The following is a 57,671-nucleotide window of genomic DNA, read 5'->3' on the forward strand; positions in this document are numbered from 1 at the left end:
GGGTCCACCGCCTGGCGCACGAGCTGGCCCTTGGCGTCGTAGCTGAACTGGGTGGTCACGCCCTGGGCGTCGGTCACGCTCAGGGCATTGCCCAGCGCGTCGTAGGTGTAGGTGGTGACCAGGTTCAGGCCCGCAGGGTCCACCGTGCGCGACAGCACGCGGTTGGCCGCGTCGTACGCGAGCACCGTTCGCACGCCATTGGCGTCCGTCGTCTCCACCAGCCGGCCCAGCGCGTCGTATCGGCCCGCCGTGCGGGTCAAGGGCGTCGTCGTGCCGGTCTGGTTGCCATCCGCGTCGTAGGCGTAGCGGGTGGTGCGCTCTTGCGCGCTACCCGCCGCTTCGGTGCGCGAAACGAGGTTGCCGAAGGCGTCGTATCCCAGCAGGGTCACGATGCTGGAGGTGCCCGATGCGCCATTGGCCACTGGCGGCGATGCTTCGCGCACCCGCCGGCCCGCCGCGTCGAAGGCGTAGGTCCACGTGGCACCCAGCGCGTTGGTCACGCTGGTTCGGTGTCCCAGCGCGTCGTAGGCGTAGCTCTCCTGGTAGCCCAGCGCATCGGTCTTGCCGGTCAGCCGGCCCGCGCCGTCGTAGCTGTAGCGGGTGTGGCGGTCCTGGGCAGAGGCCGTTCCGGAGACCGAGGCATATTCGATCAGATGGCTCAGTTGCCCTACCCCGTCATATTCTCGTGCGACCACATAGCCTGCGGCGTCCACAGTGCGAGAGATGCGGCCTGCGCCGTCCACGAGTTGCCTGCTGACGCGGTCCTGGCCAGTGCTCTGCACCATGCCCAGCACGCGGGCCAGCGTGATGTCCCGGGGGGCCACCCCCGCCAGGTTGACGGTCTTGGCATATGCCGTGGAGGTGGTGAGGTTCCCGCTGTAGGCGGTCTGGCGGACCGCGCCCAGCGCGTCCACCTCCAGCACCTGCCGATCGGCCTGGTCGTAGGCCCACGACGCTGTGCGGTCGCCCGCCTGCGGGCGCAGCGCCAACGCGATGTTGGCCTGGTCGTAATTGGCAATGGCAGGCGAAAACACCGCGCCGCGCGTCGCCGTGGGGGCCGTGACGAGCGTCGCGTACTCGGTGCGCTGCTTCAGGTTGCCATTGCGGTCGTACACGTTTCCGGTGACCGAACCGCCCGCACCCACCACATAGATCTGACGCCCTGCCGCGTCGTAGACATAGTCGGTCGCCTGATCGCCGCCCGCCGAAGCCACGTCCTGCGGCTGCTGGCCGGTCGTGATCGGCGTGGCGAAACGCAGCGTCTTGACGACATGGCCATCTCCGTCGTAGCGCAACTGCGTGACCGATCCCGTTCCGTCGGCGCTCCAGACCAGGCGGTTGGCCCGGTCGTAGGCGTTCTTTTCCACCACATTGCCCGCAGCGCCCTCCTGGGCGGCGAGCTGGAAGATGAAGGACTCGTCGTACGCATCGGCGCTGACGGTGATGGGCTTGGCATACCGCACCCGTTCCACGACGTTGCCGGCCGCGTCGTAGCGCAGCTTGGTGGCAGCGCCCGTGCCATCGACCGAGACGATCACACGGCCCAAGGCGTCGTAGGCCATGCGCACCCGCTGGTCCTGGGCGTCATTGGCCACAGGCTGCGGATGGGTCCCGGGCGTCCAGCCGCTGGAGCCGCCGATGGTGATCCGGTTGGCGAAGCTGCGCTGCTCCATTACCCTGCCATTGCCGTCGCGCAGATAGATGGTCACCTCGCCAAGGCCCGTCACGACCGACTGCAAATGGTTGTTGGCGTCGTAGGTGCGGTATTCGATCTTGTCGGTGGCAGACGCCACGATGCCCGCGCGCACCTGCGAATCCCAGCTGCCCGGGCCGACCGATGCACCGCCGCTGGCGTACCGGAGCAGCACCGACGTGTCGGCGATGACCTGGCGGTATTCGGTGAGCTTGCTGATACGTCCGAGGGCGTCGTAGGCCGTTTCCCTGACGTTGCCAGCGCCATCGATGGCCAGGGTCTGGCGGTTCTCGTCGTCGTAGAGGTAATAGCTCGTGTTGCCATTGGCATCCACGCTGCTCGTGAGGTTGCCCTGCAGGTCATAGGCGTACGAGCGGGTCAGGTTCAAGCCCGCAGGATCCACCTGTTCCCGCACCCGGCGGCCCAGGCCGTCATAGCTGTAACGGGTCAACGTGCCCTCGGGCCGCGTCACTTCCAGGGTGTGGCCTTGGGCGTCGTAGGCATACCGCGTGGACAGGGCCAGGCCCGCGGGGTCCACCAGTTGCTCGGTGAGCTGGCCCTTGGCGTCGTAGCGCAACTCGGTGACGGTGCCGCCGGGTTGCGTGATGCGGATCTGGCGCCCGAGCGGGTCGTAGGCGAATTGCGTGGCGAGCGACAGCCCGCCCGCATCCACCGTCTGGGTGATGACGCGGTTGGCGGCATCGTATGCGACGGTCGTGCGTGTGCCGTTGGCATCCACGGTTTCCATCAGGCGGCCCGCGCGGTCATAGGACTTGGACGTGGTGACCGTTTCGGTGACGTTGGTGTCGAAGCGCCATGCCTGCGCCGATGCCCCGGTCGGGTTGCCGTCCGCATCGTAGGTGTAGCTGGTCGCGTTGCCGCGGGCATCCGAGACCTGGACCATGTCGCCATGGCGGTTGTAAGTCTGCTTCAGGAGCAGGCCTTCGTCGGTGCTGATGGTGACGGTTCGGTTCTTCGCGTCGTAGGCGTAGGTGGTGGTGTTGCCCTCGGCATTGACCTGCGAAACGATGCGGTTGAACGCGTCATACTTGGTGGTCAGCACGGCCCACAGCGCGTTGGTGCTGGAGACTTCCCGGCCCAGCTTGTCGAAAGTCCGCGTGCGCACCCGGCCCAGCGCGTCCGTGGCGCTGATCTGGTTGCCGAAGGCGTCGTATTTGTAAGCGGTGACGGCGGCCAGCGCCCCCGCATCCCGGGTCTGGCCCGCCACCAGGCCGCGCCGGTCGTACCGGGTCTGCAAGACCGTATTGGGCGTGGACACCCCGGTGGGCTCGGTCCGCTGCGTTTCCTCGCGGAAGGCGTTGTAGACGTAATTCGTGGCGAAGCCGAGCGCATCTGTCGTGCTGGCCAGGGTGCCGGTCGCGTTGTAGGTGGAGCGGGTGATCTGATCAAGCGCGGGATTGGCCGCGGCCTGCAGCAGCGACAGGAGCTTGGCGTTGACCAGCCCGCCGGCTTGCGATCCGGTCAGCTCACCCGGGTTGATGCGCGTGCCATAGCGCACCTGCGCAGTGGCCTGGCCCAGGGCGCTGTAACGGGTCTCGGTGACTTCTCCCAGCGCATTGACGGTGTGCGTGAGCTGGCCCGCCGTGTTGTAGAAGAAAAGCGTGCGCAGGCCGTTGGCATCGGTGGTGCTGGTCCTGCGGCCGGCCCGATCGTAGGTGTGCGTTTTGGCGTAGCTGTTCCAGACGGCGTCGATCTGCGCCTGGGTCTGCGCCGACGCCAGTTGCCGTGCCCCTTCGGCCGACAGCTCCGCCAGCAGCCGACCCTGCGAGTCGTATCGGCTGACCCGGGCGCGTGCCTCGCTGCCGGTCGCGACCGTGGTGCGGATGCGGTTGCCAGCGGCGTCGTAGGCATGCTCCGTGCGCGTTCCCTGATAGTCGGTCTCGGCGGCCAGGCGCCCGAGTGCGTCGTATTCGGACAGGCGAACCTGATCCTGCCCCGAGGCCGCAGGACGCAACTGCGCCACCGGGGTCGCGCTGGTGATCGACGACACCACGGCGGCCTTCAGCGCCGTTGCATAGCGCGTCTGCTTCGTGGCATTGCCATTGGCGTCGTACTCGAACGTGGTCAGGTAGCTCGCGCCATCCACCAAGGCCACGAGCTGGTGCTTCTCGTCATAGACCCGGCGCTCGACGATGTCCTGGCTGTTGGTCGCGGGCTTCAGGTCCTGCAGCGTGCCGCTGGCGCGCTTGGCTGCATCGGTCAGCTTGGCGAACCGGGTGGTGGACGCCAGCCTGCCGGCCGCGTCGTATGCGTTGAGCAGCAGATACCCCTCGGCATCCAGCGTGCCGGTGCGCAACCCGTCGGCGTCGTAGAAGTAGCGGGTGACGCGGTCGGCCGCCGCATCGGCCACGGGGCTGACGGCGCTGCCCGCCGGCGTGCCGCCGAGCGAGGCCACGGCCACCGTCTTGGCATATTGGCGGGTCGTGACCAGCCGCGAGGCGCCGTCATAGACGTTCTCGGTCACGCTGCCATCGCTGCCGACGGTTTTCCAGAGCCGGCCAGCGCCGTCGTAGATTCTCCACTCGGTCCGGTCGGACGGCGCGCCGGCAGGGCGCAGCGCAGCCACGGCGATGTCGGCCAGGCTGCCATCGCCCGCCGTGAGCAAACGCGTGTCGACAGGGGTAGCGTAGGCAATGGTGCGCGTGAGTTGCCCCGATCCGTTGTAGATGTACTCCCGCAATTCGCCCGCCGCGCCCACATCGGCGGTCTTCCTGCCGGCATCGTCGTACAGCATCCACGATTTGACGCCCGTCGCGTCTTGGCTGAGCCGGAGGCGGCCCAGGGCGTCGTACACGAACGTGCTGGTGCCAAGGTCCGCAGCCGTTGCGTCGGAGCGCTGAAGGCTGACGAGGCGCCCGGCCCGGTCGTACGTCCGGGTCTCCTGCAGGCCGTTGACCGCCTGGGTGACGATCCGCGCACCTGCGTCGTCATAAAGGGTGGATGCCAGTTGCCCCAGGCCGTCGGTGGTGGACAGCAGCCGGCCCATTCCGTCATAGGCATAGGCCGTCGTCGCGCCCTTGCCGTCGATGGTCTGGATCAGACGGCCCGCGGGGTCGTAGACCTGCCGGACCACGGTGCTGCCGGCGGCCACGCCATTGCCGGAGGCATCGGTTGCCGAATAGGTGGTCGACGTCTGCACCTGGCCCCGGAAATCCAATACATAGTCCGTGCGCCGCACCTGCTGCAGGTTCTGCTGCCCCGCCCAGGAGGCGACCGTGGCCGCGGTCGGCACGGCGTCACGGGCCAGTCCGGCCACCGCGTAGGCCGATGCATGGTGCTGCAGCACCGCGACCACCTCGCCATAGGCGTTGCGGCGGTATTCGGTGACGCGGCCCTCCGCGCTGATCACGAAACGCAGGTTGGTGCCGTTGGCATCGTCGTACATATAGCGCGTCGTGAGTGCCCCCGAGGGCTGCCCCGCACCATCGCCGTCGGGATCCGGCTGGGTGTAGACCGTCTCCGTGAGCAGTTGATTCACCGCGTTGTAGGTGCGGGCCACCGTATTGCCCAAGGCATCGCGCTGCAAGACCTGATTGCCCCGCGCGTCGTAGGCCATGAACACCGCGCGCCCGTCCGCATCGGTCGTGCGGATCAGATCGCCAGTGGCGTTGTATTCGAATCGCTGAACCAGCGGTGCGCCCCCCGTGCCCGGCGAGGCGATGCTGAGCAACTGCCCTTTGGCGTCATAGGCATAGGAAGCGTTCTTGCCCGCAGGGTCGGTGACCTGCGTGGTGCGCGCGGCGGTGTCGTAGCTGAACCGGTAGGTCTGGCCCAGGGCGTCGCGCAGCGAGGCGACCTTGTAATCCGCACCCACCTGCACGTATTGGATGGCCAGCTGCGTTCCATCGCTCTGGCTGACGGTGGCCACCCGGTTGCTGTCGCCGTCGTAGGTGTAGCTGGTGCGGTAGACCTTGCCGTCGGCCGTGGAGCCGTCCGCAGGCGTGAGGTCCACCGTGACACTGGCCAGGCGATTGCGCGCATCGTAGGCATAGCTGGTGCGAACGGTGGTGGCGTCTTGCCGGTCTGCCACGCGCACGCGCATCAGCAGTCCCCCTGCGTAGTCGTATACGACCGATTCCCCGCTCGCATTGACGACCTTCGCGATGTTGCCGTCCGAGCCATAGGTGTAGGTCGTCGTGTTGCCGTTGGCATCCACGGTCTTGTCGAGGCGGCCCGTGTCCGCGGCGTAGTAGTCCCGGGTCTGCGTCTGGCCATCCGTCCAGATGAAGCCGGAGCCGGTCGACTCGATGCGGTCATAGGCCCCCGCGCCATCGGTGCCGACATACCGACTGGAGGCCGCGTCCCAGGTGAAGAGTGCGCCCCCGCCATCGCGGCCGATGAGCGTGATCGTGCTGCCCTGCTGGCCCGCCTGCCCAGCCAGCACCAGTTGTCGGCGATAGAAACCGGTGCTCCAGTTGTCCGCGTTGTCGTCGTTGAGCAGGCCCTGGCTGTTGTAGGTGCGGACGGCCTGGTAGCTGCCCCCGTGCGCCACCAACTGATCGTCGGTGCCGGAAATCACCAGATTGCCGGTGGCCACATTGACAAAAACCTGCTCGTTGCCACGCCCCTGGGAGGCATTGCCCTGAGAAGCCCGCTGACCCAACGTGGCCAAGGAACTGTTGCCGAACCCAAGACTGTTGCCGCTGACGATACCGACCATCTCTACCCCTCGTTCGATGTTTAACCGGGGCAGGTCCAGTGACTAAGACGCCCCATCTCAACAACTCATCCATCGGAATGGAAAACCGTTGAGCGAAAGACCGACTAAATCGAGTGGGTATTAGGTGCAAGGGGAAATGAGGTGGGCCGATGCAAGGGCCCATTCGGCATTGCGCCTGTTTCCTACACCCCCGCCTGGCGCGCCCCTGCTACCTTGCCATCCACCCCAGGCACCAGCAACAACCGACCGTGGCGAACCCCCTCCACCCGCCCATCCGACAACGCCGCCACGCCGGCCGCCGAGCGACAGGGTGTGCCTGACCCGACCCCATGACCCGCACCCCCACCACCCCCGACGCCCTGGCGCTGTATGAACAAAAGCGCGACTTCTCGATCACCCCCGAGCCGCGCGGAGGGGCCGAGGCGACCGCCGATGCGCTGCGCTACGTGATCCACAAGCACTGGGCCACCCGGCTGCACTACGACCTGCGCCTGGAGCTGGAGGGCACCATGAAAAGCTGGGCCGTGCCCAAGGGGCCCAGCTTCGATCCGGCCGACAAGCGCATGGCGGTGCAGGTGGAGGACCACCCGATCGCCTACAACCAGTTCGAAGGGCAGATTCCGGCGCGGCAGTACGGGGCGGGCAAGGTCATCATCTGGGACAAGGGCTACTGGGTGCCGCTGGAAGATCCGGTGAAGGGCTACCGGGCCGGCAAGCTCAAGTTCGAGATCCACGGCCACAAGCTGCAGGGGCGGTGGACGCTGGTGCGAATGCGTTCCCGGGGGGCCAAGGAGGAGCGGCAGCCCGCATGGCTGCTGATCAAGGAGCACGACGGACTGGAGCGCCCGGCGGCCGAGTTCGACGTGGTGCAAGACATGCCCGACAGCGTGAGCGCCCTGCCCGATCTGCCGGGCGTGCCAGGCCAGGCGCCTCGGCCTGGCAAGGCGCGGGCAACGAAGACCGCCCGAGGCGCCAAAGCCGCCCCAGCGGTCAAGGCCCCGTTGCCAGCCGAGCTCAAACCCCAGCTCGCCACGCTGGTCCAGGGCCCGCCGCCCGATCTGGCCGACTGGCTGTTCGAACTCAAGTTCGACGGCTACCGGCTGCTTGCGCGCATCGACCATGGCAAGGTGCGGCTGTTCACCCGCAATGGCAACGACTGGGCCCACAAGATGCCCGACCTCGTGACGGCCCTGAAGGCGCTTCCCATCGACAGCGGCTGGATCGATGGCGAGATCGTGGTGATGGACCGCCAGGGCATGCCGGACTTCCAGGCGCTGCAGAACGCGTTCGAGAACGGCACCGCGGCAGGGCTGGTGTTCTACGCGTTCGACCTGCCCTTCGTGAACGGGGCGGACCTGCGCGCGCTGCCCGTCACCGACCGCCACGAGGCCCTGCGCGCCATCCTTCCCGAGGGCGAGGGCCAGACGGTGCGCTTCAGCGAGGCCTTCGATGCAGCCCCGGGCCAGCTCATCGCATCGGCGTGCCGGCTCGGCTTCGAAGGGGTGATCGGCAAGCGCAGGAGCGCGCCGTATGTCTCGCAACGCTCGGCGGACTGGATCAAGCTCAAATGCGGCCAGCGCCAGGAGTTCGTGATCGGCGGCTACACCGAGCCCAGGGGCACGCGCACCGGCATCGGCGCGCTGCTGCTGGGCGTGCAGGACGAAGACGGGAGCCTGCGCTACGTGGGCAATGTCGGCACCGGGTTCAACGAGCGCAGCCTGGCGCAGTTGCGCGAGCGCCTGGAGGCGCTGACGACCTCCAAGAGCCCGTTCGCCAACGCGGCCCGGGGCGCGGCCAAGGTGCATTGGGTGCGGCCGCAATTGCTGGCGGAGGTGGCCTTCGCCAGTTGGACGCACAGCGAACGCATCCGCCACGCCGTGTTCCGCGGCCTGCGGGACGACAAGCCCGCCAAGGACATCGTGCACGAGCGCCCTCTTCCCGCCAAGGCGCTGGCCAAGTCCGCCACGCGCGCCAAGCCCTCGCCCGCGCGAGCGGACACCCTGCGAGTGACCCACGCCGACCGCGTCATCGACCCGGAATCGGGCACCACCAAGATCGACCTCGTGCGCTACTACGCGCTGGTGGCGCCGCTGATGATGGAGCACCTGCACCAGCGACCGGTCTCGCTGGTGCGGGCGCCGGCCGGTGTCGGTGGCGAGCTGTTCTTTCAGCGCCACCAGGAGCAAGGCAGCCTGCAGGGCGTGCAGCCGCTCAAGGCCTCGCTCTACCCCGGCCATCCGCCGCTGCTGGAGGTGGTGTGGCCGCAGGGCCTGCTGGCCGCTGCGCAGATGAACACGGTGGAGTTCCACACCTGGAATGCCCGCAAGGACCGCATCGACCGGCCCGACCGCATGACGTTCGACCTCGATCCCGGCGAGGGCCTGGCCTGGGAACGCATGCAGGAGGCGGCCACCCTGATGCGCGTGATGCTCACCGAACTCGGCCTGCCGTCGTTCCTCAAGACCAGCGGCGGCAAGGGCCTGCACGTGGTGGTGCCCATCCAGCGGCGGCACGACTGGGATACGGTCAAGGCGTTTTCGCAAGCCATCGTGCAGCACATGGCCCGCACCATTCCGGCCCTGTTCGTGGCCAAGAGCGGGCCCCGCAACCGCGTGGGCAAGGTGTTCGTGGACTATTTGCGCAACGGATTGAGCGCCACCACGGTCTGCGCCTGGTCGGCGCGCTCGCGGCCTGGCCTGGGCATCTCGGTGCCGCTGGCCTGGAAGGAGCTGGAAACCCTGACGGGCAGTGCAGAGTGGACCGTGCGCAATGTGGACGAGCGGCTGCGCACCGGCAACTCCCCCTGGGAGGGCTATGCCGGCGCGGCGGTGTCGATCGCGGGCGCCATGCGCCTGCTGCAGTTCACGCCGAAGGCGTGAGCGGCGGCCGCGCGGCGGCGGCGGCAGGGCCGGTCAGGCCTGCAGTGGCAGTTCGTCCGTTTCGGTGCGGGTGGTGCGGTGGCCCTTCAACCCGAGCTTGGCCAGCAGCTTCACATCGGCCTCGCCCTCGGGGTTGCCGGTGACCAGCAGCTTGTCGCCATAGAAGATCGAATTGGCGCCCGCCATGAAGCACAGCGCCTGCACGGCATCGCCCATCTGCTGGCGGCCGGCCGACAGGCGCACGCGGGCCTTGGGCATGGTGATGCGCGCCACGGCGATCACCCGCACGAAGTCCAGCGGGTCCACCGGCTCGCTGTCGGCCAGCGGGGTGCCGGGCACGCGCACCAGGCTGTTGATGGGCACCGACTCGGGGTACGGGTTCAGGTTGGCGAGCTGGGCAAGCAGGCCGGCGCGGTGCACCGGCGCCTCGCCCATCCCCACTATGCCGCCGCAGCACACGCTGATGCCGGCGCCGCGCACGTGCTGCAGGGTGTCGAGCCGGTCCTGGTAGGCGCGGGTGCTGACCACGTCGGTGTAGTACTCGGGCGCGGTGTCCAGGTTGTGGTTGTAGTAGTCGAGTCCGGCGTCTTTCAGCGCCTTCGCCTGGTGGGACTCGAGCATGCCCAGCGTGGCGCAGGTCTGCATGCCCAGCCCTTTGACGGCGCCGATCAGCTCGCTCACTTTTTCGATGTCCCGGTCCTTGGGGGCGCGCCAGGCGGCGCCCATGCAAAAGCGGGTGGCACCGGCGTCCTTGGCGGCCTGGGCCGCGGCCGTGACTTCCTGCACGCTCATCAGCTTCTCGGCTTTCACGCCGGTGTCGAACTCGGCCGACTGCGGGCAATAGCCGCAGTTTTCGGGGCAGCCACCGGTCTTCACCGACAGCAGCGTGGCCAGTTCGATGTCACCGGCAGGCCAGTGCTCGCGGTGCACGGTCTGGGCCTGGAACATCAGGTCCATGAACGGCTTGTCCAGCAGCGCCTGGATGGCCTCAACGGACCAGGGCCCGGCAGGCACCTGCGCGACTGGCGGGCGGCGGTGCAGTTGCACGGCTTGCGCCGCGGCGGGGGTGGGTTGGACAGCGGTGGTTGGCATGGTGGGCGGGCCCTTTCTCGTCTGGTTTTTCGGCAGTCCGGCATCTGGCCGGTCGTGGCAGGCGCAGATTCTGGCGGAGCCGGCGGCGCAAATCCAGATCCAGGCCTCACAAACCCGAGCGAGATGGAGTGCCGTTATCTGCAGTCAACGGCCGGCCACCGATCGGGCTTTTTAAGCGAGGTTGCGCGACATTGCCTGCACGATCGCACAGGCGCGAAACCCGTGTCGCCTTCTGTCGCGAAACCATGGCCATCTTTCCGAAAATACCTCGCCCCACAGCGCAGCCATGCCCGGAGTTGCGTGCAGTTGGCGCCAGTGCCGCTGGAGGGCGGCAAGCAATGCCTGCCGATTCGTCAGCCCAGCGCCGCGATCACGTCTTTGGGGGCCTGCACCAGCTCGATGAGCACCCCCTCGCCCGCGATCGGAAACTCCGCGCTGGATTTGGGGTGCAGAAAGGTGATGTCGTGCCCCGCCGCACCTTGGCGGATGCCACCGGGCGCGAAGCGCACCCCCTGGGCCGTGAGCCATTCCACCGCGCGCGGCAGGTCGTCGATCCACAGGCCGATGTGGTTGAGCGGCGTGGTGTGCACGGCAGGCTTCTTGTCCACGTCCAGCGGCTGCATCAGGTCCACCTCCACCGCATGCGCGCCCCGGCCCATGGCCAGGATGTCTTCGTCGACGTTTTCGCGCTCGCTGCGGAAGGTGCCGGTCTGTTCGAGGCCCAGCATGTCCACCCACAGCGCCTTCATGCGCTCCTTGTCGGTGCCGCCGATGGCGACTTGCTGGATGCCGAGGACCTTGAACGGGCGTGCGGTGATGGGATTTGCCATGCGGATTCCAAAAAACGGTTTACTATGATTTTTATAGCAATATGCCCTAGTGGAATATGCGCCGCAGGCCAAAATGGGCCTTATCCACAGCGTGCCACCCCCAGGCATGCGCCACGCGGTGCCGGCCGGTTCGGGCCCTGCCCACCCCGCCCGCGACACCGCGCACGAAGATCACTGGAATTCCAGGATCACCTGGTCCACCGCCAGCGACTCGCCCTTGCCGGCGACCACCTTGCCCACGATGCTGTCCTGGGTGGCGAACAGGATGTTCTCCATCTTCATGGCCTCGATCACCGCGAGCTTTTCGCCGGCCTGCACCGCCTGGCCCGGCTGCACCGCCACGTCGACCAGCAGCCCGGGCATGGGCGATAGCAGGAACTTGCTCAGGTCCGGCGGCGCCTTGTACGGCATGAACTGGTGCAGGCGAGCGCCGAGGGGCGACAGCACGATGGCATCGATCTGCGTGCCGTTGTGCGAGATGCGCAGCGCCAGCGGACTGCGCGGCGTGCCGCGCTCGACCTGCGCGGTGAAGCCCGCGCCGTTGCACTGGCCCTGCACGCGGATCTGGCCCAGCGTGGCCGCGCTGCCGATCTGGTAGCTCTTGCCGCCCACCGACACGGCGCTGGAGCCCAAGCTGCCCTGGAAGTCCGTCACCGACACCGCGTGGTGCTCGTTGCGGCCTTCGTGCCCCATCACCACCACCACGAACTGCTCGCCCACCTTCACGTTGTGGCCGGCCAGCTGCCCGCTGATGCCCGAGGCACGCGCGCGGTAGCGGCGGTTCATGTAGGCCGCCAGCGCCACCAAAAACAGCGGATCGTCGTGCGGCACGTCCTGCGAGGCAAAGCCCTGGCTGTAGTTCTCGGCGATGAAGCCGGTGTTGAAGTCGCCCGCCACGAAACGTGGATGGGCCAGCAGCGCAGCCTGGAACGGGATGTTGCTGCCCACGCCGCGGATCACGAACCCGTTGAGCGCGGCGCGCATCTTGTGGATGGCGTCCTCCCGGTCCTGGCCGTGCACGATGAGCTTGGCGATCATCGAGTCGTAATACATGGGGATCTCGCCGCCCTCGTACACGCCCGTGTCCACCCGCACGCCCAGCTTTTTGGTGGTGTCGGCCTGGAACATCGACTCCTCGGGCGGCTGAAATCGCACCAGGCGGCCGGTGGAGGGCAGAAAGTTGCGGAACGGGTCTTCGGCGTTGATGCGGCACTCGATGGCCCAGCCATCGCGCCGGACGTCGGCCTGGGTGAGCGGCAGCGGTTCGCCGGCCGCCACACGGATCATCAGCTCGACCAGGTCCAGGCCGGTGATGCATTCCGTCACCGGGTGCTCCACCTGCAGGCGCGTGTTCATCTCCAGGAAGTAGAAGTCCTGGTCCTTGCCGACCACGAACTCCACCGTGCCAGCGCTCTGGTAGTTCACCGCCTTGGCCAGGGCCACGGCCTGCTCGCCCATGGCCTTGCGCGTCGCGTCGGAGATGAAGGGGGACGGCGCCTCCTCGATCACCTTCTGGTGGCGGCGCTGGATGGAGCATTCGCGCTCGTTCAGGTAGATCACGTTGCCCTGGCTGTCGCCCAGCACCTGGATCTCGATGTGGCGCGGCTCCTGCACGAACTTCTCGATGAAGATGCGGTCGTCGCCGAAGCTGTTGCGCGCCTCGTTGCGGCACGAGGTGAAGCCCTCCAGCGCCTCCTTGTCGTTGTAGGCCACGCGCAGGCCCTTGCCGCCACCGCCGGCGGACGCCTTGATCATCACGGGGTAGCCGATGTCGCAGGCGATCTCCACCGCGCGCTCGGCCGATTCGATGGCGTCGTTCCAGCCCGGAATGGTGCTGACCTGCGCCTCGTTCGCCAGTTTCTTGGAGGCGATCTTGTCGCCCATGGCGCCGATGGAATGGTGCTTGGGACCGATGAAGACGATGCCCTCCTCCTCCACGCGCTTGGCGAAGGCTTCGTTTTCCGACAGGAAGCCGTAGCCCGGGTGCACGGCCTGCGCCCCAGTCTGCTTGCAGGCGGCGATGATGCGGTCGGCCTGCAGGTAGCTCTCGCGGCTGGGCGCCGCCCCGATGTGCACGGCCTCGTCGGCAAGCTTGACGTGGCGCGCCTCCTTGTCCGCATCGGAATACACCGCCACGGTGGCGATGCCCATCTTCTTGGCGGTGGCGATGACCCGGCACGCGATTTCGCCCCGGTTGGCGATCAGGATTTTGGTGAACATGGTGTTGGGGAGTGGAGGTGTTCTAACGGGCGGTGTCTTGCGTCTTTTTCGTCTGTCTGTCTCGCGGGACGGGGCTCATGCGTGCCGGTCGATGGCCGGGCTCATGTCTTCCATCCAGAGCACGTTGTCCGAGTACGACTGCAGGTCGGGCGAGAGGTTGGAGGTGGAGCCCGAGACCCACACCTCCTTGTGCAGCTCGGACTTCACGTAGGAGATGGCGTCTTCGAAGTCCCCGTCGCCGGCGGAGAGAATCAGCCGGTCGTACACGTTCTGGGCCGCCAGCTTGATGATCAGCGTGGCGATGCCCACGTCCACGCCCTTTTGCACCGACCGGTCGAACTGGTGGCTGCAGTTGGGGCAGTTGGCGTGCATGCGCTTGAGCTTGTAGAGCTGCACCCGGAACTTCGGCCCGATGGGCGGCGCGGTCTTGATCCAGGAGTGGAACGCGTTCTGGGCATCGGTGGATGGATCGCTCGCCGAGTTCAGGTAGTAGCTCTCATGGATCGGCCCGCCGTTCAGGCGGGTGATCTCGTTCTTGAGCTTCAGGTAGTCGAAGGGCCGGCCCTTGCCGTAGTTGAAGAGGTAGGCGCCATCGACGATCCAGACGGTTTTCATGGGGCGTGCATCGCTCACAGCGGAATGTTCCCGTGCTTGCGCCAGGGGTTCTCCAGCTTCTTGCCCTGCAGCATCACCAGGCTGCGGCAGATGCGCTTGCGCGTCTCGTGCGGCAGGATCACATCGTCGATGAAGCCGCGCGCGCTGGCCACGAAGGGGTTGGCAAAGCGCTGCTTGTATTCGGCCTCGCGGGCGGCGAGCTTGGCGGGGTCGTTCTTGTCCTCGCGGAAGATGATTTCCACCGCGCCCTTGGCGCCCATCACCGCGATCTCGGCGTTGGGCCACGCCAGGTTGACGTCGCCGCGCAGGTGCTTGGAGCTCATCACGTCGTAGGCGCCGCCGTAGGCCTTGCGGGTGATGACGGTGATCTTGGGCACGGTGCACTCGGCATACGCATACAGCAGCTTGGCGCCGTGCTTGATGATGCCGCCGTACTCCTGCGACGTGCCGGGCATGAAGCCGGGCACGTCCACGAAGGTGACCACGGGGATGTTGAACGCGTCGCAGAACCGCACGAAGCGCGCGGCCTTGATGCTGCTCTTGATGTCCAGGCAGCCGGCCAGCACCAGCGGCTGGTTGGCGACGATGCCCACGGTCTGACCCTCCATGCGCGCCAGCCCGATGACGATGTTCCTGGCGTAGTCGGGCTGCAGTTCGAAGAAGTCGCCGTCGTCCACCACCTTGGTGATCAGCTCCTTCATGTCGTAGGGCTTGTTGGGGTTCTCGGGCACCAGGGTGTCGAGGCTGCGGTCCATGCGGTCGGCCGGGTCGTTGCTCGGTCGCACGGGCGGCTTTTCGCGGTTGTTCAGCGGCAGGTAGTTGTACAGGCGGCGCAGCATCATCAGCGCCTCGACGTCGTTCTCGAACGCCATGTCGGCCACGCCGCTGCGGGTGGTGTGGGTGCCGGCGCCGCCCAGCTCCTCGGCCGTGACTTCCTCGTGGGTGACCGTCTTGACCACCTCGGGGCCGGTCACGAACATGTAGCTGCTGTCCTTGACCATGAAGATGAAGTCGGTCATGGCGGGCGAGTACACAGCGCCGCCAGCGCAAGGGCCCATGATCATGCTGATCTGCGGGATCACGCCGCTGGCCAGCACGTTCTTCTGGAACACGTCGGCATAGCCGCCGAGCGAGGCCACGCCTTCCTGGATGCGCGCGCCGCCCGAATCGTTGAGCCCGATCACCGGCGCACCCACCTTCATGGCCTGGTCCATCACCTTGCAGATCTTCTCGGCATGCGTTTCCGACAGCGCACCGCCGAACACGGTGAAGTCCTGGCTGAAGACGAAGACGAGGCGGCCGTTGATCATGCCGTAGCCGGTCACCACGCCGTCGCCGGGAATCTTCTGGCCTTCCATGCCGAAGTCGGTGCAGCGGTGCTCCACGAACATGTCCCATTCCTCGAACGTGCCGTCGTCCAGCAGCAGCTCGATGCGCTCGCGCGCGGTGAGCTTGCCCTTCTTGTGCTGCGCGTCGATGCGCTTTTGACCGCCGCCCTGGCGGGCGAGTTGGCGCTTTTGCTCCAGTTGTTCGAGGATGTCTTGCATGGGTCGCTCTTTCGGTGGTGATTCTTTTGCTATTTATTTAATAGCGGTATGCCGGGAGTTTTCTTGTGCTGCGAGCAGATTCCGTGCGGCAGTGGACGCGGCGATGCGCCCGGCCGCCACGTCCGCCTGCAGCGTGGGCAGCAGTGCCCGCACCTCGGGGTGCTGGCGGAACGCATGCCGCAGGCCCGCCTCGATGCGTTCCCACATCCAGGCCAGTGCCTGCCTTTCGCGGCGGCGGGCGAGCCGGCCGCTGGCGGTCTGCAGTTGGCGGAACTGGCTGACGGCGGCCCAGAAGGCCTGCAGGCCCTGGCCCTGCAGCGCGCTGATCTGCAGCACCTTGGGTTGCCAGGGGGCGGCATCGGCCTGGGCGGGGGCCGGTTCGCTTTCTGCCGGCACCGCGCCGTGGCCCGCTGTCGGCGCATGGCGGGGGTGGCCCAGCGAGCGCTCGGGGTTGCCGTGCTGGCTCAGCAGCCGCAGGCTGGAGGTGATCTGCGCCTCGGCGCGGGTGGCGGCGTGCGGGTCGATATCGGCCTTGTTGATGACGACCAGGTCGGCGATCTCCATCACGCCCTTCTTGATGGCCTGCAGGTCGTCGCCCGCGTTGGGCAGCTGCAGCAGCACGAACATGTCCGTCATGCCCGCCACGGCGATCTCGCTCTGGCCCACGCCAACGGTCTCCACCATGACGATGTCGTAGCCGGCGGCCTCGCATACCAGCATGGCCTCGCGCGTCTTCTCGGCCACGCCGCCCAGGGTGCCGCTGGACGGGCTGGGGCGGATGTAGGCCTTCTCGTGCATGGACAGGTGTTCCATGCGGGTCTTGTCGCCCAGGATGGAGCCGCCCGACACGGTGGACGACGGGTCGATGGTGAGCACCGCCACGCGGTGGCCCAGGCCGATCAGGTGCAGGCCCAGCACTTCGATGAAGGTGGATTTGCCCACGCCGGGCACGCCGCTGATCCCCAGGCGAAACGACTGGCCGGTGTGCGGCAGCAAGGCGGTGAGCAGCTCGTCGCCCTGCGCGCGGTGGTCGGCGCGGGTCGACTCCAGCAGCGTGATCGCCTTGGACATGGCCCGGCGCTGCACGGCCTGGGCGCCGTGGAGGATGCCGTCCAGCCAAACGCCGGCCGAAGGTGGCCGATGGGGCGAAGCCCCCGTAGAAGAAGCGGGTGAAGAAGCGGGCGAAGGCAGAGGCGCGCTCATTCGGCACCCTCCTCGGGCCGCCACTCGTAGTGCACGTCCACGTCTTCCTCGCCGGTCTGCACGAAGCCGTGGCGCTGGTAGAAGCGGTTGGCATCGCTGCGCTGCAGCGCGGTCACGCGCAGCACGGCGCCTTCGCGGCGCGCGCGGTCCTGCACCTGGGCCAGCACGGCGGCGCCCACACCGGCGCCCTGCCAGTCCGGGTGCAGGTACAGGTGCTGCAGCCGCAGCGCCCGGTCGCCCTCGGGCAGCACGGTGACGAAGCCCATGCGCCGCCCGTCGGGTGCGACCAGGTGCTGCATGTGCTCGGGGGTGAAAGCCGCGCGCAGCCGTTCGCGCGAACGCTCGGGCGTGTAGCGGCCCACACGCTCCAGGCTCTCGCGCATGGCCGCGGTGCGCAGCGCCAGCATGGGCTCGAAGTCCGCTTCGGCCACCGGATGCCAGGTGAACGCGGGGGCGGTCAACGCGGCACCTCCACGCGGCGCCATGCCATGCGCGCGGGCGCCCGGCCAACGGTCGCCGTCGTCATGCGGCGAAGGCCTTGCGGATCTGCTCCAGCACGTCCTTGGCGCTGGCCGGGATCGGCGTGCCGGGACCGTACACGCCCTTGACGCCCGCCTCGTAGAGGAAGTCGTAGTCCTGCACCGGGATCACGCCGCCCACGAAGACGATGATGTCGTCTGCGCCCTGGTCCTTGAGCGACTGGATGATGGCCGGCACCAGCGTCTTGTGCCCCGCCGCCAGGGTGGAGACCCCCACGGCGTGCACGTCGTTCTCGATGGCCTGGCGCGCGCATTCCTCGGGGGTCTGGAAGAGCGGACCCATGTCCACGTCGAACCCCAGGTCGGCGAAGGCCGTGGCCACCACCTTGGCGCCGCGGTCGTGCCCGTCCTGGCCGAGCTTGGCGATCATCACGCGCGGGCGGCGGCCTTCGGCCTCGGCAAACTCGGTGATCTCGGCCTTGAGCTGCTCCCAGCCTTCGGCCGAGTCGTAGGCGGCGGCATACACGCCCGTCACCTTCTGCGTGTCGGCGCGGTGGCGGCCATAGACCTTCTCCAGCGCGTCGGACACCTCGCCCACCGTGGCGCGCAGGCGCATCGCCTGGATGGCCAGGTCGAGCAGGTTGCCTTGGCCGCTCTCCGCCGCGGCCGTGAGCGCGTCCAGCGCCTGCTGCACCAGCGCGGCGTCGCGCTTTTCGCGGATGGCTTTCAGGCGCGCGATCTGCCCGTCGCGCACCTTCACGTTGTCGATCTGCAGGATGTCGACCGGGTCTTCCTTGTGCAGCTTGTACTTGTTGACGCCCACGATCACGTCCTTGCCGGAATCGATGCGCGCCTGCTTCTCGGCGGCCGCGGCCTCGATCTTGAGCTTGGCCCAGCCGCTGTCCACCGCCTGGGTCATGCCGCCCATGGCTTCGACCTCTTCGATGATGGTCCACGCGGCATCGGCCATGTCCTGCGTGAGCTTTTCCATCATGTAACTGCCGGCCCAGGGGTCGATCACGCTGGTGATGTGGGTCTCTTCCTGGATGATGAGCTGCGTGTTGCGGGCGATGCGGGCCGAGAACTCGGTGGGGAGCGCGATGGCTTCGTCCAGCGCGTTGGTGTGCAGGCTCTGCGTGCCGCCGAACACCGCGGCCATGGCCTCGATGGTGGTGCGCACCACGTTGTTGTAGGGGTCCTGCTCGGTCAGGCTCCAGCCGCTGGTCTGGCAGTGGGTGCGCAGCATCAGACTCTTGGGGTTCTTGGCGCCGGTGGCCTTCATGATGCGGCACCACAGCAGGCGCGCGGCGCGCATCTTGGCCACCTCCAGGTAGAAGTTCATGCCGATCGCCCAGAAGAACGACAGGCGCCCGGCGAACTCGTCCACGTCCAGCCCCGAGGCGATGGCCGTCTTCACGTACTCCTTGCCGTCGGCCAGGGTGAAGGCCAGCTCCAGCGCCTGGTTGGCGCCCGCCTCCTGCATGTGGTAGCCGCTGATGGAGATGGAATTGAACTTCGGCATGTTCCGCGCCGTGTAGCCGATGATGTCGCCGATGATGCGCATCGAGGGCTTGGGCGGGTAGATGTAGGTATTGCGCACCATGAACTCTTTCAGAATGTCGTTCTGAATGGTTCCCGAGAGCTTGTCCTGGCTCACGCCCTGCTCTTCCGCGGCCACCACGTAGCCGGCCAGCACGGGCAGCACGGCGCCGTTCATCGTCATGGAGACGCTCACCTTGTCCAGCGGAATCTGGTCGAAGAGGATCTTCATGTCCTCCACCGAATCGATCGCCACGCCGGCCTTGCCCACGTCGCCCGTGACGCGCGGGTGGTCGCTGTCGTAGCCGCGGTGCGTGGCCAGGTCGAACGCCACGCTGACCCCCTGCCCGCCGGCGGCCAGCGCCTTGCGGTAGAAGGCGTTGGATTCCTCGGCCGTGGAAAAGCCCGCGTACTGGCGGATCGTCCAGGGCCGCACCGCGTACATCGTGGCCTGCGGCCCGCGCAGGTACGGCTCGAACCCCGGCAGCGTGTTGGCGTAGGGCAGGTTCGCCGTGTCCTCGGCCGTGTAGAGCGGCTTGACCGTGATGCCGTCGGGCGTCACCCAGTTCAGCGCCGCGACATCGCCACCGGGGGCCGACTTGGCGGCCGCCCGGGTCCACGCGGCGAGGTCTGCGGGGGCGAAAGAGGGGAATGGGGTGTTGCTGCTCATATCTGGGAAGGCTTCACGGGTGGCGAGAAAAGCGCGGTGGCGCTGCAACGATTTGGCACAGTGAAGCGAGTCTAACCCAATCTGTAATTATTAATTTATAGTTTTTCTGCGGTACATTCCCGCCATGTCAGCCGCCACCCTCACCCCCCGCGCCCTCTACGAAGAGGTGGCGGAGCAACTGCGCCAGCGCATCTTCCGGCGCGAACTGCAGCCCGGCAGCTGGATCGACGAACTGCGCATCGCCGAGGAGTTCGGCATCAGCCGCACGCCACTGCGCGAGGCCCTCAAGGTACTCGCGGCCGAAGGGCTGGTCACGATGAAGGTGCGCCGCGGCGCCTACGTGACCGAGGTGTCCGACAAGGACCTGCGCGACGTGTACCACCTGCTGGCGCTGCTGGAAAGCGATGCGGCCGGCGTGGTCGCCGCCAGCGCCACCGCCGAGCAACTTCGCGAGCTGGAAGGACTGCACCGCGAACTGGCCGCCAGCGTGGACGACCGCGAGCGCTTCTTCGCGGTGAACGAGCGCTTTCACATGCGGGTGCTGGAACTGGCCGACAACCGCTGGCGCAACCAGATGGTGGCCGACCTGCGCAAGGTGATGAAGCTCAACCGTCACAACTCGCTGCTCAAGCAGGGCCGCATCGATGAATCGCTGCGCGAGCACGGCCGGGTGCTGGCCGCGCTGCAGGCGCACGACGCACAGGCCGCCGCCTGCGCCATGCGCGAGCACTTCGCCAACGGACTGCAGGCCGCCGCCTGAGCCGCGCCGCGGCCCGTGGGCCGCACCCCCTGAGACATCCGGCGCTTGCCCCGCGGGGATATCGCCTTCATGATGCACCTGTCCATAAACGATGGCACCGCGCGCGTGCGGTAGCCGTCCCTCACGGCCACGGCCGATGACACACGGGAGGAGCTTGCATGCTGGAGCGGTTTTTCTTGCTGGGAGAGTCCCCTGCCGACCTGCTGGTGGCGCAGCACGATCCGTGGCTGGTGCTGCTGTCGGTGGCGGTGGCCGTGGCCACGTCGACCCTTGCCCTGCACCTGGCGGGGCAAGCCCGGCTGACCCACGAACCGGTGCACCGCACGATGGCCCTGGCCACCTCCGCCGTCGCGCTGGGGGCGGGCATCTGGGCCATGCACTTCATCGGCATGCTGGCCTTCACCCTGTGCGTGGCGGTGCGCTACGACGTGGGCATCACCCTCCTGTCGATGCTGCCGGGCCTGGCCGCCTCCTGGGTGGCGCTGAACGTGCTGGTCCGTCAGCAAGTCACCGGGCGGCAGTTGGCCATGGGCGGACTGCTCGTGGGCGCGGGCATCGGCGCCATGCACTACGCCGGCATGGAAGCCCTGCGCATGGCACCGGACCTGCGCTACGACCCGGCCTGGTTCGCCGCATCGATCGTGGTGGCGGTCGTCCTGGCCGTGCTGGCGCTGTGGGTGCGTTTCACGGTGCACCAGCGCAGCGGCATGTCCAACTGGCAGGCCAACCTGCTGTCGGGCAGCATCATGGGCATGGCGATCTCGGGCATGCACTACACCGCCATGGCGGCCGCCCGCTTCGTCGGGCAGGCCGACCCGGAACTACAGGACAGCCACGCCTGGACGCAGGCGCTCGCGGTAACGGTGGCGCTGGTGACGGCCGGGGTGGGGATCTTCGCGGGCGTGTCCAACGGACTGATCCGCTACCGCGACATGTACCGCAAGGTGCGCCGCAGCGAATCGCGCCTGCGCGCACTGGTGGACACGGCGGTGGACGGCATCATCACCATCGACCATGAAGGCAAGATGCAAAGCTACAACCGCTCTGCCGAGCGCATCTTCGGCTGGCCGCCCACCGACGTGCTGGGCCGCAACATCCGCATGCTCATGCCGCAGCCCGACAGCGCCGCCCACGACGGCTACCTGCGCCGCTACCTGGAGACCGGCGAGGCGCGCATCATCGGCACGGGCCGCGAGGTGCTGGGGCTGCACCGCGACGGCAGCACCTTCCCGCTGCGGCTGGCCATCGGGCGCGCCGATGCGCCGGGGGGGCCGATGTTCGTGGGGTTCGTCACCGACCTGCGCGGCGTGAAGGAAGCAGAGATGCGGCTGGGCATCGCCGCCAGCGTGTTCGCGCACAGCTACGAAGCAGTGCTCATCCTGGACGCCGAGCGTGCCATCGTGGATGCCAATCCCGCCTTCGAGCGGATGATGGGCGAGTCCCGCACCGAAGTCCTCGGCCGCCACGTGCAGACGCTCTACGCCGCCGCGCCCCACCCCGACTTTCCTGGCGTATGGCATGCCGTGCAGGCCCAGGGCTACTGGCAGGGGGAACTGCTCGGGCGCAGCCCGCAGGGAGCCGTGCCGCAGCGCGTGTCCATCGCGGCGGTGCTGGGCGACGAAGGCTACCCGCACCACTACATCGTGGTCATCAGCGACATCACCCAGATCAAGGCGCACGAGCAGGAGCTGGAACACATCGCGCTGTACGACAGCCTCACCGGCCTGCCCAACCGGCGTCTGCTCGCCGACCGGATGGTGCTGGCGATCGCCCATGCGCAACGGCACCGCGAACTGCTGGCCGTGTGCTACCTCGACCTCGACGGCTTCAAGCGCGTGAACGACCAGCACGGCCATGCCGCTGGCGACCAGTTGCTCGTCGAGGTGGGCCGCCGCATCCAGTCGCATCTGCGCGCCGAGGACACGCTGGCGCGCCTGGGCGGCGACGAGATGGTGCTGCTGATCGGCGGGCTGCAATCCCCCGACGACTGCGCGCCCCTGCTGGAGCGGGTGTTGCAGGCCGTGCACCAGCCCGTGCCGCTGCCGCGCGGCCAGGGCTTCGTCTCGGCCAGCATCGGGCTGAGCATCTACCCGCTGGACGGCGACACCCCCGACCTGCTGCTGCGCCAGGCCGACCACGCCATGTACGAGGCCAAGCAGAACGGCAAGAACCACTGCCGCCGGTTCGCGGGTGCCGAACCCATGGTGCAGGCGCCGCTGCATGGGCCTGGCCGCTAGGTGCCGAGCGCCTCGGGCCGTGGTGGAGGCGCCTGCACCTGTTGCGCCGCGGCGCCGAAGAGTTGCTCCAGGTCCGACGGATGCATGGCCGATGCGATCACGGGCTGCCACTGGGGCAGCTCGTGGTTGGCGGACAGATTGATCCGGTCCGCCCAGCGGTCCTGGTAGGTGACGACCTGGGGATTGCCTGCCGCGGAATAGGTCCCCGGCCGTGGCGACGCCACCCAGCCCGGGTGGTGCATGAGCATCGGCATGGACTGGATCGGGTCCAGCGACCGGGTGAACTGGCGCAGCGCGAAGGCCATGCCCCCTGCGGTCTTCGGCGCGACGTAGCGCTGCGCGACGGCCTCCATCCCCAGGCGCGGCGGGTTGAAGGCATAGGTGCTGACCTTGCCGCGCGCGCCGTTGGCGTCCAGGAAATGCGCGATGTCGAAGCTGGCCAGCGTGGCCACCGCCGCGCCCAGGCTGTGGCCCACCACCGAAACCGACAGCGTCTTGCCGCTGTCCCGCGCCATGCCGGCATAACGCATCAGCAGGCCGGCCAAATCCAGCCCGTTGGCGCGCGGCGCCAGCGCCTCGGCATGCCACCGCTCCTGCCAACCGCTGCCCACCTGCCCTAGGTCAGGCAGGCCCGAGTCCAGCGGATTGGCATGGGGCCGGGGAATCTGCGACTTGAGGTCGCACATCAGATCGTCGCGGTCTTCCATGCGTGTGCCGGCAAACCCCAGCACGACGGCAAGGACCTGCGGGTGCTCCAGGTGGTCCCAGCATTTGGTGGCCGCGCTGGACTGGCCGGCCGCGAAACGCATGCCGCCCCGGCTGGTGATCTCGTCGAAATCCACGGTGTACGCCTGCCCCGCGAAATCCCGCATGCCCTCCAGCACCGCCCGCTGCAGGGCCTGCGTGGTCCTGGACGGCAGGCCACGGGCACTGCCGGCCTGCGGCAGATCGACCGCCCAAAGGGCCTCTGCGATGTCGACCGAAGCCATGTCGACGGCCACCGGGGCCGCCGGACGGGCCCGAATCGCCTCGGAGCCCGGTGAGAGGCGCGGCGGCCGTTGAACGGCCAACCCGTGCAACGGCCCTGCCGTGCTGTGCCGCATCGGGACGCGCACCGGGACACCGGCCGGATGGCCTGGCCGGCTGGGCGCGCCCGCCGAATGCGGCGGTGCCGTCGCTGGAAGGGGCTGTCGGAAAAATGCCGTGGTCATAGATCAGAGGTGCGCGGGTGATGCACGCGGGCGAGGGCTGGGCGCAGACCCTGGCACCGGCGCATGGAATGGGGGTGGAAACCGAGGCCTGTATTGCACTGCGCACGCCGCGGTCCGGCGTGACCGTGGGCGAACCGATATGCTGCCCCGCGAACCACTTAGTCCTATCCGTCCCCGCCCCATCTTCGCCCCGGTTCAGGCGGCCGCCACCCCTTCAGCCTGCGCCAGCGCGTGATCGCGATAGGCCCGGCCGAAGCGATTGCCCAGAAAGTCCCCGAGCGCGATCTGCTCCTGCCGGATGAACCCCGACTGCGGCAACCGCCCCTGCACCACCAGATCCAGCGCCGCGCAGATGCTGGCCGCCGTGGTCAGCTGGATAGCATTCAGCGCATGCCTGCCCACCGTGGCGCCGACGATGCGTGCCGAATAGGCATCCTGCACCAACCGCCCGCCGCGCAGGCCCGATGCACTGGCGAAGACCACGATCACGTCCTGCTCGGTGGCCGGAATGGCGGCCTCGAAAATGTCCTTGAGCAGGTCACGCCGGTCGCGCAGGCGCAGGTCGTTCAGCAGCAGCTTCAGGATGGCGCAGTGCCCCGGATAGCGGATCGACTGGTAGTCCATGCGGCGGGCCCGGCCGGCCCAGGTTTCGGGCAGGGTGCCCAGCCCGCCCGAAGTGTTGAAGGCCTCGTACTCCACTCCGTCGAGCGCGAAGGTCTCCAGCCCGTCCAGCGCCGCCACGGTGGTGGGCTGGCCGTCCACGATGGCTTCGCAGGGGTTGCAGTATTCGTTGATGAGGCCTTCGGTGCTCCACGTCAGGTTGTAGCGCAGCGCGCCCAGCGGGTAGCGCGGCAACGCGCCCACGCGCATGCGCAGGTCGTGCAGCGTGTCGAAGCGCTGCGCCAGATCGTTGCCCACCACGCCGATGAAGCCCGGTGCCAGTCCGCACTGCGGCATCAGCACGCTGCGGGCGTCCTGCGCCAGGGCGCGGATCGCCTGCGTGCTGCGCACGTCTTCGGTCAGGTCGAAATAATGCACCCCGTGGCGGGCGCACAGCGTGGCCACCGGCACGGCGCGGTGGAACGGCAACGCATTCAATACGGCGAACTGCCCCGTGACGGCCGCCTCCAGGGCGCCATCGTCCTGCAGCAGCACGGTGCCGACGCCAATCGCCGCCGCCCGGGCCAGCGCCTCGGGATCCCGGTCGGCCACGGTGATCCGGTATTCGCCCACCTCCTGCAGCAGCACGGCCATGGCAAAACCGATGTGGCCCGCGCCCAGGATGGCGATGCGATGGGTCGATGGGGTGGAAGGCATGGCGGTCTCCTCAAGGGGGTTGTGACGAAGGGATGAATGCAGCCATGCTAGGCGCTGATGCTGTCGATGTGTAGCGTGCAAAACGTCACATTTGCTCAAAATATTCGCCGAACCGGCGAAAATGCCTGACGCATTCGCGCTCCCTGCTCCAAAGGACCCGCCATGGCCACCGAAATGGACGATACCGATCGCCGCCTGCTCAGCCTGCTGCAGGCCAACGCGCGCGAAAGCACCGCGCTGCTCGCCCGCCGCCTGGGCCTGGCGCGCACCACCGTCGTCGCGCGCATCGCCCGGTTGGAGCGCGAAGGCATCGTGGCCGGCTACGGCGTGCGGCTGGGCGCGCCGCTGCAGGCGCAGGCCGTGCGCGCCTGGTGCAGCCTGAGCGTGCTGCCCAAGGCCTCACCGGCGGTGCTGCGCATGCTCGGTGCGCTGCCGGAGGTGGAAGAGGTCTCGGCCGTGAGCGGCGCGTTCGACTACCTCGTGTTCCTGCGCTGCACCAGCCATGAACAGCTCGATGCGCTGCTCGATCGCATCGGCCAGTTGGAGGGCGTGCACCAGACGCAGACCAGCATCGTGCTCAGCCGCAAGATCGACCGGCGGGGCGCCGGCGACTGAAGGCGCTGCCGTTTTGCTCCTGATTGCATAGCAACACAGGCAATCAATCCGCCGGCATGGGCACATTTCCCTTCGAATCCGTCTTCCTGGGTCCGATGGGATAATGCGCCCTGCCTTTCCCCCTGCTCTTTCTCGCCCGCCTGCCGCTTTTTTCTGCCCGTGCCCATGTCCAACGCACCCCACAGTCCCTGGCGCCTGTCCGTCGCGCCCATGATGGACTGGACCGACCGCCACTGCCGCTACCTGCACCGCCTGCTGAGCCGCCATGCACTGCTTTACACCGAGATGGTGACCACCGGCGCGCTGATCCATGGCGACGTGGAGCGGCACCTGCGCTTCAACGCCGAGGAGCACCCGGTGGCCCTGCAACTGGGCGGCAGCGAGCCGGCCGATCTCGCCCAGGCCGCGCGACTGGGTGCGCAGTGGGGTTACGGCGAGATCAACCTCAACTGCGGCTGCCCCAGCGAGCGGGTGCAGCGCGGCGCTTTCGGCGCCTGCCTGATGAACGAGCCGCAACTGGTGGCCGACGGCGTGAAGGCCATGGTCGATGTGGTGGACGTGCCGGTCACGGTCAAGCACCGCATCGGCATCGACCAGAGCGAGGACTACGGCTTCGTGCGCGACTTCATCGGCACCGTGGCGGATGCGGGCTGCAACGTGTTCATCGTCCATGCGCGCAACGCCTGGCTCAAGGGCCTGTCGCCCAAGGAAAACCGCGAGATCCCGCCGCTGCGATACGACGTGGTGCAGCGCCTGAAGGCTGATTTTCCGCACCTCACCATCGCCTTGAACGGCGGCCTGGCCACCGACGAGGCCGTGGCCGATGCGCTGGGCCGGGTCGATGGCGCCATGGTGGGGCGTGAGGCGTACCACAACCCCTGGTGGCTCGCGCGCTGGGACGCGCTCTATTTCGGCGCCGCTGACAACGCCCTCACACGCGAGGGGGTCGAGGCCGCCATGGTGGACTACATGGCGCGCGAGGCGGCGCTGCATGGCACCCACTGGTATTCGATCGCCCGCCACATGCTGGGGCTGCGCCACGGCCTGCCGGGCGCGCGGCGCTGGCGGCAGGTGTGGAGCGACCATCGGTTGAAGGGCCTGCCCGCGCATGAGGTGATGGCCCTGGCGCAGGCGCCGCTGCGCGGCGTGTCTTCGGACGCCCCGGCTGCCCTGGACACCTCAGCCGAACTGGTGGCCACGCGGTAAATCCGGTCGTCACGGGCCGGCGGCGTTCCGGGCACCGGGCCCGGGCAATGCAGTTGGACTACGATGGCGGCTCGGACGGTGGCCCGCCCTGGAGGCCATCGCCCTCAAGCACCGTTTCTTTTGCCCATGCCCTCGCTCGATTTCTCCCGGGAAGAAAAAGGCTTCGAAGCCGCCTATGCCCAGGAACTGCCTGCGCTGCAGTACGCCTGCGCCTCCTACATGGCGCTGCTGCAGGCCATCCTCTCGCGCACGCCCCACCTGGACATCACCAAGGTCGAGGGGCGTGTGAAGGACCGCCGCGAATGCGTGAACAAGTTCTCGCGCAAATACCGCGCGGCGCTGGAAGAAAGCAACACCCCCTACGAGATCCGCCCCTACATCACCGACCTGATCGGCGTGCGGGTGGTGTGCCTGTACGAGGATGAGCTGGAAAAGGTGGCGCAGGCCGTGCGATCGCACTTCGACGTGATCGACGTGACCGACAAGGTGACGGCGGTGGAAAGCACCGAGGACTCCTTCGGCTACAAGGGCCTGCACCTGGACCTGCGGCTGACGCCGACCCAGGCAGCCCTGGCCGAACACGCGGCCTATGCCCACCAGCCGTTCGAGCTGCAGGTGCGAACGATCATCCAGGACTCCTGGAGCGTGCTGGACCACAAGATCAAGTACAAAAAATCGATCCCCGGGCAGCTCAAGCGGCGCATCAACGTGCTGTCGGCCCTGTTCGAGCTGGCCGACCGCGAGTTCCTGCAGATCCGCGATGCGACCGAGGCCGAACTGCGGCAGGCGCCCGACGAAACCGCCGAGCCCGACGACGACACCGACCTGGAGTCGGCCCCCGCCGAGAAGGCGCAGGCGCCGGGCAGCGAGCTCAATGCGTTCACGTTCCTCAAGATCGCGAACCACTTCTTCAAGGACCAGGACTTCGAGCCGCACAAGGTGGACTTGTTCGTGGAGGACATCCGCGCGTGGTCGCCCACCATCACACGCGCTCGCTTCAATACCCTGATGCGGGCCACCATCGGCACCGTCAAACGCTACAAGCAGCACTTCGAGGACCACAACCCGCAGGGCAGCTTCAATGCCTACACCGTCATCCGGCACTGCCTTTACCTGGGCGACCGCACCACGTTCCGCCGGGCCCTGCGCAACAGTTCGCGCGAGGCCTTCGAGGCGTGGCTGAAAGAACACGCCTGACGACGCGTTCCGGCACCGACCACTAAAGCAGCCCTCAGCGCAATCATCACTAGGGCATATTGCTATATTTTTAATAGCAAACAAACAGCCTTCCGTCACGCGACAATTGTTTCCATTTGTCGCATAGGTGACTCGTTGTCAGTACTTTCACGCCATACAGGGGTTGCGTTGTACTGCTATATTGCACTGCAACATATCCGGAGTTTCGCGCCAAATGCTTTACAACATCTACGAAACCCAGCGTTCGCTCATGGAGCCGTTCGCGGACTTTGCCCAGACCGCGTCCAAGCTCTACAGCAACCCCGTGTCCCCCTTCAGCCAGACGGTCTTCGCCCAGCGCATGTCGGCGGGCTACGATCTGCTGTACCGCCTGGGCAAGGATTACGAGAAGCCGGTGTTCGGCATCCACACCGTCAGCGTGAAGGGCACGGATGTCGCCATCCACGAACGGGTGGAGATCGACAAGCCCTTTTGCGAGCTGCGCCGCTTCAAGCGCTTCTCGGACGACCCCGCCACCCTCACCCACATCAAGCAGCAGCCCGCCGTGCTGATCGTGGCGCCGTTGTCGGGCCACTACGCCACGCTGCTGCGCGACACCGTGCGCACCATGCTGCAGGGCCACAAGGTCTACATCACCGACTGGAAGAATGCCCGCCTCGTGCCGCTGGCCGACGGCGCCTTCCATCTGGATGACTATGTGAACTACGTGCAGGAGTTCATCCGCCACCTGCAGTCGCGCTACGGCAACTGCCACGTGGTCAGCGTGTGCCAGCCCACGGTGCCGGTGCTGGCCGCCGTGTCGCTCATGGCCAGCCGCGGCGAGACCACGCCGCTGTCCATGACCATGATGGGCGGCCCCATCGACGCGCGCAAATCCCCCACCGCGGTGAACAACCTGGCCACGAACCGCAGCTACGAGTGGTTCGAGAACAACGTGATCTACCGCGTGCCCGACAGCTTCCCCGGCGCGGGCCGGCGCGTGTACCCCGGCTTCCTGCAGCACACGGGCTTCGTGGCGATGAACCCCGACCGCCACGCCACCAGCCACTACGACTACTTCAAGGACCTCATCAAGGGCGACGACGCCAGCGCCGAGGCCCACCGCAAGTTCTACGACGAATACAACGCCGTGCTGGACATGGACGCGGACTACTACCTGGAGACCATCAAGACCGTCTTCCAGGACTACAGCCTCGTGCACGGCACCTGGGATGTGCGCGCCCCTGAAGGCCAGCCCGAGCGCGTGCGCCCGCAGGACATCCACACCACCGCCCTGCTCACCGTCGAAGGCGAGCTGGACGACATCTCCGGCTCCGGCCAGACCGAGGCCGCGCACAGCCTGTGCACCGGCATCGCCCAGAAGAACCGCAGCCACTACGAAGTGAAGGGCGCGGGTCACTACGGCATCTTCAGCGGCCGCCGCTGGCGCGATCTGGTGTACCCCCAGGTGCGCGACTTCATCCTGGCCCATGAGCCCGCCCATGTGGCCGACACCGGCACCACGCCCCTGCCCAGCGACGACGCACCGCGCCGCCGCACCGGTGCTGCGGCGGCCGTGCACGCGGACACGGCCGGGCTGAAGGCCGCGGCCACCGCCGCCGCCAGCGCGCCGCGCGCCAAGCGCGCGCCCCGCAAGGCTTGACCCCCGCCGCGGACGCCGTCCGCGCGCTCGCGGCGCGCATCGACGCGGTGCTGCCGCAGACGCAGTGCACCCGCTGCGGCTACCCCGATTGCGCGGCCTATGCCCTGGCGGTCGCCACGGCCGAGGCTGGCATCAACCAATGCCCGCCCGGTGGCGCCGAGGGCGTGGAACGCCTGGCCGCCCTCACGCAGCGGCCGGTGCAGCCGCTCTCGCCGGACCACGGTACCGAAGGGCCGCGCGCCGTGGCGTTCATCGACGAGGCCTGGTGCATCGGCTGCACGCTGTGCCTCAAGGCCTGCCCCACGGACGCGATCCTGGGGGCCAACAAGCAGATGCACACAGTGATCGAGGACCATTGCACGGGCTGCGAACTGTGCATTCCCGTGTGCCCGGTCGATTGCATCGTGCTGGAGAACGCCAGCGGCAGCGCGACGGGTTGGGCCGCCTGGTCCGCGGCACAGGCCGGGCACGCCAGGGACCGCTACGCGGCCCGCACGTGGCGGCTGGACCGCGACGCGCAGGCAGCACCCGCCTCGCTGCCGACCCCGGAGCCCGCTACGGCCTCAGCCGACGCAGGGGCGGCCTCATCCTCGGCGCCGCCCGGAGATGCCAAGCAGGCCGCCATCGCCGCCGCCATGGCGCGGGCCCGCGCCAGGCGTTCCGCCGGCTGACGCGAGCGCCGGCAACGCTGGCTCGCCGCCCTTTTCTCCTGCGGGTGGAAGCGCCCGACCAGGATCAGGCCGCAGCGATAAGCGACTTGTAGACGCCGCAGCCCAGGTAGATCTCCCCGGCCTTGCACACGAACGACATCTTGGTCTGCACCCGGCCGGTGGCCGGGTTGGTGATGTTGTACTCCACCCACCCCGGCCCCTGCTCGGCCTGGCCCGCGATGGACGCCATCAGCGCCGCACCGTCGATGCCGGGAATGTCCTGCACGCGGGACCCGACCTTGGCCGGATTGCCACCGAAGGCCAGGTAGGTGCCGTCCGGACGCAGCGCGAACACATACATGTCCCGGTCATGGAAGGGCTGGGCCGGGTCCGTCAGCGTGCGCAGCAGGCTGGCCTGCGGCGCCGTGCGCGCCAGGGCCGCAGCCCGCTCCACCAGCGCCTTGGCCTCGTCGGCCGTGCCCTGCTGCAGGCGGAACGACATCACCGCGCGCGAGAGCGTGGAGGCCCGGTGTTCCAGCGCCTCGGCCTGGTGCACGGCCTGGCCCACCATCTGGGCGTTGCGCTGGGTGATCTGGTCGAGCTGCTGCACGGCGGCGCTGATTTCGCTGAGGCCGGTGCTCTGTTCGGCGCTGGAGGCCGAGATCTCGCTCACGTTGGCGGCCACGCTGCGCACGCCGCCCGCCATCTCGGCGATGCCCGAGCCCGCCGCCCGGATCAGCTGCGCGCTGGTCTCCACCTGGCGCACCGAGTCGCCGATGAGGTCGCGGATCTCGCGCGCCGCCGCGCCCGATCGCCCGGCCAGCGAGCGCACTTCCGACGCCACCACGGCGAATCCCCGGCCCTGCTCACCCGCGCGGGCCGCCTCCACCGCCGCGTTCAGCGCCAGGATGTTGGTCTGGAAGGCAATGCCGTCGATCACCGCCGTGATCTCGGCCATGCGGCTGGCCCCCTGCTGGATGGCCTCGACCGACTGCACCGCCCGGCCCATGGCCTGCGCTCCCGCATCGGCCGAGGTGCGCACCTGGGCCGCCTGCTGGTCCGCCGAGCGGGCGGTTTCGGCGTTCTGCTGCACGGCGGAGGACAGTTGTTCGACGCTCGCGGCGGTCTGCTCCAGATTGGCCGCCTGCTGCTCGGTGCGCTCAGCCAGCGCCCGGTTGTCCGCGGCCAGGCTCTCGCCGGCATGCGCCACCAGCGCGGCATTGCTGCGGATGTCGGCCACCATCGACGACAGCATGAGCACCATGCGCTCCAGCAGGCCACCCAGTCGGGCCATTTCGTCCTGCCCCGCGATGCGCGGCCGCGCCCCCAGGTCGCCGCGCGCCGCGCTGTCCATGGCATGGGCCAGCACCGCGAGATCGTCCGCCATGCCGCGGTGCATCGCCGCCGCCAGGTAGGCGACCAGGACGCTTCCGGCAGCGAACCACCACCACCGGCCCTGTGTGGCCAGCGCCACGGCCAGCATCGATGCCAACGCGGTGCCCGACAGCAGCGCCATCTTGGCGGGCAACGCCAGGCGGCGCATCAGCCGCACGCCCGGTCCCATTGGCGAAAATGAACCCATTCCGATGTCTCCCCAAGCGCTTTTAGTGCGCGAATGCTAGAGGCTGCGACTTACGCACGATTGACACACGCCAAGCGCGAAACGGTGCTTAGGGCGACGAACACGGTGCGCGCCGGCCCGCCACCACCGCTCTGCCCGAGCCGTCCCCGGGCCACTGCCGCTGGGCGCGTGCCCGGCGGAAGACCGCGCTCCATCCACCATAATGGCGGCCCATGAATCCCCTGCTCTCCCACCTGCAGCCCTACCCATTCGAGCGGCTGCGACAGCTCTTCGCGGGGGTCACGCCCCCGGCGTCGCACCGCGCCATCAGCCTCGGCATGGGGGAACCCCGCCACCCCACGCCCGCCTTCATCAAGGAAGCGCTCACCCAAAGCCTGTCGGGCCTGGCCAGCTACCCCGCCACGGCCGGCGAGCCGCGCCTTCGCCAGGCCTGCGCCGACTGGATGCAGCGGCGCTACGGCCTGGCGGTGGACGCAGCCACCCAGGTGCTGCCCATCAACGGATCGCGCGAGGCGCTGTTCGCCTTCGCGCAGACCATCATCGACCCAACGCGCGCGGGCGCAACGGTGGTTTGCCCCAATCCCTTCTATCAAATCTACGAAGGCGCGGCGCTGCTGTCGGGCGCCACGCCCTATTACGCGCCCAGCGACCCGGCCCGCAACTTCGCCGTGGACTGGGACAGCGTGCCCGAGAGCGTCTGGCAGAACACGCAGTTGCTCTTCGTGTGCTCCCCCGGCAACCCCACGGGAGCGGTCATGCCGCTGGCCGAATGGCAAAAGCTCTTCGAGCTGAGCGACCGCCACGGCTTCGTCATCGCCTCGGACGAGTGCTACAGCGAGATCTACTTCCAGGGCGAGCCGCCGCTGGGCGGGCTGGAGGCCGCGGCCCAGCTCGGCCGCGCCGACTTCCGCAACCTGATCGCCTTCACCAGCCTGTCCAAGCGCAGCAACGTGCCCGGCCTGCGCAGCGGCTTCGTGGCGGGCGATGCCCGGCTGATCCAGGCCTTCCTGCTCTACCGCACCTACCATGGCAGCGCCATGGGCCCGGCCGTGCAGGGCGCGAGCATCGCGGCCTGGAACGACGAGCAGCACGTGGACGAGAACCGCGCGCTCTACCGCCGCAAGTTCGAAGAAGTCACGCCGCTGCTGGCCCGCGTGATGGACGTGGCGCTGCCCGACGCGGGCTTCTACCTCTGGGCCCGCGTGCCCGACGCCCTGGGCCTGACCGATGCGCAGTTCGCCCGCGAACTGCTCGCTCAATACAATGTGACGGTGCTGCCCGGCAGCTACCTCGCCCGCGAGGCCGGCGGCGTCAACCCCGGCGCGCAACGCATCCGCATGGCCCTGGTGGCCGAAGCCGAAGAATGCGTGGAGGCAGCCCAGCGCATCGTGCAATTCATCCAATCCCATCCCTGAACCGACCCATGACCCAACAACTTCAGACCCTCATCGACAACGCCTGGGACAACCGCGCCAGCCTCTCGCCCGCCGCGGCCCCCAAGGAGGTGCAGGATGCCGTGGAACACGTGATCGCCGAGCTGAACAACGGCAAGCTGCGCGTGGCCACGCGCGAAGGCGTGGGCCAGTGGACGGTGCACCAGTGGATCAAGAAGGCCGTGCTGCTGTCGTTCCGCCTTAAGGACAACGAAATCATGAAGGCCGGCGAGTTGGGCTTCTACGACAAGGTGCCCACGAAGTTCGGCCACCTGTCGGCCCAGGAAATGGCCGCCACCGGCGTGCGCGTGGTGCCCCCCGCCGTGGCGCGCCGCGGCAGCTACATCGCCAAGGGCGCCATCCTGATGCCCAGCTACGTGAACATCGGCGCCTACGTGGACGAAGGTACCATGGTCGATACCTGGGCCACCGTTGGCAGCTGTGCCCAGGTGGGCAAGAACGTCCACCTGTCCGGTGGCGTGGGGCTGGGCGGCGTGCTGGAGCCGCTGCAGGCCAACCCGACCATCATCGAGGACAACTGCTTCATCGGCGCGCGCTCGGAAATCGTCGAAGGCGTGATCGTGGAAGAGAACTCCGTCATCTCGATGGGCGTGTACATCGGCCAGAGCACCCCCATCTACGATCGCGCCACCGGCGAGACCAGCTTCGGCCGCGTGCCGGCCGGCTCGGTCGTGGTGAGCGGCAACCTGCCCAAGGACAATGGCCGCTACAGCATGTACGCCGCGATCATCGTCAAGAAGGTGGATGCCAAGACCCGCTCCACCACCAGCCTGAACGACCTGCTGCGCGACTGACCGCACCGCACGCCGCACCGCCCCAGATCCGATCCGCCCACCCGCGACCCGCACCCCGACGAACGAAAGAGCAATCCCCATGAGCACGATGGAACGGATTCTTCGACTGATGGCCGAAAAGCGGGCGTCGGACGTGTACCTGTCGGCCAACGCGCCGGCGCTGATCAAGATCAACGGCGAGTGCGTGCCGATCAACAGCCAGGTGCTGCCGGCAGACGCGCCGAAGAACCTGCTGGCCGAGATCGTCCCGCCCGACCGCATCGAGGAACTGGAAGAAACCGGCGAACTCAACATGGGCGTGCCGCTCACCGGCGTCGGGCGATTTCGCGTGAGCGCCATGCGCCAGCGCGGCAGCTACGCGGTGGTGATCCGCTTCATCGCACAGCACATTCCGCCGCTGGCCTCGCTGAACCTGCCGCCGGTGCTGAGCGACCTCATCCTGGAAAAGCGCGGTCTGCTGCTGGTCGTGGGGGCCACGGGCTCAGGCAAGAGCACCACGCTCGCCTCGATGATCGACAGCCGCAACGAGCAGCTCACCGGCCATATCCTGACCGTGGAAGACCCGGTGGAATACCAGTTCCGCAACAAGAAGTCGATCGTGAACCAGCGCGAGATCGGCGCCGACACGCAGTCGCTGCAGACCGCCCTGAAAAACGCCCTGCGCCAGGCGCCCGACGTGATCCTGATCGGCGAAATCCGCGACCGCGAGACCATGTCCGCCGCCATCGCCTACGCGCAGTCGGGGCACTTGTGCCTGGCCACCCTGCACGGCAACAACAGCTACCATGCGCTCAACCGGATTTTGAGTTTCTACCCCGTCGAGGTGCGCCCCACCATGCTGGGCGACCTGGGCTCGGCGCTCAAGGCCATCGTCTCGCAGCGCCTGGTGCGCACCCCGGCCGGCGATCGCGTACCCGCCGTCGAGGTCATGCTCAACACCAAGCTGGTGGGCGACCTGATCGAGAAGGGCGACTTCTCGGGCGTGCGCGAAGCCATGGAAAAGTCCATGGCCGAAGGCTCGCAGACGTTCGAGGAGGCGCTGGCCCAGCTCATCCTCGAAGGCCGCATCGACCGCAAGGAAGGCATGGCCTATGCCGACTCGCCCACCAACCTGATGTGGCGGCTGCAAAACGATTTCTCCCTGGCCTCCAAGAACGCCAAAGCCCAGAGCGAGGCCGCGCGGGAAGAGGAAGACCTGCCGTCCTTCACCGAGATCGTGCTGGACGTCAAGCCGTCCTGACCTGCCCCGCCCTCCTTCGCCCGAACCGCCTGCCCACACGATGTCCCGAACCCTGCACCTGGCCGAACAGCTCATTGCCCGCCCCTCCATCACCCCGAACGACGCGGGCTGCCTGGATCTGCTGGCCGACCGCCTGCGGCCGCTCGGCTTCGACTGCGAACGCATGGACAGCGGGCCGGACGATTTCCGCGTCAGCAACCTTTGGGCAAAACGGCCTGCAGCACAATCAGCGCTAGGGCATGGCGCTATCAAAACTGTAGTATTCGCCGGCCACACCGATGTGGTGCCGACCGGCCCCGTCGAGCAATGGGGCAGCGATCCGTTCACGCCCATGCACCGCGGCGGCAAGCTCTATGGGCGCGGCGCGAGCGACATGAAGACCTCGATCGCCGCCTTCGTCGTCGCCGTGGAAGAGTTCCTGGCGGCCACGCCCAAGCCGGATCTGCAGATCGCGTTCCTGCTCACCAGCGACGAAGAAGGCCCCTCGGTGGACGGCACCAAGGTCGTGGTCGATCGGCTGCGCGAGCGTGGCGAGGCGCTGCACTACTGCATCGTGGGCGAACCCACGTCGGTCGAGAAGACCGGCGACATGATCAAGAACGGCCGCCGCGGCACCCTGAGCGGGCGGCTCACCGTGCGGGGCGTGCAGGGCCACATCGCCTACCCGCAACTGGCACGCAACCCCATCCACCAAGCCCTGCCGGCGCTGGCCGAACTGGCCGCCATCCGCTGGGACGAGGGCAACGCCTTCTTTCCGCCCACCAGCTGGCAGATCAGCAACATGCACGGCGGCACGGGCGCGACCAATGTCATCCCGGGCGCGGTGGTGATCGACTTCAACTTCCGCTTTTCCACCGAATCGACGGCCGAGGGCCTGAAGCAGCGCGTGCATGCGCTGCTGGACCGCCATGGCCTCGAATACGGCCTGTCCTGGACCTTGGGCGGGCAGCCCTTTCTCACGGAGCCCGGCGAACTGGTGCGGGCCGTGCAGCAGGCGGTGCTGGATGAAACGGGCCTGGACACCGAGCTGTCCACGACCGGCGGCACCAGCGACGGCCGCTTCATCGCGCAGATCTGCCCGCAGGTGATCGAACTGGGCCCGCCCAACGCCACCATCCACAAGATCGACGAGCACGTGGTGGTGGCCGACATCGAGCCGCTGAAGAACATCTACCGCCGCACGCTCGAGCATCTGAACGCACAGGCGGCCGCATGAGCGAAACGGCGCAAACCACCGGGGCTCCGGTGCATGGCGACACGGTCGGCGCCCTGATCGCCTCCGGGACCGCGCGGCTGGAGGCCTCGGGCGTGGCCTTCGGGCACGGCACCGCCAATGCGCGCGACGAGGCCGTGTGGCTGGTGCTGTGGCGCCTGGGCATTGCCCTGGACGAGCCGCTGGACGATGGCCTGGAGCCCGTTTCCGCCCGACCCGTGGCTGCGGCCGATCAAGCCCGCGTGGCCGCGCTCTTCGAAGAGCGCATCGCTACCCGCAAACCCGCGGCCTACCTGACGCACGAAGCGTGGTTGCAAGGCGTTCCGTTCTACGTGGACGAGCGGGCCATCGTGCCGCGCAGCTTCATCGCCGAACTGCTGGTGAACCCGCCACCGGATGGAGGCATCGACGGGTTTCTGGGCGAGCAGACGCGAGCCGTGCTGGACCTGTGCACCGGCAACGGCAGCCTGGCCATCCTGGCGGCCATGGTCTATCCGGACGTACAGATCACCGCGGCCGACATCTCGCCCGAAGCGCTGGCCGTGGCCCGCATCAATGTGGACAAGCACGGCCTGCAAGAGCGCGTGGCATTGCAACAGTCCGACGGACTGGACGCTGTGCCGGGCCCGTGGGACCTGATCCTCTGCAACCCTCCCTACGTGAATGCCCAGAGCATGGCGGCGCTGCCCCAGGAGTACCGTGCCGAGCCCGCGTTGGCCCTGGCCGGTGGTCCGGATGGCATGGACTTCGTCCGCCGCCTGCTGGCACAGGCGCCCGGCTGTATGAGCGAAGACGGCGTGCTGGTGCTGGAGATCGGCAACGAGCGCAGCCATTTCGAGGCCGCCTTTCCGGACCTGCCCGTGTTCTGGCTCGACACGAGCGCCGGCGAGGACCAGGTGCTGCTGATCACCCGTGAGGCACTGGTGGCACACCCGACCTGATTTCGCGCCGCCGACCGGGGGCGCCCAGGCGCCCTGCTCCCTTCGCGCGGGCCGCCGTTTGCCGCGCGTGCCGGGCTGGTGCTTGCCATCCAGCCCCCGTTTTTTCTTCGGGCGTTTTTTGAACGCCCTTGCTGGTTCTTATCGATGATCACACTCAAAAACGTCACCTTGCGCCGCAGCGCCAAGGTCCTGCTCGACCGCGTCTCCGTCACCATCAACCCCGGGGAGAACGTGGGCCTGGTCGGGCGCAACGGCGCGGGCAAATCCAGCCTGTTCGCACTGCTCAACCGCACGCTGCACGAGGATGGCGGCGACTTCTTCATTCCGCCGCAGTGGCGCATGGCCCAGGTCGCGCAGAACATGCCGGAGACGTCGGAGTCGGCCACCGAATTCGTGCTGAACGGCGATACGCGCCTGGCCGAACTGCGCCAGGCCCTGGTCCAGGCCGAGCAGGACGAGGACGGCATGGCCATCGCGCATGCCTATTCCGACCTGGCCGATGCCGGCGACCACGACGCCGTGCCACGCGCCCAGGCGCTCATCCTGGGCCTGGGGTTCCGCGTGTCCGAACTGGAGCACCCCGTGAACAGCTTCTCGGGTGGCTGGCGCATGCGCCTGCAACTGGCACGGGCGCTGATGAGCCCCAGCGACCTGCTGCTGCTCGACGAACCCACCAACCACTTGGACCTGGACGCCCTGGTGTGGCTGGAAGCCTGGCTCAAGCGCTACGCCGGCACGCTGATCGTGATCAGCCATGACCGCGAATTCCTCGATGCCATCACCAACGTCACGCTGCAAATCGAGAACGCCCAGCTGAACCGCTACGGCGGCAACTACAGCCGCTTCGAGGAACTGCGTGCCCAGCAGATCGAACTGCAGCAGGCCTCGTTCGCCAAGCAGCAGGACAAGATCGCCCACCTGCAGAAATTCATCGACCGCTTCAAGGCCAAGGCCAGCAAGGCCAAGCAGGCGCAGAGTCGGGTCAAGGCGCTGGAGCGCATGGAAAAGATCGCCCCCCTGCTGGCCGAGGCGGAATTCACGTTCGAATTCAAGGAACCGGTCAACCTGCCCAACCCCATGCTGGCAATCAGCGACGCGTCGTTCGGGTACACGCCCGAGGAAGGCGAGCCGACGACCATCCTGCGGCACGTGAGCCGCTCCGTGCTGGCAGGCCAGCGCATCGGCATCCTGGGCGCGAACGGCCAGGGCAAGTCCACGCTGGTCAAGACCATCGCGCGCGAGATGAAGCCGCTGGCCGGCTCGGTCACCGAGGGCAAGGGCTTGTCCATCGGCTATTTCGCGCAGCAGGAACTGGACGTGCTGCGGCCTTCCGAGAATCCGCTCGAGCACATGATCCGCCTGGCCAAGGAACTGGGCCCCAACGCCCGCGAGCCCAGCCGCGAGCAGGACCTGCGCAGCTACCTGGGCAGCTTCAATTTCTCCGGCGACATGGTCAAGCAGTCGGTGGGCACGATGAGCGGTGGCGAAAAGGCCCGCCTGGTGCTGGCGATGATCGTCTGGCAGCGCCCCAACCTGCTGCTGCTGGACGAGCCCACCAACCACCTGGACCTGGCCACCCGCGAGGCGCTGTCCATGGCGCTCAACGAGTTCGAAGGCACCGTGATGCTGGTCAGCCATGACCGGGCGTTGCTGCGGGCGGTGTGCGATGAATTCTGGCTGGTGGGACGGGGCGTGGTCGGCCCGTTCGACGGCGATCTGGACGATTACCAGCGCTACCTGCTCGAGGAATCCAAACGCCTGCGCGAGCAGGCCAAGGCGGCCGAGTCGGCGGCTTCGTCTGCGCCCCTGGTGGTGACAGCCTCGCCGGTGGCAGCCCCCGTTGCCCCTGCGCCTTCGGTGACGCCCGCACCAGTGGCCGCTGCGCCCGTAGCGCGCGATGCGCGGGAGCAACGCAAGCTGGGTGCGCAGGCCCGGCAGCAGCTGGCCGAGAAAACCCGGCCCTTGAAGCGCGAACTGGAGAAGGTCAACCAGCGGTTGGCCGCGCTCACGGCCGAGAAAGCCGAGATCGAGGAACGCCTGACCCAGCCTCTGCCTCCCGCCGAAATCGCGGAAAACGGGCGCCGGCTGAAAGCCTGTGCCGATGAAACCGACCAGCTCGAAGAGCGCTGGCTGGAAATTTCATCCGAGGTGGAAGCTCTCGAATCTCAAGCCAGCGAAGCGTAAAACCATGTAACCATTGCCACTGAATTCCGATCCAGTGGCAAATGGGGACTCATTGATTAGCTATGTTTTTAGGAGCAAAAAAATCGCCGTCAACTGGTTGCGTTTTTTTGCATTCTTCTGTCAACGGGCTTTCCGGGCGGGGCGTTGTTCATCCATCACAGGAGATAACCGTATGACTACCACCGCTATCATGTCCGCCTGGCCCGAAGACGAACGCGACCGCAAGCGCGCACCGGCCCGCCTCTGAGGGCTGGCGCTTCGGCCCAGAAGGCTCAGGTCACCTCGACACCACAGCCTCCGCCAGCGCCTCCTTCCCTTCTCCCCCATTTCCTCCCCCCAATTGAAAAAACCCCGTCTCGGCGGGGTTTTTGTTGCCTTGACGGGCGCCGCGCAAAGCGGCATCCGCCGTTCAGCCCATGTGCAAGCCGCCGTTGACCGAGAAATCGGCCCCCGTGGCGTAGCCGCCCTCTTCCGAGGCCAGCCAGGCGATGATCGATGCGATCTCGCTCGGTTCGCCCAGGCGTTTGACCGGAACGGTGGCCACGATCTTTTCCAGCACGTCGGGACGGATGGCTTTCACCATGTCGGTGCCGATGTAGCCCGGGCTCACGGTGTTCACCGTCACACCCTTGGTCGCCAGTTCCTGCGCCAGCGCCATCGAGAAGCCGTGCATGCCGGCCTTCGCGGCGGAATAGTTGGTCTGGCCGGCCTGGCCCTTCTCGCCGTTCACGCTGCTGATGTTGATGATGCGGCCCCAGCCCTTTTCCACCATGTCGCCCACGACCTGCTTGGTCACGTTGAACATGCTGTTGAGGTTGGTTTCGATGACCGCGTCCCAGTCTTCGCGCGACATCTTGAGGAACATGCGGTCGCGCGTGATGCCCGCGTTGTTCACCAGCACGTCGATGGTGCCGTGATCGGCCTTCGTGGCCGTGAAGGCATCCACGGTGGAATCCCAGTCGCCGACATTGCCCACCGAGGCATGGAAGGTATAGCCCAGCGCCTTTTGCTCGGCCAGCCACTTGGCGTGGTCGCGCGTGGGCCCGCAGCCAGCGATAACCTTGAAACCATCCTTGTGCAAACGCTGGCAGATGGCCGTTCCGATGCCACCCATGCCCCCTGTGACATACGCTACTTTCTGGTTCATGTGAGTTCTCCTTATCAACGATTCACGCGAGCACTCTAACCAAGATTCCACGCCCGGCCGCTGAGGAAAACACCGAGCCACACAAATTTTGACAAAGCCATGCGGGGCCCGCGTGCTATCAGAACCGCAGCAGCGATGCCGCGGGCGAAAAAAAGCCGCACCGAAGTGCGGCTTTTGGCTTGAAGAAGCAGAAGGGCCGCGGTCGAAGCACCGCGCGCCGTTCAGGCCCGCTCGACCGCCAGCGACACGCCCATGCCGCCGCCGATGCACAGGGCGGCCACACCCTTCTTGGCGCCGCGGCGCTTCATCTCGTGCAGCAGCGTGACGAGCACGCGGCAGCCGGACGCCCCGATGGGGTGGCCGATGGCGATGGCGCCGCCGTTCACGTTCACCTTGGCGGCATCCAAGCCCAAAGCCTGGTTCACCGCGCAGGCCTGGGCGGCGAAGGCCTCGTTCAGCTCGAACAGGTCCACGTCGTCCGCCGTCCAGCCGGCGCGCTTCAGGGCCTTGCGGGTGGCCGACACCGGGCCCATGCCCATCGTGGCGGGATCCAGGCCGCTGGTGCCGTAGGACACGATGCGTGCCAGCGGCTCCAGGCCCAGTTCGGCGGCCTTCTTGGCGCTCATCACCACCACGGCGGCGGCGCCGTCGTTCAGGCCCGACGCATTGCCCGCGGTCACGGAGCCGGCCTTGTCGAAGGCCGGGCGCAGGCCCGACAGGGCCTCCGCATTGGTCTTGCGGTTGAGGTATTCGTCGGCGTTGAAGAGCACGGGGTCGCCCTTCTTCTGCGCCAGGCTGACGGTCACGATCTCGTCGACGAACTTGCCGGCATCCTGTGCCGCGGCGGCCTTCTGCTGGCTGCCCAGGGCCAGCGCGTCCTGCTGCTCGCGGGTGATGCCGTGTTCCTTGGCCACGTTCTCGGCGGTGATGCCCATGTGGTATTGGTTGTACACGTCCCACAGCCCATCCACGATCATGGTGTCGGTCATCTTCCAGTCGCCCATGCGCTGGCCTTCGCGCGAGCCGTTGAGCACGTGGGGCGACAGGCTCATGTTCTCCTGGCCGCCGGCCACCACGATCTCGCTGTCGCCCGTGGCGATGGCCTGGGCGGCCAGCATGACGGCCTTCAGGCCCGAGCCGCAGACGGCGTTGATGGTGAGGGCGGGGGTTTCCTTGGCCACGCCGGCCTTCATCATGGCCTGGCGTGCGGGGTTCTGGCCGACGCCGGCCGTCAGCACCTGGCCCATGATGACTTCGCCGACCTGGTCCAGCGTCACCTTGGCGCGGGCCAGGGCCTCCTTGATGACGATGGCGCCCAGTTCGGTGGCGGGGGTCTTGGCGAGCGCGCCGCCGAATTTGCCCACGGCCGTGCGAACGGCGGAAACGATGACGATGTCTTCCATATCAGTCCTTTTTGTGCAGAAACGGGAATCTTGAAATCGGGGAGCCCTGCGGGCCGCGGCGCGCCCGTGCGGCCGATTGTCTCAGCCGCCCGGCACACGCACTGCGGCGTCAGGCTTTTTGCTTGACGTAGCGCCCCGGCGCCGGTTCGGTGGCCTTGAAACGCGTGCCACGACCATAGGCCTTGGGCGCCGCGACCAGCTTGCCCGCATGGCCCTTGAGCCAGCGCGACCAGTCGGTCCACCAGCTGCCGGGATGCTCGGTGGCGCCCTTGAGCCATTCGTCGAGCGTGCCGGGCAGCTGGCCATCCTCGCGCAGCCAGTGGCTTCGCTTTTTCTTGGAGGGCGGGTTGATCACGCCGGCGATGTGGCCGGACGCTCCCATGGCGAAGCGCTTCTTGCCCGGCAGCACCTGGGTGGAGGCGTAGGCCGCGTCGATGGGCACGATGTGGTCCTCGCGCGAGCCGTAGATGTACACCGGCAGATCCACGAGGTTCAGGTCGATGGCCTCGCCGCACACCGTGAGCCGGCCGGGCCGCACCAGGTTGTTCTCGAGGTAGAAATTGCGCAGGTACCAGGCATAGAAGGGCCCGGGCAGATTGGTGCTGTCGCTGTTCCAGTAGAGCAGGTCGAACGGTGGCGGCGTCTCGCCCTTGAGGTAGTTGCCCACCACGTAGTTCCACACCAGATCGTTGGGCCGCAGGAAGCTGAACGTGGAGGCCAGATCCTGCCCCTTCATCATGCCGCCCTTCCCCATCTGCAGCTCGCGGAACTGCACGAACGCCTCGTCGATGAACACGTCCAGGATGCCGGTGTTGGAAAAGTCGATGAGCGTGGTGAGGAAGGTGGCGCTCGCCACCGGCTCTTCGCCGCGCGCGGCCAGCACGGCCAGCGCATTGCTCAGGATGGTGCCGCCCACGCAGAAACCCAGGGCGTTGATCTGCGCCGCGCCGGTGATGTCCTGCACCGTGCCGATGGCGGCCAGCGCCCCCTCTTGCACATAGTCGTCCCACGTTTTATGGGCCAGCGAATCGTCGGGATTGCGCCAGCTCACGACGAAGGTGCGGTGCCCCTCGCTCACGGCATGGCGGATCAGCGAGTTCTCGGGCTGCAGATCGAGGATGTAGAACTTGTTGATGCACGGCGGCAGCATGAGGAAGGGCCGCTCGTGCACCTTGTCCGTGAGCGGCTTGTATTCGATGAGCTGGAACAACGCGTTCTCGAACACGACCGCGCCCTCGGTGGTGGCCACGTTGCGGCCGACCTCGAACAGGCTTTCGTCGGTCATCGAGACATGGCCCTGGCGCAGGTCGTGCAGCAGGTTGGCCACGCCCTTGGCGATGCTCTCGCCCTGCGTTTCGATGGCTTTCTTCTGGGCCTCGGCATTGAAGGCGAGGAAGTTGCTGGGCGCCATGGCGGCCATCCATTGCTCCACGCCGAACCGGATGCGCGCGCGGGTCTTGGCATCGGCTTCGACCGCATCGACCAGGCCCATGAGGGTTCGCGCGTTGAGCAGGTAGGCCGCCGCCGAGAAGGCCGCCACGGGGTTCTGGGCCCAGGCCTCGCTGCTGAAACGGCGGTCCGCGCTGGCGTTGGCCTGCGCGCCCTGCGTCCACAGCGTGGTGGCCTCCTTCACGTACTGCTGCTGCAGGGCCGCGAGCTTTTCGGGGGCGAATTGCACCGGCGCTGCAGGCGCCTTGGCGAAGGCGCCTGCAGCGCCCGCCGGAGCGGCCTGCTGGAAAGCCTGCATCGCCTGGGTCCAGCCCTTGCCCAGCATTTGCTGGAACTGCTGGAATGCCTGGGTGTCCGCTCCCCAGGGTGCTTCAGAATCCGCCATGTTCGTCTCCTCCACAAGAATATGCATGGCCGCGTCAGGGGCGGACCATTGCGGCCATTGTTGCCGAGCGGCGAGCACCGTGGCAACGCCGCTTGCCTTTTTTCACCAACTGCCTTCCAACCCAGGCCCTCACATGTATCTCGTTGTCATTGGATGGCTGTATGTCACGCTGCTGATGGCGGTGGCCGAAGCCATGGCCCCGAACGGCACGGTGCTCGGCGCCATCATCACCTTTGGCCTCTACGGCCTGCTGCCCATGTCGATCGTGGTGTACATCCTGGGCACGCCGGGCCGCAAACGCGCGATCCACGCGCGGCAACTGGCCGAGCGCGAGGCCGCGCAGGCGGCAGCCGCAGGGCAGACGCCTGGCCCCACGCCAGCGCCGCCATCAGCCGCCGGCGGCATGGTCGAGCCAGATGCAGGCGGCGAAGCGCCCGCTGCCGCCGAAGGCGCTGCCGTACCGGTGCGAAAAGAACCGTGACGGCTGGCCCACGGTGCACCACGCGGCGCTGCCGTCGTTGCCGTAGACGCGGTCCACGCCCAGGGATTGCAGCCGCTGCCGCGCCAAGCCGGCCAGATCGGCGAGGTATTTGCCTCCGCCCTGAGGGCTGAAATGCCGGTCGGCCGCAGGCAGCGCGTCGCAGAACGCGGCGCGCACTTCCGGGCCCACTTCGAACGCCGTCGGGCCGATGCAGGGGCCCAGCCAGGCGATGCAGTCGGCCCGGGAGTCGGCCGCCAGCTCCGCCACGGATTCCAGTGCCTGCGAGGCAGATGCTACTTTTTTCATAGCAATATGCCCTAGATCTGATTGTGCTGGAGGCCTAAAACACTCCAAGGCCGCTTCCAGCACGCCGCGGCCGTCCTGCCCTGCCAGCCCGCGCCAGCCCGCATGCGCGGCCGCCACGCGGGTGCCGCGCGCATCGGTCAGCAGCACCGGCAGGCAATCGGCCACCATGATCGTGCAGGCCACACCCGGCCCGGTGGCCGTGCAGGCATCGGCCTCGGTGCCGTCCGGGGTGTCGGGGCCGAGCACGGCCACCTGCCAGCCATGCACCTGGCGCAGGAAGACGGGCCGGGCCGCCTGGCCGTCACCCCAGCGCAGCGCGTCGCCCAGGATGCGCCGGTTGGCCTGCACCGCCTGCGGATCGTCCCCCACGTGGTCGCCCAGGTTGAGCGCGCCGTAGGGCGCGGCGCTGACACCGCCAGCGCGCGTGGTGCACAGCGCGCGCACGTGGGCGGGCGCCGGCCAGTCGGGCACCAGCCAATCGTGGCCCGGTGGTGGCATGGACATCGGGCCGATCAGGCTTCGTGGTCCGGGCAGGCGGACGGGTGCGCGCCCTGGAAGGCAGGCAGCGCCATGGCGGCTTCCCACGCGGCCATGGTGAGCGGCAGGCCGTCCAGGTTCACGCGAAAGCGCTGGGCATTGAAGATCTGCGGCACCAGGCAGCAGTCGGCCAGCGTGGGCACGTCGCCCCAGCAGAACTGCGAGGGGGCCAGTCCCGCGGCCTGCCGCTCCTGCGCCAGCAGGCCCAGCTGGCGTTCGAAGGCCGCCAAGCCGTTGCGCGTCCAGTGGTGGTACCAGGCGGTCTTGGTGTCTTCGCTCTGCTGCAACTCCTGCGTGAGGTACTTGAGCACGCGCAGGTTGTTGATGGGGTGGATCTCGCAGGCGATCATCTGCGCCAGCGCCCGCACCTGGGCGCGGCCGAGCGGGTCGGCGGGCAGCAGGGGCGGCTCGGGGTACGTCTCGTCGAGGTACTCGATGATGTCCATCGACTGCGCCAGGGTGTGGCCGTCGTCGGTGACCAGCGCCGGCACGAGCGGATCGCCCAGCCGGTCGGCATAGGCGGGAAGGCGGTGTTCGGCACGCACCAGGTGCACCGGCACATAGTCGTAAGGCAGGCCCTTGATCCCCAGGGCGATGCGCACGCGGTACGAGGACGATGAACGAAAGTAGTTGAACAGCTTCATGGTGCGACGAGCATAACGCCGCCCTGCCGGGGACAGCGACCACGCCGGCCCCGTGGCACACTGCCGGTTTGCGCCCGCGCCGGCACGATGCCGCCGCGCGGCCCTCGCAGCACCCGGCGCGGCCAGCCCCGCGCCGTCCCTTTTCGAAGAAAGGCAGACATGAGCTATGTGATTCCTCCCGCGGCCGTGGCCAGCGTGCCCGTCATCGGCACCGGCGACCGATTCCCCGTGCACCGCATCTACTGCGTGGGCCGCAACTACGAAGAACACGCCAAGGAAATGGGCTTCACCGGCCGCGAGCCGCCCTTCTTCTTCATGAAGCCCGCCGACGCCCTGGTCGTGGTTGATGCCGGCCAGACCGGCACGCTGCCCTACCCCACGCTCACCGCCAACCTGCACCACGAGATCGAACTGGTGGTGGCCATCGGCAAGGGCGGCAAGGGCATCACCGCGGCCGACGCGCTGCAGCATGTGTATGGCTATGCCGTGGGCCTGGACATGACGCGCCGTGACCTGCAAAACGACATGAAGAAGCAGGGCCGCCCCTGGGAGATCGGCAAGGCCTTCGAGCACAGCGCCCCCATCGGCCCCATCACGCCGGCCGCGCAGGCAGGCAACGTGGCGCAGGCCGCGATCTGGCTGCAGGTGAACGGCGCCGACCGCCAGCGCAGCACCGTCTCGCAGCTGATCTGGAACATCGCCGAAACGATCGAGCACCTGTCGGCCGCTTGGGAGCTGCAGCCCGGCGACCTGATCTTCACGGGCACGCCGGAGGGCGTGGCCGCCGTGGTGCGCGGCGACACGCTCGAAGGCGGCGTGGACGGCCTGGGCACGCTGCGCCTGGCCGTGGCCTGACAGCCTCGCGACCCAGGGCCCCGCCCTGGGTCTCTGTTCCTGCTCCGCCGCCCCACGACGCTCATTTTTCAGAAAAACGAATGACCTCCCGCAGCCCCATCAAGCACTGCCGCGAATGTGGAACGGCCGTGGTGTACCGCGTTCCCGACGATGGCGACACCAAGCACCGCGCCGTCTGCCCGGCCTGCCACACCATCCACTACGAGAACCCGCTGAACGTGGTGGGCACCGTGCCCGTATGGCACGACCAGGTGCTGCTGTGCCGGCGCGCCATCGAACCGCGCCGGGGCAAGTGGACGCTGCCCGCGGGGTTCATGGAACTGAACGAAACCACCGCGCAGGGCGCGGAGCGCGAGACCGACGAGGAAGCCGGCGCGCAGATCCAGATGGGGCCGCTGTTCAGCCTGCTGAACGTGCAGCACGTGGGGCAGGTGCATTTCTTCTACCTGGCCCAGCTGCTCAGCGACGCCTTCGATCCGGGCTATGAAACCCTGGAGGCGCGCCTGTTCACCGAGGACGAGGTGCCCTGGGACGAGATCGCCTTTCGCACTGTGAAGACCACGCTGGAGCGCTATTTCGCCGACCGCAAGGCGGGCAGGTTCGGGCTGCACTGCGTGGACATCGACTGACCCGCCTGCCTTCGCAGGCCATGCCCTGCCGCCGGCCCCATGGAAAAAGGGCGCCGCCACGTCACCGTGGCCTGCGCCCTTTGGCTTTTCGGGGGCCGCTACCGGCGCGGTCGCCCGAAGATGGCCTCAGCCGATCACTTGAGCCACTTGTCGGCCGACTGCTTGAGCGTGCCGCGGGCGTCCAGCAGGCCCCAGACGAACTCCATCACGCGCGAATAGTCGGCATCGTCCTTGGGCAGCATGAAGCCCAGGGTGTTGGTGGGCGTGAGCGGCGCGTCGATGAACGCGGCGGTCAGGCGCGGGTCGGCCTTGGCGTAGTGCAGGGCTTCGTAGGTTTCGGTGATCATCACGTCGCCCTTGCCTTCCGCGATGAGTGCGGGGATTTCGGCGTTCTTGTCGTGCGTGCTGACCTGCGCGGCGGTCAGGTTCTGCAGCACGAAGGTTTCGTTGGTGCCACCGGGGTTCTTGATGACGCGCACGGAAGATTTGTTCAGGTCCTGCAGCGTCTGGTACTGGGCCTTGTCGGCCGTGCGCACCAGCGCCACCTTGCCGAACGGCGCGTAGCCGGGGAGCATCTCGATCTGGCGAATGCGCGTGACGTTGCGGGTGATGCCGCCCACGGCCACGTCGAACTTGTCGCCCTGCAGGTCCTTCATGAGGTTGGGCCAGCTCGTGGCCACGTACTCGACCTTCACGCCCAGTTCCTTGGCCATGAGCTCGATCACGTCGATGTCGTGGCCGCTGTAGCCGGCATCGGTCTTGATGGCGAAGGGGCGGTAGTCGCCGGGCGTGCCCACGCGCAGGACCTTGCTTTCCATGATCTTGTCCAGCCGGGGGCCGGCGTGGGCAGCGGTCACGAGCGACAGGCAGATCACGGCGCCAGCGGCGACCAGGGAACGCATTTTTCGAGCAATCATGGCAAGGGTATCCAGAGGTTGAGGGGGAGGATCGCAACGGCGCGGCGGCCATGGCACCGGCCGCGAACGCACCGCTGGCAAGCATAGCGGAGAGCGGTCGCGCTGCGGTGCATGGCATGCGGAAAGCGCGTGTATGCGACACCCGTACCCGTCAACAACACGTTGGCACCCTCGAAAGCTATCGGGATCAAATCTTGCGCACGCGCCGCCGATGCAGTGCATAGCCGGTAATCGCGCCAACCAGCGTGGATGCCGGCAAAACCCCGAACACCAACACGATTGCCAACGTGTTGGATTGCTCATCATTGAGGGGGTAACCCGTCCCAAACAGGCGGTCGTAAGTCAAAGAGCCCAGCACGCCGAAGGCCGCGCCCAACAGTGCCCCGAAAATGACGTGAAGAGCCGCTTTCATGCGAGTTGCCAGAACCATACGGCCTGGGCTTTTTCCATATCGGAAACGTCGCTAAAAATGCTGTGGACGCCAAAACCGCCGATGCGTAAGTGAATGCGCAGCCATGACCCACGGTCGCTCAACCGGCTACCGTTCCATAAGTCGATGTGGTCCCCCTGCATTCCTGGCCCCCAGTAGTTTTGAAAGAATACGAGCCCAGTGCGGTCCTTCATGCCCGCACTGCCCTCTGCGTGACCGAATGCCTGCGCGCCTGTGAACTTTTCTATGCGGATCGGCAAGCGGGTTCCTCCAGCCGCCACCCAGTCGGCCACCTCCTGCGCACGGATCGGGTACTTCTCCGTACCCTGTTGCCAGGATCGCACCCCTCGAAATGTATTGAAGTCCACGCCGGCACGCATGAGGGCGGCTGAAAAATTAATAGCGCACTGGTTTTCGTAGGCCGCTTTGTTCAGCAGAGGCGCATCGCCTTTGACGTTTGGATGGTTTTTCCAGATATCTTGAAAGTTTGGCATTGCGCTGACGGTCATGCGTTTGTATTGCCCACCGGCAAATACCGGCCAGTGGCTTTCCCTTGGAGCCGGGCATTATAGGAACGCACGCTTGTGTGAGACTGATTCAAGATTTCAAGGCTTGGATTCGATGAAGAACGGCAGCCCGCCGCCCGCCGAGGCCGGAGCCATGGGCGCGGCGGCATCGCCGGTACCGCCACTCTGGGGAGAGGCCGGTGACGGCGCGGCAGGCTGCCCCGGTGACTGCGGCACCGCCGGCACGGTCGGCTGCCCGCCGAAGCTCGCGCCCGGCAGGCCGCCGCCGCCCTCGATCGGCGTGGCCACGGGCGGCGCGTCGGGCGTGGCATCCTGCAGCGGCTTGAGCGGCGCCTCGGAAATGTCCGGGGCCTCGGGCAGGTTCTGAGGCGCCGACGCCTCGGAGGCCGGACGCATCGCGGGCTCGACCGGGGCCATGCCCTGCGCTGGCGGCGGCGTGTCGGCGGCCGGGCCGGTGCGGCGGCCGAAGAGGTCGTAGACCCAGGTGCGCACGCCGCCCACGGCGTTGTCCACCCAGCCGCTCTTTTCCTCCTCGTCGATGAACCGCTCGCGCGCATCGATCACCTTGGTGCGCAGGGCCTGCTGGAACACCTCGCCCACCATGGGCAGCGCGCTGTGGGCGCCCTGCCCCCAGTAGTCGCTGCGCAGGGTGATGCGGCCGTCGTTGAAGCCGGCCCAGGCCCCCGCCACCAGTTGCGGGTGCATCAGGATGAACCAGCCGTCGGTGTTGTCCTGCGTGGTGCCGGTCTTGCCCGCCACGTCGGCGGTGATGCCGTAGCGGGTGCGGATCGCGGCGCCCGTGCCCTTGTCGATCACGCCGCGCATGGCGTCGCGCAGGGTCTGCACGGCCGAAAGGCCCGCGGCCCGCTCGGGGTCGGCTGGGGCGAAGTCCTCCAGCACCTTGCCGTTCTTGTCTTCGATGCGCGTGATGACGATGGGCGCGCGGTACTGGCCGCCGTTGGCGATGGTGCCGTAGGCGGCCACCATTTCCTTGAGCGTGACGGGGCTGGTGCCCAGCGCCAGCGAGGGCACCACATCCAGGCGCGACTCGCGCACGCCCATGGCCTGGGCCCACCGCGCCACGCGCTCTGGGCCGACCTTCTGCATGACCTGCGCGGTGATGGTGTTCTTGGAGTACGCCAGGCCGTCGGCCAGCGTCATGGGCGCGTTGCTGGGCGGACCTTCATCGGTGGGGCGCCAGACCTGGCGGCCGCCCAGGGGAATCTCCACCGCCTCGTCCATCAGCGTGTCGGTGGGCAGCAGGCCGTTGGCGAAGGCCGCGCCGTAGACGAACGGCTTGAAGGTCGAGCCCGGCTGGCGGCGCGCGGCCTGCACGTGGTCGAAGGGGTCGGTGGCGAAATCGCGGCTGCCCACCCAGGCCCGCACCTCGCCTCTGCGCGGGTCCAGCGCCAGGAAGCCGGCCTGCACGCGCGTTTTTTGCTGGCGCAGCTGGCGCATGAAAGAGGCGTCGTCCAGCAGGCCCTGCAGGGCTTCGTCGGGCGTGGCGCCCTTGGCCACGGCGGCCTCGTATTGCGCCGATTCGCGCACCAGCGCCTGCACCAGCGGGCCCTTGGGGTTCCAGGCGCTGCGCGAGGCCCAGGCGCCGTCGGCCACGCCCTGCAGCTGCCGGCCCTGGCGGGCGACCGCCTGGTTGGCGAGGGCCTGCAGGCGCGAATCGATGGTGGTGCGGACCACCAGGCCATCGGCGTACAGGCTGTAGCCGTTGCGGTCGGCCCAGTCGATGAGCTGCTTGCGCAGCTGCTGCGCCAGGTGCGGCGCGGGGCCAGCGGTTTCGATCTGGCGCTCGAAGCGGATGCGCAGCGGCCGCTTGGACAAGGCGTCGTACTCGGCGGCGGACAGCTTGCCGCGCTTTTTCATCTGCGACAGCACGGTGTTGCGCCGCTCCTGCGCGCGCTCGGGGTTGAGCACGGGGTTGTAGTAGCTCGTGCCCTTGAGCATGCCGATGAGCGTGGCGCTCTCCAGCACGGTGAGCTTGCCGGCCGACTTGTCGAAGTACGTGCGCGCGGCCATCTCGATGCCGTAGGCGTTGTACAGGAACGGCACGGTGTTCAGGTAGGTCTCCAGGATCTCGTCCTTGGAGTACAGCACCTCGATCTTGAGCGCCGTGATGGCCTCCTTCAGCTTGCGCGTGAGCGTGGGCGCGCGGCCGATGTCCTCGGGGTAGAGGTTGCGCGCGAGCTGCTGCGTGATGGTGGAGCCGCCCTGCTTGTCGCCGCCCAGGGTGCGGATCAGCGCCGAGCCGGTGCGCCGCCAGTCGAGGCCGAAGTGGTCGTAGAAGCGGTGGTCCTCGGTGGCGATGAGCGCGTCCTTCACGGAAGGGGCGATGTCCTCCAGCGCCACCCATTCGCGGTTGACCCATTTGTATTCGGCCAGCAGGCGGCCATCGGCCGAGACGAGTTGCGCGGGCTGCTCGGTCTTGGCCTTGCGGATGTCGCTGATGGCCGGGGTGAACGGGACCAGGGCCAGCACGTACAGCAGCAGGGCCAGGGGCACGGCCAGCAGCGCCCAGAGCACCGCGCGGCGGGACCGCAGGTGGCGGGCGGCGAAGGCCCAGGCGCGCGCCAGCAGCGGCGCGGCGTGGCCCCGCCACGCGGCCGTCAGGCGCGCGCGCAGGGAAGCAAGCACAGGGGGCATCGGGGGCTCAATGGTCGAAAAGGGCTCATGCCCTAGGTTGATATGTCTTGATAGCTATCAAATACATAGCAAATGCACGATAGCGACCGCACGTGCTCATGCGCTCTCGCGGCCCAGCAAGGCCAGCATGCCGGCCTCGTCGAGCACGGGCACGCCCAGCTCCTGCGCCTTCACCAGCTTGCTGCCGGCCTCCTCGCCGGCAACGACGTAGCTGGTCTTTTTGCTGACCGAGCCCGCCACCTTGGCGCCGGCCGCCTCCAGCAGGTCCTTGGCCTCGTCGCGGCTCAGGGTGGGCAAGGTGCCGGTGAGCACGATGGTCTGGCCAGCCAGGGGCAGCACGGCCCGCTCGGCCGGCGCGCCTTCGGGCCAGGTGACGCCGCAGGCACGCAGTTGCTCCACCACCTCGCGGTTGTGCGGCTGGTCGAAGAAGGTGCGAAGGGACTCGGCCACGATGGGGCCGACGTCGTTCACCTCCAGCAACTGCTCCACGCTGGCGTCCATGATCGCGTCCAGGCCGCCGAAGTGGCGCGCCAGGTCCTTGGCGGTGGCCTCGCCGATGTGGCGAATCCCTAAGCCGAACAGAAAGCGCGGCAAGGTGGTCTGCTTGGATTTCTCCAGCGCGGCGAGCACGTTCTGGGCCGACTTTTCCGCCATGCGCTCCAGGCTGCTGAGGGCGGTGAGGCCCAGGCGGTACAGGTCTGGCAAGGTGCGGATGACCTGGCCCTCGACCAACTGGTCCACCAGCTTGTCGCCCAGGCCCTCGATGTCCATGGCGCGCCGCGCGGCGAAGTGCAGGATGGCTTCCTTGCGCTGGGCGGCGCAGAACAGCCCGCCCGAGCAGCGGTGGTTGACCTCGCCCTTTTCGCGCACCACGGCGCTGCCGCAGATGGGGCACTGCCGGGGCATGCGGAAGTTGGGCACGTAGGGCTGGCGCGGCGGTGCGGGCAGGCTGACGGGCGCGTCGCAGCCGGCGGCATCGGCCAGATCCACCAGGTCCACCAGCGCATCGGTGGCCGCCGCAGCGGCGGCGTCTTCACGGACGGGCTCGGGCGCCGGCATGGCCGCGCCCAGCGCCGGCGGCACCACGGCCACGACCTCGGGAATCACGTCGCCCGCGCGCCGCACGATCACCTGGTAGCCCACGCGCGCCTTCTTGCGGCGCAGCTCGAACAGGTTGTGCAGCGTGGCGTTGGTGACGGTCACCCCGCCCACGAACACCGGCGCCAGCCGCGCCACGGGCGTGAGCTTGCCGGTGCGGCCCACCTGCACGTCGATGCCGTCCATCCGGGTGACCATCTCCTGCGCCGGGTACTTGTGGGCCACGGCCCAGCGCGGCTCGCGCGTGACGAAGCCCAGCTGGCGCCGCAGGTCCAGGCGGTTGACCTTGTAGACCACGCCGTCGATGTCGTAGGGCAGGCGATCGCGCGAGGCGCCGATCTCCTGGTGGAAGGCGATCAGCTCCTGAGCGCCGTGCGCCACGCGCACCTGCGCCGCCACCGGAAAACCCCAGCCTTTCAGCGCCTGCAGCATGTCGTAGTGCGTGCCGAAGTCGGGCCCGCCCTCGCCGGCCGGCGTGACGTCGCCCAGGCCATAGGCGAAAAAGCTCAGGGGCCGCTGCGCCGAGATGCCCGAATCGAGCTGCCGCACCGCCCCCGCCGCCGCGTTGCGCGGGTTGACGAAGGTCTTGCCGCCGGCCTCGCGCTGGCGTTCGTTGAGCTGGTCGAAATCGGCGCGGCGCATGTAGACCTCGCCGCGCACCTCCAGCACCGCGGGGGCGCCGTTCTTGCCGCCCGTGGGCAGCGTCAAGGGAATCTGGCGGATGGCGCGCACGTTGTGCGTCACGTCCTCGCCCACCTCGCCGTCGCCGCGCGTGGCGGCCTGCACCAGGCGGCCGTTTTCGTAGCGCAGGCTCATGGCCAGGCCGTCGAATTTGGGCTCGGCCACGTATTCGACGGGGGCGTCGCCCTCGGCCAGCTTCAGCTCGCGCCGCACGCGGGCATCGAAGGTGCGGGCGCCGCTGGCTTCGGTGTCGGTCTCGGTGCGGATGCTGAGCATGGCAACTCGGTGGCGCACGGGCGGCAGGCCCTCCATCACCGCGCCGATCACGCGCTGGGTGGGCGAGTCGGGGGTGACGAGATCCGGGTGGGCCTCTTCCAGCGCTTGCAGCTCACGGAACACCCGGTCGTACTCGGCATCGGGCACCGTGGGCTCGTCGAGCACGTAGTACTGGTGGGCCCAGCGGTTGAGCTGGGCGCGCAGCGCGTCGACGGCCTCGGCGGCTTGCAGGGGCAGCGCTCCGGCTGCGGAAGGTTTGGAATCAGTCACCACGGATGGAACCCAGAAAAGTAGGAGGCTCCTGCACGTTCACAGGAATGGCAGCGGGCATGGCGCGCTGCAGGAAATCCACGACCCGCGCATCGAGCCGACCGAACCCGGGGCGCACCTCGATGGGCTCGCCCGCGTGGCGCTCGAACACGTAGCTGCGCTGGCCCGGCGTGCCCTTGACCACGATGGCCCGGACATCTGCCAGCGGCACCTGCACGTGGCCGGGGCGCACGTTCTGAGGCAGGCTCAGAAAGACTTCCGAACCGTCGATGCGCACCAGGGGCTTGCCCATGCGGCCGAATTGGCGCCGGGCACGCCAACCGGCGATGGCGGGGGCGATGAACAACCCCAGGTAGAGCAGGCCAAAGTAGTTGAACCTGCCGATCGTCCGGTACTGCCACAGCGCAACACCCGCGACCACCAGGCAACCGATGGCTGGCAACCAGCGGTCCAGGACGGCGTTCGAGGGGCGAAACAGCCCCTGGGGTGTTTCCACCACCGGGGGAAACAGCACGTGCCACCAGCGCATGGGGTGTCCTTTCGGCCCGGGATGACCGGCCACTCAGCTGAACAGGCGGCGCGCCAGCAGCGAGCCGGCCGACAACTCGCGGCTGTCCAGCTTGTCGTACAGCAGCTCCAGGTCGGCGGCGATGGGGTCCATGGTCATGGCGGGCAGCGGCGTGCCGTTCTGGTCGCACAGCGCGCCGTCCATGGCCTCGCCCAGGGCGGCGGCCACCTCGCGCAGGCGCGCGAACGGCTGCTCGGAGCGGTGCACCTGGGCCACGTCCAGGCTCAGCGTGATGTCGCGGATGGCCGACTGCTCCGGGTCGTCGGACAGGGCGAACTGCGTGTCGTAGGCCAGGGTGAGCACCGGCGGCAGGCCCGGGCCGCTCGCGGGCAGCACCAGCCGGCCGGGAATGGCGCCCGGCGTGAACCCCAGGCGCACGGCGTTCTGCTGCACGTAGCCGGGGCTCCAGGCCGCATGCCGCGCACGCAGCACGAAAGCCAGCTGCGCGTCGTGGTCGCCCGCGAACTGGTCCAGCTCGCGGGCGCGGGCCACCTCGTGCAGCATGTCGGGAAAGTCGGCCGCGGCGTTGATGGCGTCGGCGAAGCCCTGGGCCTTGACCACGAACTCAGAAAACTCGATCTCGTTGAGCGCACCCACGCGGTTGGCCAGCTGCACACCGGCCTGGAAGTGGCTGTAGCGCTGGCCGGCCACGGGCGTTTCCCACTGCTGGGTGGATTCGTTGAAGCCCTCGATGGCGAAGGCCTTGCTGCCCGCGCGGCGCGTGGGCGGCAGGGCCGCCAGGGCCGCGTCGCCCGAGACGATCTGCTCGGCCACCAGCGGGGCGATGGCGTCGATCAGCGGGTCCAGCCCGCCGCGGCGCTCGGAGGGCGGCACGGGCAGCTGCATCGCATCGCGCAGGTCGACGGTGTGGCCGTCGAAGGACGGGTCCGTGCCCGCGCCGGGCGCGTCGGCACCCTCCACCGGGGCGCCGCCGGCATCGAAGGCGGGCTCCTGGCGCAGCGCGGGCTCGGCCGCGCCGTCGGGCTCGGGCGGTTTCGCGCGCTTGGGGGCGTTGCGGTGGGCGGACCAGGCGTTGAAGGCGACGATGGCCGCCAGAACGACGCCGCCCGCGATGATGAGGCCAAGTTGGAAGTTGCTCATGGTGAAAAAACGTGCGGCTTCTGGGGGTTCAGGCATCGGCCATGGACAGCGCGGACTCCATGTCCACGGCCACGATACGCGAGACGCCCTGCTCCTGCATGGTCACGCCGATCAGTTGTTCGGCCATTTCCATGGCGATCTTGTTGTGGCTGATGAAAAGGAACTGCGTGCCGCTGCTCATGCTGGACACGAGCTTGGCATAGCGTTCGGTGTTGGCATCGTCCAGCGGCGCGTCCACCTCGTCCAGCAGGCAGAACGGTGCGGGGTTGAGCTGGAAGATGGCGAAGACGAGCGCGATGGCGGTCAGGGCCTTCTCGCCGCCCGACAGCAGGTGGATGGTCTGGTTCTTCTTGCCCGGCGGCTGCGCCATCACCTGCACGCCGGAGTCGAGGATTTCGTCGCCGGTGATGATGAGGCGCGCATTGCCGCCGCCGAACAGCTCGGGAAACATGCGCCCGAAATGGCCGTTCACCGTCTCGAAGGTGCCCGAGAGCAGTTCGCGGGTTTCGGCGTCGATCTTGCGGATCGCGTCCTCCAGCGTGTTCATGGCCTCGGTCAGGTCGGCGGTCTGCGAGTCGAGGAAGGTCTTGCGCTCGCGCGCGAGGTTCAGTTCCTCCAGCGCGGCGAGGTTGACGGCGCCCAGCGCCGCGATCTCGCGGTGCAGGCGGTCGATCTCGCTTTGCAGGCCGGCCGAGCGCACGCCGCCGGCCTCGATGGACTGCGCCACCGCCTCCAGGTCGGCCTGCGCGTCGGCCAGCAGCGTGGTGTACTGCTCCAGGCCCAGGCGCGCGGCCTGCTCCTTGAGCTGGAATTCGGTGATGCGGGCGCGCAGCGGATCGAGCGCGCGTTCCAGCTGCATGCGGCGCTCGTCGCTCGCGCGCAGCTTGGCGGTGAGGTCGTCGTATTCGCTGCGCTGGGCGCCCAGGGCTTTCTCGCGCTCCATCTTGAGGTCCAGCGCTTGCTGCAGGCCGCCCTGCGCCGCGGCGTCGGACAGTCGCGCCATCTCGTCGCGGGCGCGCTGCTGCTCGTCGGCCAGCGCGCGGGTCTGGCTGCCCGCCGTGTCCAGCGTGCGGGCGAGTTCGGCGCGGCGCGCCTCCAGGCTGCGGCGGGAGAACGTGGCCTCCTGCGCCTGGCGCTCCAGGCTGCGCTGCTGCTCGCGGCATTCGGCGAGCTTGCGCTCGGCGGCGATCACGCGCTCGTCCAGCTGCGCGTGGCGCTCCTGGCTGTCGGCCAGCTGCATGTCCAGCTCTTCGAAGCGCGCCTCGGCCGTCACGCGGCGCTCCTGCAGGTCGGCCAGCTGCGCCTCGACCTCGGCCAGGTCGGCGCCGATCTGCTCGCTGCGCGCGCGGGCCTGGTCGGCCAGCTGGGTCAGGCGCAGCGTTTCCACCTGCAGTTCGTGGGCGCGGCTTTGCGCCTCGCTGGCTTCGCGGCGCGCGGCCACGAGGCGCTGCGAGGCGTCCGCGTAGGCCGACTCGGCGCGCACCAGGGCCGTGCGCGACTCGTCGCTGATGAGGGCCTGGGCGCGCAGTTCCTTTTCGAGGTGCTCGATCTCCTGCGCGCGGGCCAGCAGGCCGGACTGCTCGGAGTCCTGGGCATAAAAGCTCACGCTGTGCGCGCTGAC

41 protein-coding genes and 1 pseudogene (1 of these 42 running past the window's edge) are annotated in these 57,671 nt (G+C 68.0%); 17 read left to right on the top strand and 25 right to left on the bottom strand.

Annotated elements, in window-relative coordinates:
* Positions 1–6,374, bottom strand: a 6,374-nt coding sequence (locus AVMA1855_RS09870; RefSeq protein ID WP_284425576.1) for an RHS repeat protein, incomplete at its 3' end; no start/stop codon positions are given.
* Positions 6,375–6,686: 312 nt separating this feature from the next.
* Between AVMA1855_RS09870 and ligD the strand changes: the two are divergent.
* A pseudogene (gene ligD / locus AVMA1855_RS09875) lies at positions 6,687–9,253 on the top strand (DNA ligase D).
* A 33-nt stretch (positions 9,254–9,286) separates the two neighbouring features.
* On the opposite strand, the gene bioB reads toward ligD, so the two are convergent.
* From bioB to scpA, 8 genes are all read right to left on the bottom strand, one after another.
* Positions 9,287–10,345 carry a biotin synthase BioB gene (gene bioB, locus AVMA1855_RS09880; RefSeq protein ID WP_284425578.1) on the bottom strand — a complete coding sequence of 353 codons (1,059 nt, stop codon included), beginning with the start codon at positions 10,343–10,345 and terminating at the stop codon, positions 9,287–9,289.
* A gap of 353 nt (positions 10,346–10,698) precedes the next feature.
* The gene (locus AVMA1855_RS09885) at positions 10,699–11,175 is read right to left on the bottom strand and encodes a VOC family protein (protein ID WP_284399723.1); all 477 of its coding nucleotides are present in this window, start codon (positions 11,173–11,175) and stop codon (positions 10,699–10,701) included.
* A gap of 171 nt (positions 11,176–11,346) precedes the next feature.
* Positions 11,347–13,395: an acetyl-CoA carboxylase biotin carboxylase subunit gene (locus AVMA1855_RS09890; protein WP_284425579.1), complete on the bottom strand. Its 2,049-nt coding sequence runs from the start codon at positions 13,393–13,395 to the stop codon at positions 11,347–11,349.
* 75 nt (positions 13,396–13,470) lie between these two features.
* Complete coding sequence (locus AVMA1855_RS09895) at positions 13,471–14,010, bottom strand: NYN domain-containing protein (RefSeq protein ID WP_272569491.1); 540 nt, start codon at positions 14,008–14,010, stop codon at positions 13,471–13,473.
* Between the two features lie 14 nt (positions 14,011–14,024).
* Complete coding sequence (locus AVMA1855_RS09900) at positions 14,025–15,557, bottom strand: acyl-CoA carboxylase subunit beta (RefSeq protein WP_272569492.1); 1,533 nt, start codon at positions 15,555–15,557, stop codon at positions 14,025–14,027.
* A gap of 33 nt (positions 15,558–15,590) precedes the next feature.
* Positions 15,591–16,760, bottom strand: coding sequence for a methylmalonyl Co-A mutase-associated GTPase MeaB (gene meaB, locus AVMA1855_RS09905; RefSeq protein ID WP_502870305.1), 1,170 nt, complete (start codon positions 16,758–16,760; stop codon positions 15,591–15,593).
* A complete protein-coding gene (locus tag AVMA1855_RS09910) occupies positions 16,757–17,221 on the bottom strand; it encodes a GNAT family N-acetyltransferase (RefSeq protein ID WP_349817099.1) in 465 nt (154 codons plus the stop codon). Before AVMA1855_RS09910 ends, meaB begins: the two co-directional genes overlap by 4 nt.
* A gap of 61 nt (positions 17,222–17,282) precedes the next feature.
* Complete coding sequence (gene scpA, locus AVMA1855_RS09915) at positions 17,283–19,448, bottom strand: methylmalonyl-CoA mutase (RefSeq protein WP_284425581.1); 2,166 nt, start codon at positions 19,446–19,448, stop codon at positions 17,283–17,285.
* Between the two features lie 124 nt (positions 19,449–19,572).
* Between scpA and AVMA1855_RS09920 the strand changes: the two genes are divergently transcribed.
* Together AVMA1855_RS09920 and AVMA1855_RS09925 are read left to right on the top strand one after the other, a co-directional pair.
* Positions 19,573–20,208 carry a GntR family transcriptional regulator gene (locus tag AVMA1855_RS09920; RefSeq protein ID WP_284399734.1) on the top strand — a complete coding sequence of 212 codons (636 nt, stop codon included), beginning with the start codon at positions 19,573–19,575 and terminating at the stop codon, positions 20,206–20,208.
* A 158-nt stretch (positions 20,209–20,366) separates the two neighbouring features.
* Positions 20,367–22,445, top strand: coding sequence for a sensor domain-containing diguanylate cyclase (locus AVMA1855_RS09925; RefSeq protein ID WP_284425582.1), 2,079 nt, complete (start codon positions 20,367–20,369; stop codon positions 22,443–22,445).
* Here the strand turns inward: AVMA1855_RS09925 and xopAP are convergent.
* Together xopAP and AVMA1855_RS09935 are read right to left on the bottom strand one after the other, a co-directional pair.
* Positions 22,442–23,434 (bottom strand): XopAP family type III secretion system effector, encoded by a 993-nt coding sequence (xopAP, locus tag AVMA1855_RS09930; protein ID WP_284425583.1) that lies wholly within the window; start codon positions 23,432–23,434, stop codon positions 22,442–22,444. The genes AVMA1855_RS09925 and xopAP overlap by 4 nt on opposite strands.
* A 417-nt stretch (positions 23,435–23,851) precedes the next feature.
* Positions 23,852–24,973: a saccharopine dehydrogenase family protein gene (locus tag AVMA1855_RS09935; protein ID WP_284425584.1), complete on the bottom strand. Its 1,122-nt coding sequence runs from the start codon at positions 24,971–24,973 to the stop codon at positions 23,852–23,854.
* 162 nt (positions 24,974–25,135) lie between these two features.
* On the opposite strand from AVMA1855_RS09935, the gene AVMA1855_RS09940 reads away from it, so the two are divergent.
* From AVMA1855_RS09940 to rsxB, 5 genes are all read left to right on the top strand, one after another.
* A complete protein-coding gene (locus AVMA1855_RS09940; protein ID WP_272569505.1) occupies positions 25,136–25,588 on the top strand; it encodes an Lrp/AsnC family transcriptional regulator in 453 nt (150 codons plus the stop codon).
* Between the two features lie 165 nt (positions 25,589–25,753).
* Positions 25,754–26,794: a tRNA dihydrouridine(20/20a) synthase DusA gene (gene dusA, locus AVMA1855_RS09945; RefSeq protein ID WP_284425585.1), complete on the top strand. Its 1,041-nt coding sequence runs from the start codon at positions 25,754–25,756 to the stop codon at positions 26,792–26,794.
* Positions 26,795–26,920: 126 nt separating this feature from the next.
* Positions 26,921–27,991, top strand: a complete 1,071-nt coding sequence (locus tag AVMA1855_RS09950; RefSeq protein WP_284425586.1) for a GTP pyrophosphokinase — start codon at positions 26,921–26,923, stop codon at positions 27,989–27,991.
* Positions 27,992–28,205: 214 nt separating this feature from the next.
* Entirely contained in the window at positions 28,206–29,633 is a 1,428-nt protein-coding gene (locus AVMA1855_RS09955) for a polyhydroxyalkanoate depolymerase (protein ID WP_284399755.1), read from the top strand.
* Positions 29,630–30,304 carry an electron transport complex subunit RsxB gene (gene rsxB, locus AVMA1855_RS09960; protein ID WP_284425587.1) on the top strand — a complete coding sequence of 225 codons (675 nt, stop codon included), beginning with the start codon at positions 29,630–29,632 and terminating at the stop codon, positions 30,302–30,304. The genes AVMA1855_RS09955 and rsxB overlap by 4 nt, the downstream gene beginning before the upstream one ends.
* 64 nt (positions 30,305–30,368) lie before the next feature.
* On the opposite strand, the gene AVMA1855_RS09965 is transcribed toward rsxB, so the two are convergent.
* Positions 30,369–31,865 carry a methyl-accepting chemotaxis protein gene (locus AVMA1855_RS09965; RefSeq protein ID WP_284399760.1) on the bottom strand — a complete coding sequence of 499 codons (1,497 nt, stop codon included), beginning with the start codon at positions 31,863–31,865 and terminating at the stop codon, positions 30,369–30,371.
* Between the two features lie 212 nt (positions 31,866–32,077).
* On the opposite strand from AVMA1855_RS09965, the gene dapC reads away from it, so the two are divergent.
* The 6 genes from dapC (at position 32,078) to AVMA1855_RS09995 (ending at position 39,691) form a co-directional block, all read left to right on the top strand.
* A complete protein-coding gene (gene dapC / locus AVMA1855_RS09970) occupies positions 32,078–33,280 on the top strand; it encodes a succinyldiaminopimelate transaminase (RefSeq protein WP_284425588.1) in 1,203 nt (400 codons plus the stop codon).
* 8 nt (positions 33,281–33,288) lie between these two features.
* Positions 33,289–34,113 carry a 2,3,4,5-tetrahydropyridine-2,6-dicarboxylate N-succinyltransferase gene (gene dapD / locus AVMA1855_RS09975; protein ID WP_272569511.1) on the top strand — a complete coding sequence of 275 codons (825 nt, stop codon included), beginning with the start codon at positions 33,289–33,291 and terminating at the stop codon, positions 34,111–34,113.
* A gap of 79 nt (positions 34,114–34,192) precedes the next feature.
* Positions 34,193–35,353 (top strand): PilT/PilU family type 4a pilus ATPase, encoded by a 1,161-nt coding sequence (locus AVMA1855_RS09980; protein WP_284425589.1) that lies wholly within the window; start codon positions 34,193–34,195, stop codon positions 35,351–35,353.
* 40 nt (positions 35,354–35,393) lie between these two features.
* Positions 35,394–36,569 carry a succinyl-diaminopimelate desuccinylase gene (gene dapE / locus AVMA1855_RS09985; protein WP_284425590.1) on the top strand — a complete coding sequence of 392 codons (1,176 nt, stop codon included), beginning with the start codon at positions 35,394–35,396 and terminating at the stop codon, positions 36,567–36,569.
* The gene (gene prmB, locus AVMA1855_RS09990) at positions 36,566–37,507 is read left to right on the top strand and encodes a 50S ribosomal protein L3 N(5)-glutamine methyltransferase (protein WP_284425591.1); all 942 of its coding nucleotides are present in this window, start codon (positions 36,566–36,568) and stop codon (positions 37,505–37,507) included. The genes dapE and prmB overlap by 4 nt, the downstream gene beginning before the upstream one ends.
* 144 nt (positions 37,508–37,651) lie before the next feature.
* A complete protein-coding gene (locus AVMA1855_RS09995; protein ID WP_284425592.1) occupies positions 37,652–39,691 on the top strand; it encodes an ABC-F family ATP-binding cassette domain-containing protein in 2,040 nt (679 codons plus the stop codon).
* A gap of 409 nt (positions 39,692–40,100) precedes the next feature.
* On the opposite strand, the gene phbB is transcribed toward AVMA1855_RS09995, so the two are convergent.
* The 3 genes from phbB to AVMA1855_RS10010 all read right to left on the bottom strand — a co-directional run bounded on the left by phbB (position 40,101) and on the right by AVMA1855_RS10010 (position 44,075).
* On the bottom strand, positions 40,101–40,838 hold the full coding sequence (phbB, locus tag AVMA1855_RS10000; RefSeq protein WP_272569516.1) for an acetoacetyl-CoA reductase: 738 nt from the start codon (positions 40,836–40,838) through the stop codon (positions 40,101–40,103).
* Positions 40,839–41,059: 221 nt separating this feature from the next.
* Entirely contained in the window at positions 41,060–42,241 is a 1,182-nt protein-coding gene (locus AVMA1855_RS10005) for an acetyl-CoA C-acetyltransferase (RefSeq protein ID WP_284425593.1), read from the bottom strand.
* 109 nt (positions 42,242–42,350) lie between these two features.
* Positions 42,351–44,075, bottom strand: coding sequence for a PHA/PHB synthase family protein (locus AVMA1855_RS10010; RefSeq protein WP_284425594.1), 1,725 nt, complete (start codon positions 44,073–44,075; stop codon positions 42,351–42,353).
* A gap of 133 nt (positions 44,076–44,208) precedes the next feature.
* Between AVMA1855_RS10010 and AVMA1855_RS10015 the strand changes: the two genes are divergently transcribed.
* A complete protein-coding gene (locus AVMA1855_RS10015; RefSeq protein ID WP_284425595.1) occupies positions 44,209–44,556 on the top strand; it encodes a hypothetical protein in 348 nt (115 codons plus the stop codon).
* Here the strand turns inward: AVMA1855_RS10015 and AVMA1855_RS10020 are convergent.
* The gene (locus AVMA1855_RS10020) at positions 44,464–45,360 is read right to left on the bottom strand and encodes a purine nucleoside phosphorylase YfiH/LACC1 family protein (RefSeq protein WP_284425686.1); all 897 of its coding nucleotides are present in this window, start codon (positions 45,358–45,360) and stop codon (positions 44,464–44,466) included. The genes AVMA1855_RS10015 and AVMA1855_RS10020 overlap by 93 nt on opposite strands.
* A 14-nt stretch (positions 45,361–45,374) precedes the next feature.
* Positions 45,375–46,043 (bottom strand): maleylacetoacetate isomerase, encoded by a 669-nt coding sequence (gene maiA, locus AVMA1855_RS10025; RefSeq protein ID WP_284425596.1) that lies wholly within the window; start codon positions 46,041–46,043, stop codon positions 45,375–45,377.
* Positions 46,044–46,202: 159 nt separating this feature from the next.
* Here maiA and AVMA1855_RS10030 point away from each other — a divergent pair, with 159 nt between their 5' ends.
* Positions 46,203–46,898: a fumarylacetoacetate hydrolase family protein gene (locus AVMA1855_RS10030; RefSeq protein WP_272552681.1), complete on the top strand. Its 696-nt coding sequence runs from the start codon at positions 46,203–46,205 to the stop codon at positions 46,896–46,898.
* A gap of 80 nt (positions 46,899–46,978) precedes the next feature.
* Complete coding sequence (locus tag AVMA1855_RS10035; RefSeq protein WP_284399787.1) at positions 46,979–47,527, top strand: NUDIX hydrolase; 549 nt, start codon at positions 46,979–46,981, stop codon at positions 47,525–47,527.
* A gap of 134 nt (positions 47,528–47,661) precedes the next feature.
* On the opposite strand, the gene AVMA1855_RS10040 is transcribed toward AVMA1855_RS10035, so the two are convergent.
* The 8 genes from AVMA1855_RS10040 to smc all read right to left on the bottom strand — a co-directional run.
* Entirely contained in the window at positions 47,662–48,444 is a 783-nt protein-coding gene (locus tag AVMA1855_RS10040; protein ID WP_442867380.1) for a transporter substrate-binding domain-containing protein, read from the bottom strand.
* 187 nt (positions 48,445–48,631) lie between these two features.
* Positions 48,632–48,856 carry a hypothetical protein gene (locus AVMA1855_RS10045; protein ID WP_284425597.1) on the bottom strand — a complete coding sequence of 75 codons (225 nt, stop codon included), beginning with the start codon at positions 48,854–48,856 and terminating at the stop codon, positions 48,632–48,634.
* Positions 48,853–49,383, bottom strand: a complete 531-nt coding sequence (locus tag AVMA1855_RS10050; RefSeq protein WP_284425598.1) for a type VI secretion system amidase effector protein Tae4 — start codon at positions 49,381–49,383, stop codon at positions 48,853–48,855. The genes AVMA1855_RS10045 and AVMA1855_RS10050 overlap by 4 nt, the downstream gene beginning before the upstream one ends.
* A gap of 96 nt (positions 49,384–49,479) precedes the next feature.
* Positions 49,480–52,056: a penicillin-binding protein 1A gene (locus AVMA1855_RS10055; RefSeq protein WP_284425599.1), complete on the bottom strand. Its 2,577-nt coding sequence runs from the start codon at positions 52,054–52,056 to the stop codon at positions 49,480–49,482.
* Positions 52,057–52,152: 96 nt separating this feature from the next.
* Complete coding sequence (gene ligA, locus AVMA1855_RS10060; RefSeq protein ID WP_502870306.1) at positions 52,153–54,381, bottom strand: NAD-dependent DNA ligase LigA; 2,229 nt, start codon at positions 54,379–54,381, stop codon at positions 52,153–52,155.
* Positions 54,374–54,910 (bottom strand): hypothetical protein, encoded by a 537-nt coding sequence (locus AVMA1855_RS10065; protein WP_284425600.1) that lies wholly within the window; start codon positions 54,908–54,910, stop codon positions 54,374–54,376. The genes ligA and AVMA1855_RS10065 overlap by 8 nt, the downstream gene beginning before the upstream one ends.
* Before the next feature lie 33 nt (positions 54,911–54,943).
* Positions 54,944–56,050, bottom strand: coding sequence for a cell division protein FtsZ (locus AVMA1855_RS10070; protein ID WP_284425601.1), 1,107 nt, complete (start codon positions 56,048–56,050; stop codon positions 54,944–54,946).
* A gap of 28 nt (positions 56,051–56,078) precedes the next feature.
* On the bottom strand, positions 56,079–57,671 hold the final stretch of the coding sequence (smc, locus tag AVMA1855_RS10075; protein WP_272569535.1) for a chromosome segregation protein SMC. It continues 1,932 nt past the right edge of the window; only the last 1,593 of its 3,525 coding nucleotides appear in the window; the start codon falls outside the window, past its right edge; the stop codon is at positions 56,079–56,081.

It is taken from the genome of Acidovorax sp. SUPP1855 (genome assembly GCF_030158955.1).
Lineage (GTDB): Bacteria > Pseudomonadota > Gammaproteobacteria > Burkholderiales > Burkholderiaceae_C > Paracidovorax.

Coding starts and splice junctions, on each gene's coding strand:
- bioB (WP_284425578.1), bottom strand. CDS start 10,345: ATGCCAACCACCGCTGTCCAACCCACCCCCGCCGCGGCGCAAGCCGTG.
- AVMA1855_RS09885 (WP_284399723.1), bottom strand. CDS start 11,175: ATGGCAAATCCCATCACCGCACGCCCGTTCAAGGTCCTCGGCATCCAG.
- AVMA1855_RS09890 (WP_284425579.1), bottom strand. CDS start 13,395: ATGTTCACCAAAATCCTGATCGCCAACCGGGGCGAAATCGCGTGCCGG.
- AVMA1855_RS09895 (WP_272569491.1), bottom strand. CDS start 14,010: ATGAAAACCGTCTGGATCGTCGATGGCGCCTACCTCTTCAACTACGGC.
- AVMA1855_RS09900 (WP_272569492.1), bottom strand. CDS start 15,557: ATGCAAGACATCCTCGAACAACTGGAGCAAAAGCGCCAACTCGCCCGC.
- meaB (WP_502870305.1), bottom strand. CDS start 16,760: ATGAGCGCGCCTCTGCCTTCGCCCGCTTCTTCACCCGCTTCTTCTACG.
- scpA (WP_284425581.1), bottom strand. CDS start 19,448: ATGAGCAGCAACACCCCATTCCCCTCTTTCGCCCCCGCAGACCTCGCC.
- AVMA1855_RS09920 (WP_284399734.1), top strand. CDS start 19,573: ATGTCAGCCGCCACCCTCACCCCCCGCGCCCTCTACGAAGAGGTGGCG.
- AVMA1855_RS09925 (WP_284425582.1), top strand. CDS start 20,367: ATGCTGGAGCGGTTTTTCTTGCTGGGAGAGTCCCCTGCCGACCTGCTG.
- xopAP (WP_284425583.1), bottom strand. CDS start 23,434: ATGGCTTCGGTCGACATCGCAGAGGCCCTTTGGGCGGTCGATCTGCCG.
- AVMA1855_RS09935 (WP_284425584.1), bottom strand. CDS start 24,973: ATGCCTTCCACCCCATCGACCCATCGCATCGCCATCCTGGGCGCGGGC.
- AVMA1855_RS09940 (WP_272569505.1), top strand. CDS start 25,136: ATGGCCACCGAAATGGACGATACCGATCGCCGCCTGCTCAGCCTGCTG.
- dusA (WP_284425585.1), top strand. CDS start 25,754: ATGTCCAACGCACCCCACAGTCCCTGGCGCCTGTCCGTCGCGCCCATG.
- AVMA1855_RS09950 (WP_284425586.1), top strand. CDS start 26,921: ATGCCCTCGCTCGATTTCTCCCGGGAAGAAAAAGGCTTCGAAGCCGCC.
- AVMA1855_RS09955 (WP_284399755.1), top strand. CDS start 28,206: ATGCTTTACAACATCTACGAAACCCAGCGTTCGCTCATGGAGCCGTTC.
- AVMA1855_RS09965 (WP_284399760.1), bottom strand. CDS start 31,865: ATGGGTTCATTTTCGCCAATGGGACCGGGCGTGCGGCTGATGCGCCGC.
- dapC (WP_284425588.1), top strand. CDS start 32,078: ATGAATCCCCTGCTCTCCCACCTGCAGCCCTACCCATTCGAGCGGCTG.
- dapD (WP_272569511.1), top strand. CDS start 33,289: ATGACCCAACAACTTCAGACCCTCATCGACAACGCCTGGGACAACCGC.
- AVMA1855_RS09980 (WP_284425589.1), top strand. CDS start 34,193: ATGAGCACGATGGAACGGATTCTTCGACTGATGGCCGAAAAGCGGGCG.
- dapE (WP_284425590.1), top strand. CDS start 35,394: ATGTCCCGAACCCTGCACCTGGCCGAACAGCTCATTGCCCGCCCCTCC.
- prmB (WP_284425591.1), top strand. CDS start 36,566: ATGAGCGAAACGGCGCAAACCACCGGGGCTCCGGTGCATGGCGACACG.
- AVMA1855_RS09995 (WP_284425592.1), top strand. CDS start 37,652: ATGATCACACTCAAAAACGTCACCTTGCGCCGCAGCGCCAAGGTCCTG.
- phbB (WP_272569516.1), bottom strand. CDS start 40,838: ATGAACCAGAAAGTAGCGTATGTCACAGGGGGCATGGGTGGCATCGGA.
- AVMA1855_RS10005 (WP_284425593.1), bottom strand. CDS start 42,241: ATGGAAGACATCGTCATCGTTTCCGCCGTTCGCACGGCCGTGGGCAAA.
- AVMA1855_RS10010 (WP_284425594.1), bottom strand. CDS start 44,075: ATGGCGGATTCTGAAGCACCCTGGGGAGCGGACACCCAGGCATTCCAG.
- AVMA1855_RS10015 (WP_284425595.1), top strand. CDS start 44,209: ATGTATCTCGTTGTCATTGGATGGCTGTATGTCACGCTGCTGATGGCG.
- AVMA1855_RS10020 (WP_284425686.1), bottom strand. CDS start 45,360: ATGCCACCACCGGGCCACGATTGGCTGGTGCCCGACTGGCCGGCGCCC.
- maiA (WP_284425596.1), bottom strand. CDS start 46,043: ATGAAGCTGTTCAACTACTTTCGTTCATCGTCCTCGTACCGCGTGCGC.
- AVMA1855_RS10030 (WP_272552681.1), top strand. CDS start 46,203: ATGAGCTATGTGATTCCTCCCGCGGCCGTGGCCAGCGTGCCCGTCATC.
- AVMA1855_RS10035 (WP_284399787.1), top strand. CDS start 46,979: ATGACCTCCCGCAGCCCCATCAAGCACTGCCGCGAATGTGGAACGGCC.
- AVMA1855_RS10040 (WP_442867380.1), bottom strand. CDS start 48,444: ATGATTGCTCGAAAAATGCGTTCCCTGGTCGCCGCTGGCGCCGTGATC.
- AVMA1855_RS10045 (WP_284425597.1), bottom strand. CDS start 48,856: ATGAAAGCGGCTCTTCACGTCATTTTCGGGGCACTGTTGGGCGCGGCC.
- AVMA1855_RS10050 (WP_284425598.1), bottom strand. CDS start 49,383: ATGACCGTCAGCGCAATGCCAAACTTTCAAGATATCTGGAAAAACCAT.
- AVMA1855_RS10055 (WP_284425599.1), bottom strand. CDS start 52,056: ATGCCCCCTGTGCTTGCTTCCCTGCGCGCGCGCCTGACGGCCGCGTGG.
- AVMA1855_RS10065 (WP_284425600.1), bottom strand. CDS start 54,910: ATGCGCTGGTGGCACGTGCTGTTTCCCCCGGTGGTGGAAACACCCCAG.
- AVMA1855_RS10070 (WP_284425601.1), bottom strand. CDS start 56,050: ATGAGCAACTTCCAACTTGGCCTCATCATCGCGGGCGGCGTCGTTCTG.